48 protein-coding genes, 1 other RNA gene and 1 pseudogene (1 of these 50 running past the window's edge) are annotated in these 57,671 nt (G+C 42.0%); 14 read left to right on the top strand and 36 right to left on the bottom strand.

Annotated features, from left to right (window positions below; all coding sequences use genetic code 11):
• The 3 genes from NFR61_RS05770 to buk all read left to right on the top strand — a co-directional run.
• Positions 1–440, top strand: the 3' portion of a protein-coding gene (locus tag NFR61_RS05770; protein WP_251621611.1) for an aminotransferase class IV. 346 nt of this gene lie to the left of the window's left edge; the window shows 440 of its 786 coding nt (coding positions 347–786); the start codon falls outside the window, past its left edge; it ends in the stop codon at positions 438–440.
• Between the two features lie 84 nt (positions 441–524).
• Positions 525–1,877: a serine hydrolase domain-containing protein gene (locus tag NFR61_RS05765; RefSeq protein WP_251621610.1), complete on the top strand. Its 1,353-nt coding sequence runs from the start codon at positions 525–527 to the stop codon at positions 1,875–1,877.
• A gap of 88 nt (positions 1,878–1,965) precedes the next feature.
• On the top strand, positions 1,966–3,039 hold the full coding sequence (buk, locus tag NFR61_RS05760; protein WP_251621608.1) for a butyrate kinase: 1,074 nt from the start codon (positions 1,966–1,968) through the stop codon (positions 3,037–3,039).
• A 1-nt stretch (position 3,040) separates the two neighbouring features.
• On the opposite strand, the gene NFR61_RS05755 is transcribed toward buk, so the two are convergent.
• The 4 genes from NFR61_RS05755 to fabG all read right to left on the bottom strand — a co-directional run bounded on the left by NFR61_RS05755 (position 3,041) and on the right by fabG (position 10,072).
• Positions 3,041–6,232 (bottom strand): UvrD-helicase domain-containing protein, encoded by a 3,192-nt coding sequence (locus NFR61_RS05755; RefSeq protein WP_251621606.1) that lies wholly within the window; start codon positions 6,230–6,232, stop codon positions 3,041–3,043.
• A gap of 26 nt (positions 6,233–6,258) precedes the next feature.
• Positions 6,259–7,230: a DUF6340 family protein gene (locus NFR61_RS05750; RefSeq protein WP_251621605.1), complete on the bottom strand. Its 972-nt coding sequence runs from the start codon at positions 7,228–7,230 to the stop codon at positions 6,259–6,261.
• A complete protein-coding gene (locus NFR61_RS05745; protein ID WP_251621603.1) occupies positions 7,191–8,999 on the bottom strand; it encodes a hypothetical protein in 1,809 nt (602 codons plus the stop codon). Before NFR61_RS05745 ends, NFR61_RS05750 begins: the two co-directional genes overlap by 40 nt.
• A gap of 326 nt (positions 9,000–9,325) precedes the next feature.
• Positions 9,326–10,072 carry a 3-oxoacyl-[acyl-carrier-protein] reductase gene (gene fabG, locus NFR61_RS05740; protein WP_251621602.1) on the bottom strand — a complete coding sequence of 249 codons (747 nt, stop codon included), beginning with the start codon at positions 10,070–10,072 and terminating at the stop codon, positions 9,326–9,328.
• A gap of 289 nt (positions 10,073–10,361) precedes the next feature.
• On the opposite strand from fabG, the gene NFR61_RS05735 reads away from it, so the two are divergent.
• The 3 genes from NFR61_RS05735 (at position 10,362) to NFR61_RS05725 (ending at position 13,747) form a co-directional block, all read left to right on the top strand.
• Entirely contained in the window at positions 10,362–11,438 is a 1,077-nt protein-coding gene (locus NFR61_RS05735) for a ParM/StbA family protein (RefSeq protein ID WP_251621600.1), read from the top strand.
• A gap of 91 nt (positions 11,439–11,529) precedes the next feature.
• Positions 11,530–12,537, top strand: coding sequence for a phosphate acetyltransferase (gene pta, locus NFR61_RS05730; protein WP_251621598.1), 1,008 nt, complete (start codon positions 11,530–11,532; stop codon positions 12,535–12,537).
• A 13-nt stretch (positions 12,538–12,550) separates the two neighbouring features.
• A complete protein-coding gene (locus NFR61_RS05725; protein ID WP_277613058.1) occupies positions 12,551–13,747 on the top strand; it encodes an acetate/propionate family kinase in 1,197 nt (398 codons plus the stop codon).
• Between the two features lie 74 nt (positions 13,748–13,821).
• Here the strand turns inward: NFR61_RS05725 and NFR61_RS05720 are convergent, their stop codons facing one another.
• The 7 genes from NFR61_RS05720 to porD form a co-directional block, all read right to left on the bottom strand.
• Positions 13,822–14,559: a hypothetical protein gene (locus tag NFR61_RS05720; RefSeq protein ID WP_251621596.1), complete on the bottom strand. Its 738-nt coding sequence runs from the start codon at positions 14,557–14,559 to the stop codon at positions 13,822–13,824.
• Between the two features lie 103 nt (positions 14,560–14,662).
• On the bottom strand, positions 14,663–15,088 hold the full coding sequence (locus NFR61_RS05715) for a MarR family winged helix-turn-helix transcriptional regulator (RefSeq protein WP_251621594.1): 426 nt from the start codon (positions 15,086–15,088) through the stop codon (positions 14,663–14,665).
• Between the two features lie 60 nt (positions 15,089–15,148).
• Entirely contained in the window at positions 15,149–16,969 is a 1,821-nt protein-coding gene (locus tag NFR61_RS05710; RefSeq protein ID WP_251621592.1) for an LTA synthase family protein, read from the bottom strand.
• Between the two features lie 2 nt (positions 16,970–16,971).
• The gene (locus tag NFR61_RS05705; RefSeq protein ID WP_251621590.1) at positions 16,972–18,225 is read right to left on the bottom strand and encodes an asparagine synthetase B; all 1,254 of its coding nucleotides are present in this window, start codon (positions 18,223–18,225) and stop codon (positions 16,972–16,974) included.
• Positions 18,226–18,248: 23 nt separating this feature from the next.
• Positions 18,249–19,799: a replicative DNA helicase gene (gene dnaB / locus NFR61_RS05700; RefSeq protein WP_251621588.1), complete on the bottom strand. Its 1,551-nt coding sequence runs from the start codon at positions 19,797–19,799 to the stop codon at positions 18,249–18,251.
• Between the two features lie 15 nt (positions 19,800–19,814).
• Positions 19,815–21,470 carry a DNA repair protein RecN gene (gene recN / locus NFR61_RS05695; protein WP_251621586.1) on the bottom strand — a complete coding sequence of 552 codons (1,656 nt, stop codon included), beginning with the start codon at positions 21,468–21,470 and terminating at the stop codon, positions 19,815–19,817.
• A gap of 5 nt (positions 21,471–21,475) precedes the next feature.
• A complete protein-coding gene (porD, locus tag NFR61_RS05690) occupies positions 21,476–22,384 on the bottom strand; it encodes a type IX secretion system protein PorD (protein ID WP_251621584.1) in 909 nt (302 codons plus the stop codon).
• A gap of 344 nt (positions 22,385–22,728) precedes the next feature.
• Between porD and nusB the strand changes: the two genes are divergently transcribed.
• Positions 22,729–23,490: a transcription antitermination factor NusB gene (gene nusB, locus NFR61_RS05685; protein ID WP_251621582.1), complete on the top strand. Its 762-nt coding sequence runs from the start codon at positions 22,729–22,731 to the stop codon at positions 23,488–23,490.
• Positions 23,491–23,498: 8 nt separating this feature from the next.
• On the opposite strand, the gene NFR61_RS05680 is transcribed toward nusB, so the two are convergent.
• From NFR61_RS05680 to rimO, 5 genes are all read right to left on the bottom strand, one after another.
• Entirely contained in the window at positions 23,499–24,062 is a 564-nt protein-coding gene (locus NFR61_RS05680) for an LOG family protein (RefSeq protein WP_251621580.1), read from the bottom strand.
• A 3-nt stretch (positions 24,063–24,065) separates the two neighbouring features.
• Positions 24,066–26,027, bottom strand: coding sequence for a DNA topoisomerase (ATP-hydrolyzing) subunit B (gyrB, locus tag NFR61_RS05675; protein ID WP_251621578.1), 1,962 nt, complete (start codon positions 26,025–26,027; stop codon positions 24,066–24,068).
• A gap of 113 nt (positions 26,028–26,140) precedes the next feature.
• Positions 26,141–26,425 (bottom strand): putative quinol monooxygenase, encoded by a 285-nt coding sequence (locus NFR61_RS05670; RefSeq protein ID WP_251621576.1) that lies wholly within the window; start codon positions 26,423–26,425, stop codon positions 26,141–26,143.
• A gap of 41 nt (positions 26,426–26,466) precedes the next feature.
• Positions 26,467–26,892: an META domain-containing protein gene (locus NFR61_RS05665; protein WP_251621575.1), complete on the bottom strand. Its 426-nt coding sequence runs from the start codon at positions 26,890–26,892 to the stop codon at positions 26,467–26,469.
• A gap of 37 nt (positions 26,893–26,929) precedes the next feature.
• Positions 26,930–28,219, bottom strand: a complete 1,290-nt coding sequence (gene rimO / locus NFR61_RS05660) for a 30S ribosomal protein S12 methylthiotransferase RimO (protein WP_251621573.1) — start codon at positions 28,217–28,219, stop codon at positions 26,930–26,932.
• Positions 28,220–28,312: 93 nt separating this feature from the next.
• Here rimO and NFR61_RS05655 point away from each other — a divergent pair, with 93 nt between their 5' ends.
• From NFR61_RS05655 to NFR61_RS05645, 3 genes are read left to right on the top strand one after another with little or no spacing between them, the layout of a single operon-like run.
• Complete coding sequence (locus NFR61_RS05655; protein ID WP_251621562.1) at positions 28,313–30,133, top strand: YgiQ family radical SAM protein; 1,821 nt, start codon at positions 28,313–28,315, stop codon at positions 30,131–30,133.
• Positions 30,134–30,193: 60 nt separating this feature from the next.
• Positions 30,194–30,898, top strand: a complete 705-nt coding sequence (locus tag NFR61_RS05650) for a tetratricopeptide repeat protein (RefSeq protein WP_251621560.1) — start codon at positions 30,194–30,196, stop codon at positions 30,896–30,898.
• Positions 30,899–30,904: 6 nt separating this feature from the next.
• Complete coding sequence (locus NFR61_RS05645) at positions 30,905–32,359, top strand: TlpA family protein disulfide reductase (RefSeq protein ID WP_251621558.1); 1,455 nt, start codon at positions 30,905–30,907, stop codon at positions 32,357–32,359.
• Between the two features lie 504 nt (positions 32,360–32,863).
• On the opposite strand, the gene NFR61_RS05640 is transcribed toward NFR61_RS05645, so the two are convergent.
• The 11 genes from NFR61_RS05640 to rnpB form a co-directional block, all read right to left on the bottom strand.
• Positions 32,864–35,785, bottom strand: a complete 2,922-nt coding sequence (locus NFR61_RS05640) for a glycine-rich protein (protein ID WP_251621556.1) — start codon at positions 35,783–35,785, stop codon at positions 32,864–32,866.
• 440 nt (positions 35,786–36,225) lie between these two features.
• Positions 36,226–36,870, bottom strand: a complete 645-nt coding sequence (locus NFR61_RS05635; protein ID WP_251621554.1) for a DUF6266 family protein — start codon at positions 36,868–36,870, stop codon at positions 36,226–36,228.
• A 13-nt stretch (positions 36,871–36,883) separates the two neighbouring features.
• Positions 36,884–37,492 (bottom strand): DUF6266 family protein, encoded by a 609-nt coding sequence (locus tag NFR61_RS05630; RefSeq protein ID WP_251621552.1) that lies wholly within the window; start codon positions 37,490–37,492, stop codon positions 36,884–36,886.
• A gap of 364 nt (positions 37,493–37,856) precedes the next feature.
• Positions 37,857–38,591 carry a tetratricopeptide repeat protein gene (locus NFR61_RS05625; protein WP_251621550.1) on the bottom strand — a complete coding sequence of 245 codons (735 nt, stop codon included), beginning with the start codon at positions 38,589–38,591 and terminating at the stop codon, positions 37,857–37,859.
• A 101-nt stretch (positions 38,592–38,692) separates the two neighbouring features.
• Positions 38,693–39,145: a GAF domain-containing protein gene (locus NFR61_RS05620; RefSeq protein WP_251621547.1), complete on the bottom strand. Its 453-nt coding sequence runs from the start codon at positions 39,143–39,145 to the stop codon at positions 38,693–38,695.
• An 8-nt stretch (positions 39,146–39,153) separates the two neighbouring features.
• Entirely contained in the window at positions 39,154–40,602 is a 1,449-nt protein-coding gene (locus NFR61_RS05615; protein WP_251621544.1) for an aminoacyl-histidine dipeptidase, read from the bottom strand.
• A 28-nt stretch (positions 40,603–40,630) separates the two neighbouring features.
• Positions 40,631–41,845, bottom strand: coding sequence for a 6-phosphofructokinase (locus NFR61_RS05610; protein WP_251621541.1), 1,215 nt, complete (start codon positions 41,843–41,845; stop codon positions 40,631–40,633).
• On the bottom strand, positions 41,845–43,173 hold the full coding sequence (locus tag NFR61_RS05605) for a glucose-6-phosphate isomerase (protein ID WP_251621538.1): 1,329 nt from the start codon (positions 43,171–43,173) through the stop codon (positions 41,845–41,847). The genes NFR61_RS05610 and NFR61_RS05605 overlap by 1 nt, the downstream gene beginning before the upstream one ends.
• A 31-nt stretch (positions 43,174–43,204) precedes the next feature.
• Positions 43,205–43,774 carry a bifunctional nuclease family protein gene (locus NFR61_RS05600; RefSeq protein ID WP_251621529.1) on the bottom strand — a complete coding sequence of 190 codons (570 nt, stop codon included), beginning with the start codon at positions 43,772–43,774 and terminating at the stop codon, positions 43,205–43,207.
• Between the two features lie 60 nt (positions 43,775–43,834).
• A complete protein-coding gene (locus tag NFR61_RS05595) occupies positions 43,835–45,058 on the bottom strand; it encodes an L-serine ammonia-lyase (RefSeq protein ID WP_251621527.1) in 1,224 nt (407 codons plus the stop codon).
• 15 nt (positions 45,059–45,073) lie between these two features.
• Positions 45,074–45,441, bottom strand: an RNA gene (gene rnpB / locus NFR61_RS05590) — RNase P RNA component class A.
• Positions 45,442–45,591: 150 nt separating this feature from the next.
• Between rnpB and NFR61_RS05585 the strand changes: the two genes are divergently transcribed.
• The 3 genes from NFR61_RS05585 to NFR61_RS05575 are packed head-to-tail and all read left to right on the top strand — an operon-like array spanning position 45,592 to position 47,731.
• Positions 45,592–46,158, top strand: coding sequence for a DUF4294 domain-containing protein (locus tag NFR61_RS05585; protein WP_251621510.1), 567 nt, complete (start codon positions 45,592–45,594; stop codon positions 46,156–46,158).
• 33 nt (positions 46,159–46,191) lie between these two features.
• A complete protein-coding gene (gene holA, locus NFR61_RS05580; protein ID WP_251621507.1) occupies positions 46,192–47,202 on the top strand; it encodes a DNA polymerase III subunit delta in 1,011 nt (336 codons plus the stop codon).
• A 16-nt stretch (positions 47,203–47,218) separates the two neighbouring features.
• Positions 47,219–47,731 carry a D-glycero-alpha-D-manno-heptose-1,7-bisphosphate 7-phosphatase gene (locus NFR61_RS05575; RefSeq protein ID WP_251621505.1) on the top strand — a complete coding sequence of 171 codons (513 nt, stop codon included), beginning with the start codon at positions 47,219–47,221 and terminating at the stop codon, positions 47,729–47,731.
• Here the strand turns inward: NFR61_RS05575 and NFR61_RS05570 are convergent.
• The 3 genes from NFR61_RS05570 to bioD are packed head-to-tail and all read right to left on the bottom strand — an operon-like array spanning position 47,667 to position 51,376.
• Positions 47,667–48,875: a hypothetical protein gene (locus NFR61_RS05570; RefSeq protein WP_251621502.1), complete on the bottom strand. Its 1,209-nt coding sequence runs from the start codon at positions 48,873–48,875 to the stop codon at positions 47,667–47,669. The genes NFR61_RS05575 and NFR61_RS05570 overlap by 65 nt on opposite strands.
• 2 nt (positions 48,876–48,877) lie before the next feature.
• A complete protein-coding gene (locus tag NFR61_RS05565; protein WP_251621499.1) occupies positions 48,878–50,686 on the bottom strand; it encodes a peptidase U32 family protein in 1,809 nt (602 codons plus the stop codon).
• 21 nt (positions 50,687–50,707) lie between these two features.
• Positions 50,708–51,376 (bottom strand): dethiobiotin synthase, encoded by a 669-nt coding sequence (gene bioD, locus NFR61_RS05560; protein WP_251621496.1) that lies wholly within the window; start codon positions 51,374–51,376, stop codon positions 50,708–50,710.
• 130 nt (positions 51,377–51,506) lie between these two features.
• Here bioD and NFR61_RS05555 point away from each other — a divergent pair, with 130 nt between their 5' ends.
• Positions 51,507–52,214, top strand: coding sequence for a YiaD family glycine zipper/OmpA-like lipoprotein (locus NFR61_RS05555; protein ID WP_251621493.1), 708 nt, complete (start codon positions 51,507–51,509; stop codon positions 52,212–52,214).
• Positions 52,215–52,270: 56 nt separating this feature from the next.
• Here NFR61_RS05555 and NFR61_RS05550 read toward each other — a convergent pair whose 3' ends face one another.
• The 6 genes and pseudogenes from NFR61_RS05550 to NFR61_RS05525 form a co-directional block, all read right to left on the bottom strand.
• On the bottom strand, positions 52,271–53,179 hold the full coding sequence (locus NFR61_RS05550) for a phosphate acyltransferase (RefSeq protein ID WP_251621490.1): 909 nt from the start codon (positions 53,177–53,179) through the stop codon (positions 52,271–52,273).
• 71 nt (positions 53,180–53,250) lie between these two features.
• Positions 53,251–54,144, bottom strand: coding sequence for a bile acid:sodium symporter family protein (locus NFR61_RS05545; protein ID WP_251621487.1), 894 nt, complete (start codon positions 54,142–54,144; stop codon positions 53,251–53,253).
• A gap of 12 nt (positions 54,145–54,156) precedes the next feature.
• Positions 54,157–55,344 (bottom strand): transglutaminase-like domain-containing protein, encoded by a 1,188-nt coding sequence (locus NFR61_RS05540; protein ID WP_251621485.1) that lies wholly within the window; start codon positions 55,342–55,344, stop codon positions 54,157–54,159.
• 11 nt (positions 55,345–55,355) lie between these two features.
• Complete coding sequence (locus NFR61_RS05535; protein WP_251621482.1) at positions 55,356–56,333, bottom strand: dihydroorotate dehydrogenase-like protein; 978 nt, start codon at positions 56,331–56,333, stop codon at positions 55,356–55,358.
• A gap of 11 nt (positions 56,334–56,344) precedes the next feature.
• The gene (locus NFR61_RS05530) at positions 56,345–57,019 is read right to left on the bottom strand and encodes a YggS family pyridoxal phosphate-dependent enzyme (RefSeq protein ID WP_251621479.1); all 675 of its coding nucleotides are present in this window, start codon (positions 57,017–57,019) and stop codon (positions 56,345–56,347) included.
• Between the two features lie 55 nt (positions 57,020–57,074).
• Positions 57,075–57,671: pseudogene (locus NFR61_RS05525) on the bottom strand (hypothetical protein); the annotation flags it as partial.

Here is a 57,671-nt window from a genome sequence, read left to right as displayed (position 1 = left end):
TTACCCACGAGGCTGTAAGAGTTAATCCGGAAGTCAAATACCTCAATCCGGAATTGCGTGCAACAAGCGACCGCCTAATCAAAGAAAACAATGTTTATGAAGTGATTTTAGTTGACAACGACGGATGCGTAACCGAAGGCTCCCGTTCCAACATCTTCTTCATACAGCAAAATACGCTTTATACAGCGCCCTATACAGATGTTCTTCCGGGTACAAGCCGTAAAAGGGTTTTTGACATCTGTAAAACGGAAAAAATCGAAATTGTTGAGAAAAAAATCAAACTTGACACCCTATCCGACTATGAAGCCGCTTTCATTACGGGAACTTCTCCTTTAATCCTTCCCATCCGGCAAATAAATTCCATTTCTTATAAAACCTCACATCCTTTATTACGCCGACTTATGCAATTGTATTTTACTCTTTTGGAAAGAATAGATTAAGAACTTTTATATAAAAATAGTTTTATTTTCAAACATCTTTTTTTAATATTGCAAATATAATTCGTTGATATAATACGATTTGCAATGAGTAAAACTACCGGAATAAAATATGTCATTTTACTTACCGTTATAGTTGTCATCGTTTTTACCAAGCCGTGGAAGTTGTATTTTTCAGAGGATATCCAAGCCTCTTCCCTGTCTGAAGCTGAAAGTTCCACCCTCATGCCACGCAAGCTAATCCCTGCTTCTGAAATATTTCGCAATAGTTTTTCCGAATTGCCTGAAACGCAAAAAATGGATCACATCATTGAGCGTTTTATGAAAAAATGGGAAATCCGGGGTGCTTCTTTTGCTTTAATGAAAGACGATAAATTATTGTATGCCAAAGGATATGGATTCGCCGATGATGAGTTGCAGATTCCTACCGAGACACATCATATTTTCCGTATTGCTTCTATTTCCAAATTAATTACGGCTGTCGGAATCATGAAACTAATTGAAGACGGAAATTTACATTTGAATGATTTGGTATTCGGGCCGGACGGCATATTAAACGATACTATGTATAACCAAATCCGCGATTCGCGCATCAAGACAATCACCGTAGAACATTTACTCCGCCACCAGGCCGGTTTTTCCACCAATTACGGCGACCCGATGTTTTGTTCCGTTGATATTGCTAAAAAAATGAACGTAACCCCGCCTGCCGATCTTAATACAATTATCCGTTTCGTATTATCCCGCCGCTTACGTTATACACCAGGAACGTCAACCGCCTATTCCAATGTAGGTTATGGAATTTTATCTAAAGTTATTGAAAAGGTGTCCGGAGAAACTTATGAAGAATACATTCAAAAGAATATATTACATCCCGCTGGTTGTTTCGATATGCATTTGGGGAATAACCTATACGAAGACAAACATAAACATGAAGTAAGGTATTACGAAACAGCTACGGAAGAACTGATACCCGCCTGTGACGGAAGTAAACGCTTAGTTCCCAAATATTACGGAGGTAATAACCTCGAAGCTCTTTCGGGTGCAGGTGCTTGGGTGGCTTCCCCGATAGAATTGCTTCGTTTTTTAGCCGTAATAGACGGCCATCCTCAAATTGAAGACATTTTAAAACCGGAAACCATTACCCAAATGACCACATTTACCTTAAATGCCCTGCCTATCGGCTGGATGCACATTTCTTATAAAGGTGACTGGTCCCGTACCGGAACACTTTCCGGCACAAGCGCTTTGATGAAAAAACAGCACAACGGCTATTCCTGGGTTTTTGTAACCAATACCAGTTCCTGGAAAGGCTCTAAATTTCCTTCCTATATCGAGCAAACCATACAAAACGCATTAGCTACCGTAACGGAATGGCCGGAAAAAGATTTATTTGAACTTCAAATTTTCAACCAACAAGATTACTTAGTAGAACGTTAAGTTAAAAAATGAATCTTTTTCTTTGATTTTATCTTTCAATTTGCAATTTTTGCATAAAGAAAAATTCATTTATTAAACTTCTGTGTTCATGATTTACCGTATTTTGGCAATTAATCCCGGTTCAACTTCAACTAAAATAGCGTTATTTGAAAACGAAAATCAAGTCTTCATAAAAACCATACGCCACTCTGCAGAAGAAATCGGAAAATTTGCCAATATCAGTTCTCAATTTACATTTCGTAAAGAATTGATACAAAAAGAACTGCAAGAAGCCGGTATTGCTCTTGAAACAATCCATGCCATCGTCGGACGAGGTGGTTTAATTAAGCCTATAGAATCCGGTGTGTATGAAGTAAATACTGCCATGATACAGGATATGCAAACACCAGTCATGGGAGAACATGCCTCCAATTTAGGCGGCCTTATAGCCCATGAAATTGCCAAGGAGGCAGGCTCTCAAGTAAAAGCTTATATTGCAGATCCGGTAGTGGTGGATGAATTAAATCCCATCGCCAGAATCAGTGGACACCCTGCCTTCCCGAGGGTTTCTATTTTTCATGCACTCAATCAAAAAAGTATTGCCAGAACCTATGCCAAAGCTATCGGGAAAAAATATGAAGAACTGAATCTTGTCATAGCACATTTAGGAGGAGGTATATCAGTCAGTGCCCACCATTATGGAAAAGTAATAGATACCAATAATGCATTGAACGGTGACGGCCCATTTTCCCCCGAAAGAGCCGGTGGGGTGCCGGTAGGTGCTCTTGTCAAGCTCTGTTTTAGTGGTACGAAAACACAAGATGAAGTAAAAAAGATGTTATGCGGAGCCGGTGGTCTAGTCGGTTACCTGAATAGCAATGATGTCATAGAGATTGAAAAAAACGCTCTCTCCGATTCTCACTACCAATTGATTTGGGAAGCGATGTGTTATCAAGTAGCTAAAGAAATCGGTGCGATGGCATGTGTATTGGAAGGCCAAGTAGATGCTATTTTACTGACCGGCGGAATTGCCAACAGTAAAAAAGTTACCCAAGCCATTACTCAACGCGTCCAATTTATTGCTCCCGTAAAAGTTTATCCCGGAGAGGATGAAATGCGTGCTTTAGCTTTAAATGGCTTAATGGTTATGAAAGGCGAACTTGCCCCCAAAGTATATGCTTAATTTATACTTCCGTAATTTTTTCCAATTGTACATACCAGATATAGCCTTTTACATTTTTATACCCCATTTCTTTTAAAGAGGTACAGTATGAACGCACTTGCCTCAAATATTTATTTTCTTCAACGGCTCCAAACTTATAATCAATCACAACAGCCTGTTTGTTTTTAACAATTACTCTGTCCGGTCGTATTTTCGTGCTCCCAAGCAATAATACATCCCGTTCATTGATTACTTTATATTTATGGTCAAACCACTCTGCTGTAATAGGATCTGATAAATATTTACCTATTTTCTCGATATATATTCCTTTTTCCTGCTTGGTAATCATGCCGGATAAATACACATTGTATACAGCTTGTTCAATGTCTTCTATGTACTCTATCGACTTAAAAATTTCATGCAATAACTTTCCTTCGTCTATCGCAGACAGCGTATCGTTTTCTCCAGCATAATCCTGATGTTTATATTTTATGGAAATACGCCCTTCTGGATTAAAAACAGGATAATTGGTTAAGGTCATCGGGTCTGCTTTTTCAGGTAAAGACGCATTATACGCCTTTCTGCCATAAGACAGATTCATATTCTCATCAGTCTCACCAAGTATTGTTCCCTCATTTTTCAAGACCTGAAGTACTCTATAAACAAGTCCTCCCATATTGGAAAAAGAAGGTGTCCCGTCTTTGTTTATTTTAGGCATATACGGAAGAATATATATCTCCTTTTTCGCTCGGGTCAAAGCAACATAAAGCAAATTAAGATTATCGACATAGGATTTCAAATGCTCATCATAATAATCTTCATCAAAAACTGTATCCGCAAGACGAGAAGAATAATTCAACGGCACATAATCCAATTCTTTGAATTTCTCTTCTCTGTTCTTACACCAAATTCTACGTACCGGCCGCACACTGTCCAATTCCCAATTACAGAAAGGTAAAATGACATACTCAAATTCCAAACCTTTGGATTTATGAATAGTTAATATCCGGACAGCATCTACATTTTCAGAGGTAGACAATACCCGTTTAGGCAACTCTTTTTCCCACCATTCCAGGAAGAAATGGATGCTGTTTGAATTTGTCGCTTCATATTCAAAAATAATATCCTGAAATGCAATTAAATAAGGAACCTCTTCCCTTTTTTCTTTTAATTCAAAATTATCAATAATTGCCTCCACCGTTTCAAAAAGAGAGTACGACAATACTTTCCCCGTATTTATCGCAAATTTCCTGTCCATCAGAACAAACAATTCTTCCTCTCCAACAGTATTAAAAACTGCATCTACATCTTGTCTCTGCTCATTTTTAATGAATGTATTATACAAGTACAAAATAATTGCCTTGTTTACTAAATCATATGGAGCGATAAGATAACGTAAGATAGCCGTGATGAATTTCACAAAAGGAGATGAAAAAACATACAGGGAGTCATTGGATATAAAATCAATACGTTGATTATTCGTTTTATTATAATTCATGAGATAATCCGCAACAAAAGCTCCCTCCTTCCCATTTCTTACCAATATGACTATTTCCCCCTTCTTCCCACCTCTATCCAATATTGAATTAATCTCGGCCACCGCATTCTCCATAATGTTTTCGGCAGCTCCTTTCTCTTTTTGTTGCAGACCGAAATGGACATTGACAAATCCATTTTCCGTAGATTTTACGGTTTGTTTTATGTCGGCATAGACTTTCATTATTGTTTCAGACCAACGATTATCTTTTCCTGCCGCATTATCAAATAACTCCTTTAATACAGTTGCCGACCGCTCAAAAAACACATTATTGAAGGATACTATTTCCGACGCACTTCTCCAGTTGTTTTCCAAAACAACATTGTTCGCACCGAATTGCCGGAACTCTGTATCAATTCCGTCTGCTAATAAAGTCCAGTCCCCATTTCTCCAGCGATAAATACTTTGTTTCACATCCCCGACAATAAGTGCTTCATTTCCTTCCGACAAACTATTTACAACCAAAGGACGAAAATTATTCCATTGCATAGCTGAAGTATCCTGAAACTCATCTATCATCAAATGTTTATAATAATTTCCGACTTTTTCAAACAAAAATGAGGTGTCATTCCCGGCAATAAGAATATTTAAAATATGCGTTGTATCACTCAACAGCATAACACCTTTCTCTTCACAATAATTTCTAACTTCCTGATATAAGTCGCTCATCACCCCCAACTGATAGAGATTATTCAATATCTGACGAGCTGAAAGATAATACCTGCATTTCTCCTCATAAATCCGCACACACATTTTTAATTTTTCATTCAAAAGAGGATATACGGATTCTATTTTTTCTTTTACATACGCATCGCTATCTTTGGCAATCCATGAATCCATATTATCCACAGCCTTCAATGCCGTAGGAGTGATTTCATCATATTTTCGATTTCTAAGCTTATAAAAGTGAGCTGCACAACCTGTTTTATTTCCTCGAAAATCCCTTAAATCCAATCCCTCTTTTTCCATTATTCCAATGGCTTCATCACTAATAGCTGTTAATTCCGTCTCGTACTCTTGAATTATCGTTTGTAAGGATAAAGCATATTTTTTTAAAAATTCTTTATCTTGAAATTTCGATAAAACCAATGAATCAAAAAGCATATAATTCTCCCGAAATAACTCCTCTCCCAATTCAATAATCTTACCTTTTATACTCCATGATTTTCCATCATCCACACTTGTATCCATTAACCCTCCCAACCACGCTTTTAAGGAAGCATTCTGTTTTACTTCCTCTATGACTTTATCTACCGCTTTTAAAAGAATATAATCATTATCCAACTCCACATTGTATCCGGGAAATACCCCTAATTCCTTAGTAAAAGATTTTACGACGCGTTGAAAAAAACGATCAATCGTAGTAACAGAAATCTTGCCATAATCATGCAATAATAGCGTACGCAATAAAGTTGCACGATTGCGAAGTTCATCATCTGTAAATTTAAATTCTTTTTTTAATTCCGTAGCATAAGCACTCGGACGTCCCTCTGCCATCTCATGCACTTCCTTAATGATACGGAATTTCATCTCTTCTGTAGCCTTATTGGTAAAAGTAACGGCAAGAATATGTTTGTATTCGGAAGGAAGGGAAAAAATAATTTTAAAATACTGCATCGTCAAGGCAAATGTCTTTCCAGAACCTGCCGATGCCTTATAAACATTTAATTTAGACATAATTAATTTGGCGGAAATAAAAAAGGTCACAATTGATTCTCCAGAATGGAACAATCTTTTATCCTTTTTATTATTGTGTTCATATACTCTCTCAAATAATTTACATCAGCATTATTCACTTCAGTTTCACGTACAAGTTCTAATCCTTTTTGCAACATTTGTTTTGCCATCAAAAAATTTCCTTCTTCCTCATATAACCAAGCCAAATTCAAATATCCGCGTATAGCTTGCTTTGGAGACCTTTGTGTCACTGCTTCCCACAATTTTCTTGCTTGCTCATAATCATTTTGCAAAAAGAAAAAATCCCCCATTTTTAGTACTTTTTCTCCATTATATATTCGTCTCTTTACGGACTTCCAATACGGTCTTAAACGATGGGCATATTCGATACCGTTTCCTATTATCAATTCATTAATATACCCCACATCTATTCCTTCATTACTTATTCCCTCCATTATATCGTTTTTATAAAAAACGGAATCCAACATCAATCCTTTATTGCAATCATAGAGGCGTACCAACAAATCACATTCCACCTTACGCTCAGCAGCATTTACTATATAACCGATTTTTTCCAATGCAACGATATAATCCATGCCCAAATTAAGTCCTATTTCTTTTAAAATTTTTTCAGTAACAGGCAATGGTAAGGTATCAACCGATAGATATACTCTGTTTTTCCCTAAAATAAAAGGAAGGGAATCTTCTTGATTGTCATAAAAAGCAGTTTGCAGTGCCGTATAAAAGCTATAAGACAATTCATCATCAGATATTCCGGTATACTGATTCAATACGAAGGATGTGTCCGAAGCATGACGTATGTTGCGATCCCAAAATCCCAGCACTCGTTCTTTTTCTAAAGTATGTATTGCCGGTTCCAGAATTTCAACGCCAATAGTCCGATAGGTTGTGCAAGAGATACAACACAACAAGGCAAGAAAAAATGCCAATTTTAAAATTAACCGACATAATATTTTAACAGCATCCACTCTATACATACTAATAAAAGTAAAATAATGCCGGCCCATTCCAATTCGCCCAAATTCACATATCTTATTTCTGCTTTATACATCGGAGTAAATTGAGAATCGGTTGAAATTTGAGTGATAAGCTCATCAATGTCTGCATAAAAACAACTTTTACCCCCTGAATTATCTGCAATTTCCTGCATTAAACGAGCATCAGCTCTCATATCTTTTAATTCCGGATTTTGAGTCCTTACATAAAACACCCCTTTCTTCTCAAATTTTTCCCCTTTAAAATCTGTAGACAATTTATAATGGTATTCTCCCGCTGAGAGATTACCTAAATTTATACGATATTTATCCTCATTTCTATTTAAAAGATATTGGTATTCCTTGCCCTCAAATTCTAAAACTAAACGAACATCCGGAGTATTCACTAATTCATAGCTATCATTATATAGTTCAACATCTACCGAGATGTCCTCCGTCTCGTCATATAAAGCATTGATATCATGAATGAATCGGTCACTTCCTGTGCGTGAAACCAAATAATTAACCGTTTTATGAATCAACGTATTAAACAAATCATGATTCCCGTTTTCCTTATATGAAAATAATCTCCATTTCCATAATCCCTCTCCCCAGAAATAAGCCTGTTTGGCCTTGTTGTTACTATAAAAACTCATCATACCGTTTTCAGTAACCGTACTTTTTATTTTTTGTACAAACAAATTCTTTCCCGCATTTGTCTTAATTTGTCCGAAAGGTACAATCAGAGGAGGAAAATTCATAAAACCCCAAGCTTCTTCTTCTGTAAATCCGAAATAAGAAAAATTACGGTTATAAGCAGGCAAAGCATATTCATTCATTCCCGTTGTGAAGGAGACGCCATATTCGTTGGTATAACGGGAGAAATCAAGAATATTTTTTCGTCCTGTCAAAATATACCATACTGCAACATTGCGTTTTTCCGCCTCTTGTATAATTTTACGATAATTGGGATTTTCCGGTTGAGGATTATGCAATATAAAAAGGTTGGCTTGCAAATCCTTCAATGGTTTGGATAATTCCTGATGCGTACATTTATATACCCCCGACGCCTCAACAGCAGAGGTAATAGCTGCGATATCCGGATGCGGTGCTGTATAATAAATGGCAATATCTCCCGAATGATCCAATATATTCACATATACAGTAGCTTGATTATTCTCTCTGCTTTTTTCTATAAAATTTGTTTCCAATTCTACCGTATAACGAACCACACCCTTTTTTCTTGCTTCGACATCAAAAACGACATCCGTTATATAATCATCCCTATCAACCGTCAGTTCTTTTTTTCCTATAATACGGTCATCTTCTTTCAATAAACAAATCAATTTTTCCCCTCGTTGTTTCCAGGCGGCGATCTCTACTTTTATTGGAAAAATGGTATGAAGGAAATTAAATTTATCATATATAACTTCCTTTATATAAACATCCGGAACCTCTGTCGTGTCTCCTAACACCACCGTATAAACAGGATAAGAATTTACCTGGTAACGAGGATTCATACCATGATTATATCTTCCGTCACTCAATAACAACACGCCTTCCGGTTTCCTAGTCAGATATTGATTATCAATGTAATCAAACAACCCCGTAATATTTGTATGATGTTCCGAAAACGTAAAGTGTTCATTCTTTTCCGCCTTTTTACCAAAGGTTAGCCATTCCACGGAAAAACGATCATACAACGGTGCCAATTGTTTTTTTAAAGACGCTTCGTATTCATGGAGAAAATACAAAGAGTCCTTAGTATTCAATAAAGACATTGAATTATCTTGAGCAACAAGTAACAATGGTTTTTCCTTAATTGTTTTCGTTAATTGCAACGCAGGTTGCAGCAATAAAAAAAACAGAATAAAAACAACTAAGAAACGTAGAAAAGAAATAAGAATATTAATGACGACAGGAATATCCGGCAATTTTGAGATTTTTTTAAACTTTAACCTTGCAACTCCCACCGATAATATAAGTATGGGAATAACCCACCATAAAGAGTATTCAAATATCACCTGATTCTTTTTTAATTTCAAATTGCAGAGTTACCATTATTTAATAAACGGCAAACCCTGCAATTCAAAAATAATTACATATTCATTCCTCCACAAACATGAATTACCTGTCCTGTAACATACCGGGACAAATCGGAAGCCAAGAACAGACATACATCTGCAATATCTTCCGGTGTACCACCCCGGCGAAGCGGAATTTTAGCAGCCCACTCTTTTCTTACCTCTTCTGGCAACTGCGCCGTCATGTCTGTAATAATAAAACCAGGAGCAACAGCATTAGCACGGATATTACGTGAGCCCAATTCTTTTGCAACACTTTTGGTAAAACCAATAATCCCTGCTTTTGAAGCGGAATAATTAGCTTGTCCTGCATTTCCACTCACGCCGACTACAGAACTCATACTAATAATAGAACCGGATTTCTGTTTCAACATAATTGCAGAAACAGACTTTGTGAAATTAAATACGGATTTCAAATTCACATTTATCACAGCATCCCACTGTTCCTCCGTCATTCTCATCAACAACGTATCTTTGGTAATACCAGCATTATTTACCAAAATATCTATTCTTCCGAAATCTTTTGCTATCTCTTCAACGGTTGCTGCTGTCGCAGTAAAATCAGCCGCATTGGAAGCATACATTTTAGCTTTTACACCACAAGCCGCAATTTCTTTTTCCGTCGCCTGTGCAATTTCATCATATCTTAAATCTGTAAAAGCAACATTGGCGCCTTGATTAGCAAAAGCTAATGCAACCGCTTTACCGATACCCCTTGAGGCACCTGTAATCAAAGCGGTTTTTCCTTCTAATAACTTCATAATTTAAGTTTTATTTAAAACTGATTGTTAGACTTTCAAACCGGATTTTCCGGTTCTCTATTGTTTCAGCAGCCAAAGATAAAGAAACAAATTGAAATTAAATTGTCATATCTGAAAAAACAATCACTAATATCTGTCGAAAATTATCCTCGTTTTTAGTGTTTTTTTACCCCATCTCTTGATTTTTTATATTTTTGAGAAAAAACACAGTTATTTTTCATTTTTTTATCTAAATTTGTTTCGTTTCTGAATGCAAAGATTCTAGAATAAAAATTATAAACATAATAACATGCTGAAATCTTACAATTTCCCTAGTGTATACGAAGCTACCAATCAGGAGCTGAGTAATATAGCTGAAAATATCTTAGATGGTATAAAGCTTAATGTTGATGATACGGATTATATCGTTGGTAATCTCGCGTTGGTAGAAGGGTATTCTCCTCATAAAAATATCAATCCCGCTCCTACTGATGACGAATACAAATTATTAGCTAATGCTGCTTTATTATTGACACAACCGAAAGGAGAAGAAGAAATTTATCTGACGACAGGTTTCCCATTCTCTACTTATATGCTGTATCGGGATAAAGGCATGGAAATACTGCAAGGTCGCCATATCATCAATTACGATGCATCTACGTTTGGCGGTCCTGCCAATGCTAAACGCGAAGTTAATGTCGGCAAAGTAGATATTATACCCGAAATTTTAGGATGTACTATTGCCATTCGGGAAGGCGAACTACAAGAAAGAGATAATTTCTTTATTGTCAGTTTAGGATACGGTACGTGTGAAGCGGTTGTTAGTACCCGCGCGGGTATTATCAATCGTTCTGCTATCAGTACACACGGTTTACGACATGCAGTAAATTTGTTATCCAACGAATTGGCTAAAAATTTCTATTTGAATTTAAAAACAGAGCATCAGATTGATGTGGCATTCCAACAAGGACATATTACAGTAAATCGTGTAAAACACAATATATTGGATATTCGGGAAAAAGTGCTTAGAATGTACTACAACGAAATCATTGCTCCCAATCTTCGCAAAGCATTTACAGATGATGATTTCAATAAGTGCACCAAAATGTATCTCGTAGGAGGTGGTGCCCTTTATCCTGAAATGATAGAATGCTTCAAAGAAGAATTCGGAGAATTTGTTTCTGTTGAAGTATACCCAGAACCGGAAAAATGTGCCTCTCACGGATATTGCCTGAATTCAAAAATAAAATCGGGCGCCAATAAAGCTGCTATTCCCAATAATGTGGAAGCAAGTGAAATCAAAATTTTCCGTAATCCACAATTAGCAGTCGGTATGGATATTGGGAATGCCAATACTTGCGTTACCATTTATAAAGACGGAGAATAAAACATTTATACACATGATGTAAAAGAGTTGTTCCTGCCGGAGCAACTCTTTCTTTTAGAAGACTATAAAAATAAATTTTAAATAATATCTTATGGAATTATTAGAGAAAATTAAAGAAAACGCCCGGAAGTATAAAAAGAGAATCGTTTTAGCAGAAGGGACGGAAGAACGAACCTTAAAAGCTGCAGATGAAATTTTGCGGGAAGGTTTGGCTCAATTAATCTTATTGGGTAATCCGACAGAAATTTTAGCCATTGCTGAAAAATTAGGATTAAAACATATCAACGAGGCAACATTAATCAATCCTCAGGAACACGATAAAAAAGAAACTTATGCCAACTTACTCGTCGAATTAAGGAAAAACAAGGGTATGACGAAAGAACAGGCATTAAAATTAGTCGTTGATCCCTTATACTTGGCCGTTCTGATGATTAAAAACGGTGATGCCGATGGAGAAGTGGCAGGAGCTATTAATGCAACAGGTGATGTATTGCGTCCAGCCTTTCAGATTGTAAAAACAGAACCCGGTATTTCTGTTGTATCGGGAGCATTTTTAATGCTGACCAACAACCCTGCTTTTGGTGACAATGGCTTACTCGTTTTTGCCGATTGTGCCGTACATCCGAATCCGACAGCGGAAGAGTTGGCTCAAATAGCTATTGTTACAGCTCGTACTGCTAAAAATATTGCAAAAATAGAACCTCGCGTTGCGATGCTAAGTTTTTCAACAAAAGGATCTGCAAAAAATGAAATGGTAGACAAAGTTGTTGAAGCAACAAAATTAGCCCAACAGATGGCTCCAGATGTTAATATCGACGGGGAATTACAAGCAGATGCTGCAATTATTCCTTCCGTTGGAAATCTGAAAGCACCAGGAAGTCCTGTTGCAGGAAAAGCTAATGTGCTTGTATTCCCGACATTGGAAGTCGGCAACATCGGCTATAAATTAGTACAACGTATCGCTGGAATTGAAGCCGTAGGGCCTATCTTGCAAGGAATGGCTGCTCCGATTAACGATTTATCCAGAGGCTGCTCTGTAAGCGATATTGTAAATATGGTTGCCATTACCGTTAATCAAGCAGCTGGATTAACCAAATAAAGAAAATGATATTATGAATATATTAGTATTAAATTGCGGTAGCTCCTCTATAAAATACCAATTATTAGACATGTCTGAAACCCCTCTTTTGCTGGCTAAAGGACTTGTTGAAAAAATAGGGCTACCCATGGGTAATTTCACCCATAAGCCGGAAGGAAAAGAAAAATTAACAATTGAACAACCTATTGCAGACCATGCTATTGGTATGAATTTGATATTAAAAGCTCTTGTTGATGAAAAGCATGGAGTAATCAATTCATTAAATGCAATCAAAGCCGTTGGACATCGTATCGCACATGGAGGAGAATATTTTTCTCACAGTGTATTAATTACTGATGATGTTAAGAAAAAAATTCAGGCTTGTTGTGAAATAGCACCTTTACACAATCCTGCTCACTTAAAAGGTATTGAAACAATGGAAGGTCTTCTTCCCCAAATTCCTCAAGTGGCAGTTTTTGATACCTCATTTCATCAAACACTACCGGAAAAAGCCTTTATTTACGGTATCCCCTATGAATATTATACCAAATATCATATACGCAAATACGGATTCCACGGAACCTCTCACAAATTCGTTGCAGAAAAGGCCTGTCGGATTTTAGGTTGGGATATCACAAAAAAGAAAATTATCACCTGTCATTTAGGCAATGGAGCCTCTATTACTGCTATAAACGGAGGTAAATCTGTTGACACCTCCATGGGATTTACTCCGGTAGCTGGTTTGGTTATGGGAACCCGTTGTGGAGATATCGATTCAGGTGCATTACTTTATATTTGTGATAAAAAAGAACTTTCTCCTGCAGAAGCAGTAAAACTGACAAATAAAGAATCCGGAGTATTCGGTATTTCCGGTGTATCTTCCGACTTTCGGGAATTAGAAGCAGCCGTTGAAGAAGGTAATAAAAGAGCAGAATTGGCATTAGAGGTATTTATTTACAATGTAAAAAAATACATCGGTGCTTATGCTGCTGTCTTGAACGGTGTTGACTTAATCATCTTTACAGGAGGAATCGGAGAAAACAACATAAAAGTCCGCCAAGCAATATGTGAGGAACTTTCTTACCTCGGTGTCGACTTTGACTCAAAAGCCAATCAAGTACGTGGAGAAGATAAAATCATCTCCACTCCGGATTCCAGAACGCTGCTTATGACTGTTACTACCGATGAAGAATTAGTTATTGCTACCGATACACTGAAATTAGTAAAGTAAATGATAACCAGTGTGCAAAAAAATAGCAACCTTTTTAGGTTGCTATTTTTATTTACTATCTTTTCTAATCTTCATTAGTCAAAATTAGAAACAGGAGTAACACCATCTTGGCCTGCTACAATTTTATAATAATTTCCCTCTAAAAACAAATTACCTCCGGTAGATGAATAAGCTGCAACTACAGCTACAAGTAACTCTGTTTCTTGTGTTAAATTAGATATTGTTTCAAAAGGTAAAAAAGTCCCTGAAATACTATTGTCATCCACATTAGTTGTTGTTGTCCAAGAATAATATCCCGAATTTATTCTATAAAACCCCTCCTTTCCCCCAAAGCCGACAAGAACATAAGCAGTAGTACCATCTACTTTTTTCCATGTTGCTGTAAGTTTTCCTCCTTTATACTCTAACGGCTCTACAATAGTCAAATCCCCTAAACCTTTATCAATCTTCAACTCAAACGACTTTTGAGCTACATTTCCTTTTTCATCCTGTGCAGAAATCAGATAAGTTCCATTACAATTTGACAAAGGTCCCCAAATCATTTGAGATTCATAAATACCTTCCCCTAACTTATACAAGAATACAAGATCATAAGTATTTCGACGAAGAGAAATCTCCTGAACAGTTCCATATGAAGCAACTACAGCGGCATAGGTTGCAAACTCTTTTCCTCCATACTCATTATTTTTTTGAATCACATAAGCATTTCCAACAACCTGAAAATCCGGATCATCAGAATCCACACAACTGCTCATGGCAACTCCTAAAGCTCCCGTGAGTAATATCATTTTTATAAACTTCAACATTTTCATACTCCTTTGTTATTTAAATTATTTATATCGGATGACGAATATCCGTAATTTTTCCCACTATTACAAATAGATTAAAAAATATTACAAGTTATTAAGAACTTGGTTATTGCATCATATCTGTCAATTTGCGTAACACCCATACACAGGCTTTCACTTCTTGAGGTGCGATAGTAAACGTTAAATCGGTATGTACCTGCTCCTCTAACTGTGTCAAAATCTTTTGTGCCTCAACTCCTTTATCAGTCAATACGACAAAATTATTCCTCCTGTCTTCTTTCCCCATTTTTCGCTGCACATAGCCCCGTTTACAAAGCGTATTCAATAGCTTCGTTACATTATATTTACTCTTCTCTAACTTTTGGGAAATAGTTTGCTGATTAACATTATCCCCCTCCCAAAGTACTTGAAGCAACTCATACTGTTCCCTACTCAAATCATAACCGGCACGCAGAAAGGTCTTATTTAACGTCTTTGTATATCCTCTTTCCGCTTTACTCAAGTAACTTACTAATTCTCTAATATCATTCATGATTACGTTGCATTTTATACTGTTTGCAAAAATATGTTTTTTCTGAGAATTCCGCAGCATTTATTTTTGAATATCCTCGTCAAGTACTTGCAAATAAGCTTTCAATAAATATTCATTATTCCCCGATGTATCTCCCATTATTATCTTTCGGCTCTTTAAATCCATGACAGTCACACCGTTGTCCGTCACAACAGCACCAGCATTCGCTGTACTGTAATAAGCAAAAGGCACCGCATCTTTTGCTAATAAATTTTTGCTGAACCTATACTGGCTATGAGAAATATCCAATTGAGCCAAAAGTGTAGCAACCACATCCGTTTGAGAACCAATTGTCGATATAACCGTATCCCTCACATTCAAAGCTCCCCCCGCAAAAATCAACGGAATATGAAATGTTTCCGGTTCATAATAAAGATGCTTTTTTATTGCTATCGTTCCGTGATCTGCCACCAATACTAACAATAAATTATCCCACATTCCAGCTTCCTTAACTTGTCTGATAAACTCACCGATACATCGGTCAGAATAATAGATAGCATTCAAAAAACGCTTATCCTTACTCTCTCCCGCAATCTTTGTTTCCATCGGCACGTCAAAAGGTTCATGACTGCTCATATTAAATGCCATAAACATAAAAGGATGAGAAGCTTGGGTCATATCTTTAAATAAGCGTTCAAACATAAATTCATCATGCATCCCCCATTTAAATGTAGTCTTCTTAGCCTCTCCAGAAAAATCACTTTCCGTCACCATATCTTGAAAACTCATAGTTGCCAACGCACGGAAACCGGCAAAATTCACATCTCCGGCATAATAAAAACACGTATGATACCCCTCCTTCTCCATATCTTTTGGGAAACGCGGGTGACGCTCCATTTTAGTGGGATATTTCAATAACGGATAATTGGGATAGCTTGGATAAGCACTTACTACACCTGCCATTCCCCGGTCCGAACGATTCCCTGTCGCATAAATATTAGAAAACAATACCCCCTCCCTAGCCAATTGATTCAGTTGCGGAGTAGCCTCCTCATTGCCTCCTAAAACACCTATTGCATCTGCAGTAAAACTTTCCAACAAAAGAACCACCACATCCGGACGCGGAGTCTTCAATAATCGTAACATAGTATCTCCTGTATGGTAAAGCTTATCCACCGCCATATGTGCCTCTGCATTATCCATGAACTGATAATTTCCATTCAAGCGATTGGCATGCGTTACTTCATACATGAAATTCCATACCGGATTTATAGCTGATTGATTGACATACATATTTGTTTTATGGAAAAAAACAAAGCTGCTGTTCATCGGTGCAACATTTAAACCACCCCGTATAGGAATAATCAACACACCTCCTATCGCCAGAAATACCAAAGACAACCAATATTTACCTGTCGTATAAACAAGCTGTTTTCCAATATACTTTGCATACACGCCATAAGAAAAAACAGCAAGTAACAACCATAAAACTACTAACAGGACAATCAACCCATTGGATATGGATGCCAATGCTTCCTTGGGGGTTCGCATATACCCCAATACTGTCGCATCAATATGGTATCCCCAATTTTGGAAGAGTTCCCAATCCGATGTGGCTATCAACCAGAAAAGCAACACCAAACCTCCGGATAAGCAAGAAAACATCCGCCGAATAATCCAATCCTTTACATAAGGAGAAAATGCCATAACGACCGTTGAAAGTAATAAAATATATCCTCCCAACGACACATCCATAGGCAATCCCTTATAAATAATCCGGATATACTCCGAAACAGTAACTCCGTCCCTTCCTTGATAAATAAAAAAAATAACTTTAGCAAAAACAGAAACGAGAATCCAAAATAAATAATATTTCAGTAAAAATAAAATCCGCGAACGCATACTTAAGTCTTATGCTGCTTCTTTTTGGCAGCCGGAAACAATACATTATTTAAAATCAACCTATACCCTGGGGACTGCTTGTGCAAATCCAATTCCGTCACAGGATCTCCCACTAAATGCTGATAATCCTCCGGATCATGTCCGCCATAAAATGTCCATGTGCCTTTACCACACTCACCATGAATATACCGTGCTTCATTGGCAGCCTTATTTTCTCCCATAATCAACACACTCGACTTAATCAAATCCTTTTTAAAAGCCGTTGTTTGTCCCATAAAACCTTTAATAACATTCTCATGATTTTGGCACAACATCGTCGGCACAGGATCCCATTTGGCTGAAAATTCAAACAACACAAAATAATCTTCCCGTTCCGGAATTTTACGGCTATCCGTAACATCAATATCCGAATATTCATAAACATTCGGATTCATTTCAAGTGTGAAATTTTGAAAAGCAAACGTCTTGGAAAAATCCAGCTTTGCCTGAGCTTCCGGATCTGCGGGGTCTCCATCAAATACGGAAGAACAAATATCAACATTCATGGCAGCCAAAGCAATATCATACGTATCTGTAGCCGAACACATGGCAAACATAAAACCGCCAGCCTCTACATAATCATGTATCTTACGCACTACGGCCTTTTTTAATTCAGAAATTTTGGAATAACCATATAACTTGGCTGTTTCCATATTTACTTTTTCTTCTTCTTTATACCAATCCAAATGCCTATAATTCCGATAAAATTTTCCTAACTGTCCAGTAAAATCCTCATGGTGCAAATGTAGCCAATCATACTCTTTCAATTTCCCATCTAACACTTCTCGGTCATATACCACGTCATACGGGATTTCAGCATAAGTCAAGGCCAATGTTACGGCATCATCCCACGGCTTCTTCTCCTTGGGGGAATAAACGGCAATCTTAGGTGCCTTCTCAAGCTTTATTGCATCAGCATTTACCTCCGGTGAAGAAATTTCTGCCAATATACTATTCAAACGGCTTCCGGGTATCGTTTCAAAAGCGACACCTTTCAATAAACAATCCGTCCGCGTTTCCGCAGTAAAAGGCAAAACAAAACTCCCTCCTCGATAATTAATCAACCACTGTATCTCATATCCGTTTTTCAAGGAATGATAAGCTATACCATACGCCTTTAGATGATTTGTCTGAATTTCATCCATTGGAATTAAAATATGATTCGCCTTCATTCCTTCCCATACTAACATCAATATCAACCAAAACCAAAGCTTCATAACATTTCTCCTATCTTTTAAACTTAAAATGGAGCTTCATTGCTCAAATTCACTTTACTATCAAATGTCCTTGTTGATTCATCAAAACCAGAATCCAACGCCGGTACCGGATCATCATTCAACTTAGAACTGAATGTCTGTGTTACCAATTCCCCGGTAGAACTATCGGAATGGAAAGGTGATATACTCTCTAAATCACAAAAACGAGTCAATTCGCTGATAAAGCGCAATTGTATTTCCCCAACCGCACCATTACGATGCTTGGCAATAATAATATCGGCAATCCCCTTTAAACTCATTCCTTGTGCATCAGTCATTATACCGTATTTTTCAGGACGGTGAATAAACAACACCATATCGGCATCCTGCTCGATGGCACCTGATTCACGCAAATCCGACAACATCGGTTTCTTGGCATCCCCAGTCCTCAATTCCACACCACGATTCAACTGAGACAATGCTATAACAGGTATATTCAATTCTTTTGCAATAATCTTCAATTGACGGGAAATCAAACTCACCTCCTGCTCCCGGTTTCCCCGCATATCGGCCCCTGCCGTCATCAGTTGCAAATAGTCTATGATAACGACCTTTATATCATGTTTCTGTTTCAAACGACGACACTTCGCCCGTAATTCAAAAATAGATAACGCCGGCGTATCATCTACATAAATCGGTGCACTAATCAAAGACTTGATTTTACTATGCAGATGTATCCACTCGTCTTCTGTTAAACGTCCATTCTTAATTTTCTCCGAACCCAATCCCGTCTCACTTGCAATCAAACGATTAACCAATTGTACAGAAGACATTTCCAAAGAAAATAAAGCAATCGGCTGTTGAAAATCTACAGCCATATTCCTTGCCATAGAAAGTACAAAAGCCGTTTTCCCCATGGCTGGACGAGCTGCAACAATGACCAGATCTGACTTTTGCCATCCCGAGGTTACTTCATCCAACGCCGTATAACCTGAAGGTATACCACTAATCCCATCCGGACGTTTTCCGGCAGCCTCAATTCCTCGAATAGCCTCCTCTATCACCGGAGCAATCTCCATGGTATCCTTACGGATATTCCCATCGGCAATATCAAATACCAATTTTTGGGCATTATCCACTAAATCTGCCACATCCGTCGCTTCATCATAAGCCATTTCTTGTAACTCAGTACAGGCACCTATCAATTGCCGCTGAATATATTTCTGTACGATAATCTTGGCATGAAACTCTATATGAGCAGCGGAAGCCACCCGCGAAGTCAATTGTGACAGATAATAATACCCTCCGACTTGCTCAAGTTCTCCGGTAGATTTCAACTTTTCACTCACAGTCAGCAAATCAACCGGATCATCACTGATAAACAATTGATGAATCGCTTTAAAAATCCGCTGATGCGCATCTTTGTAAAAACACTCCGGTTTTAGCAAATCACCTACAATCGCAAATGCATCTTTTTCCAACATCAACGCACCCAACACAGCTTCTTCCAAATCTACTGCCTGAGGAGGAAGCTTACCGTATTCTGATGACACATCCCTGCGGGCAACTTTATTATACTCTGTCTTCTTCGCCATAAATGATAACTCCTGTTACAATCCTAATAAATTCTTTGCAGTTTCAACAGCAGAAGTCGTAATCTCACTTCCGCTAATCATACCAGCAATTTCCTTAATCCGCTCTTCATCATCCAATTTCTTTATTCGCGAAATCGTATGATGCAAATCATCCTCTTTATATACTTTCAGATGACATCCTCCGGCTGCGGCAATCTGTGGTAAATGGGAAATACTTACAACCTGCATTCGGGAAGCCATTTCCCGCATCATCTGTGCCATACGGTGAGCAACCTCTCCGGATAATCCGGTATCAATCTCATCCAGAATAATTACCGGTAAATGTTTGGTGCGGGATAAAATATACTTCAAAGACAACATTACACGGGAAATTTCTCCTCCCGAAGCCACCTTTGAAATCTCTCCGGGTTGCTGATTTTTATTAGCTGCAAACAAAAACTTCACGTCATCCTTGCCGGTAAACGTATATTCTCCTGTATCCTCAATGGAAACAACAAACTCGGCATGACGAACTCCCAAATCAACCAACATCGATTTCATACAATCACAAAGCTGTTGTCTGCAACAAACTCTTAAATCATGAATTTTATCTGCCAACATGCTCATTTCTCTCTCCAACCCGCTTAACTCCTCTTCCAATAATTTTATCTTATCGGAATATCCCTGTATACCATCCAACTTTCCAACGATATCTTCCCGCACTTGCAACAACTCTTCTACACCCTCCACCTTGTATTTTAGCGTTAGCTCATAAATCACATTCAATCGCTCTTGAATAGCCTCAATCCGCCGAGGATTATACTCCACATCCTCTGCTTTATGCTCTGCCTCCTCCGCCAAATCCTTCAATTCAATAATCACACTTTCCAGACGCTTCTCATAACTGTGCACATCCTTTACATTCTCTTTTAAAGCTGCCAAACTATTCTTACTATTCTTCAACACCGTTATCACCGCCAGCTCCGTATCCCTCAAATCATAAGTCATACGCCCCAAAACAGATTTTATCGTTTCAGCATGGGAAAGCAGCGACAACTCTTCTTCCAACTCTTCCTGTTCCCCTTTTTTCAACTGGGCTTCATCCAACTGGGCTAATTGAAAACTCAAATAATCTTTCTCTTTATCGGCAGTCAGTGCAGCTTCTTTTAAAAACGCCAATTCCGTTAAACACTGTTTCCTTCTATTGAATTTTTCTTGATAAACTTCCAAATATTCCTTATTCCCGCAAAAAGCGTCAAGCATATCAATTTGGTATTCGGGACGTCCCAACAACAAAGACTGATGCTGCGAATGAATATCTATCAGAAAACTACCGAACTCCTTCAACAACTTGTTATTAACCGGTGTATCATTTATAAAACCACGAGACTTTCCATCGGCAGCAATCTCTCTACGTACAATTACACTCTCGGTATAATCCAATTCATTCTGCTCGAACCACCCCTCCAAAGCATACTCTTTTACATTGTATGTAATTTCCACCACACACTTTTTATCTTTATCCAATAAAACCGATACATCCGCCCTTTGCCCCAATGTCAGACCGATTGCCCCCAAAAGAATTGACTTACCTGCACCGGTCTCTCCGGTAATCACGGTAAATCCTTTTTCCAAGACAATATCCGTCTTATCTATCAACGCATAATTACGTACACTTATATTCTCTATCATACCCTTTAATTCGTTTTATTTTCAAGGAGAACCGAATATTTCGACATATTCGCCGGATTTACTTCCGACACGATATTGTACACCCGTTTCCGCTCATCGGCAAAAGCCGGTTTGAAAATATTTACTATCTCATCCGACTTCGCATCAAAAAACACCTGCATAATATATGAATTAGGCTTGCTTCTGTGTGCCTTCTGCAACAATTCCAACGCCGTTAATAACTCCAGACGCCCATCATTCACATTATCAGCCATAACATCCAATCCCAACCGATGATACCTGTAAATACACTCCCGTACAGAAGCATAACTCCTGTCCTGCAAATTATTTATCAACCAATAACGATTCCTGCGGCCCTCAAAGGACTTCCAACCGCTTTCCCTGGCATTTTGGCATTGTGCGACAATATTTTCCGCCTTATTAAAAAACTCATTGCCACCAACCAGAGAAAAACTGTCATAATCCAACCCTAATATTATATAAGCATAATACGCCAATAAATTAACCAATTCGGTATTTTGCCCGGACTCATTAAACTCCAGCGACTCAAACTCCCGGTACTTAAAATCAATATCATTATCTTTAAAATTCAATAAAACAGTATTGTACGAGGAATTATAAACCGGGCGGCTAACCCTCACCTGCAAAGAACCTTTAAACTCATCTCCTCCGATTTGTTCCTCCAAGGTAAATAACAGGCTCGCCTCAATTCTCTCATCATAAGAAAAAACATTGGAAGACCAACGCCGGTTATTCATAAACTCATACATATCCCGCTGCATATTCGTAAACATGTCACGATTCGTCCCTTGTATCTTCTGAGTCGAAACCGAAATATTACAACGCAACTCCTGAGCCCCGCAGACGCACGACATCCCGCACCATATACAACAAACGAAAATCCACTTCTTCATATATAAACGTTTAAAGTCTACAAATATACGCTTTTCTCCTAATATGCTCATTGAAGTTTTACCTAAAATTCTTAATAAAACTATATTCGCGACCTGCTATTTTTTTCATTTTTTTTCTACTTTTGCACCGTTAAAAATTATAGTTCTTCACAGAAATGACAAGCAGAAGATTAATTCGGATTAAAGTTTTACAACTGCTTTACTCTTACATCAAAAAAAGCGACGTATCACAAGCGGAAATCGAACGCGAATTAGTAAAAAGTATTGAGAAAAGTACAGACTTATATTTTCAAATATTTTTACTGCTAATAAATCTCAGACAGAAAGCATTCATAAAAATTGATATGGCGCGCAACCGGCATTGCGCCTCTGAAGCAGATCTTCATCCTAACACACGTTTCATTGATAATCCTATTTTCCCTGTTATAGAGAAAAACAAAAAATATCAATACTACTTGCAAAACCATCCGCTTTCGTGGAATGATGCACCGGAAGTTGTCAATAAAATATTCGAGGAATTAGTGGCGTCACAATACTATCAACTCTACATGCACAAAGAGAGTGTGACGTTCGACGACCACAAAAAAATGGTTATAAAAATATTCGTTGACATCATTACCCAAAATGATTTCTTCTTTCAAACACTTGAAGACAAAAGCATCTTTTGGAATGATGATTTTGAATTGGTATTCGGAATCGTATATAAAACATTAAAAGGAATCAAGGCTGCGACAACGGAGAATAGTGACATCTTCTATCCTATCTACAATAGCGAAGAAGACACTGAATTTGCCAAAACACTTTTGCGTAAAACCATCTTGGATTATGAAAAGGACATGGAGATTATCAATAAATACACTGTTAATTGGGAAGTTGAACGCATTTCCGACATAGATAAATTAATTATGGCCGCAGCCATTTCGGAACTAATGTACTTCCCTTCCATTCCAGTCAAAGTAACATTAGATGAATTTATTGAAATATCCAAAGCCTACAGTTCTCCGAAAAGCAGTTCTTTTATAAATGGAATCTTGGACAAAATAGTACTTCTCTTAAAGGAAAATGGGCAACTCAATAAAAGCGGCAGAGGATTAATGGAAAAATAAATCCAGACTTAATATTTTGAATCAATTATATTCGCTTTATAACAGCGAATATAATTGAGCACCTTATCCACAGAATCTACAACTTCATACAAGCCATGATAAACATCGGATATAAAACCTTTATTTATTGCCGATTCTGTAAATTTCCATAAAAATTCATAGAAACCGTCTGTATCAACAAATACGATAGGTTTGCGATGCTCTCCCAACTTCTTCAACGTAATCACCTCCGTCACCTCTTCCAAGGTTCCCCAACCACCGGGCAACACAACAAAAGCATCTGCCATATCCCGCATCAGCTGCTTGCGTTCCTTCATACTTTCGGTAACAATCAATTCCGTTAAACCAGGCATTGTCACACCTCTTTCTGCTATGCACCTCGGAATAACACCTCTTACTTCCCTTCCTCCCTGCAACGCAGCCTCTGCAACACAACGCATCAAACCGCAATTCGTCCCTCCATACACCAAATCCCATGAACATGCAGCAATCCCTTCTCCCAACTGCTTTGCTGCCTCGAAATACTTTTGCTCCACCCGTTCTGAAGAAGCGCAAAATACAGCAACATTCATAACTTACGCATCAATTGTCGCATATGTAGCATTCTGTTCGATAAATTCCCGTCTCGGTGGCACATCGTCTCCCATCAGCATAGAGAAAATCCTGTCAGCCTCCGCAGCATTCTCAATGGAAACCTGCCGCAAAGTACGCCCTGACGGATCCATCGTCGTTTCCCACAACTGCTCGGGATTCATCTCTCCCAAACCCTTGTACCGCTGAATATGAAGACTACTTTCCTTTCCTCCTCCCCACTCCTGTATTAATTGCAAGCGCTGTTCCTCATTCCAGCAATAACGGTGCTCTTTCCCTTTCTTCACCAAATACAACGGAGGCGTGGCAATATACAAATACCCCTGTTCTATCACCTGCTTCATATGACGGAAAAATAACGTCATAATCAATGTCGCAATATGAGCACCATCCACATCGGCATCGGCCATAATGATGATTTTATGGTAACGGATTTTACTTATATCTATATCCATACTGTCATTATCCGTACCCGGCGTAATACCCAATGCCTTAAATATCATAACAATTTCATCACTCTCGTAAACACGGTGACGCATTGCCTTTTCCACATTCAGAATCTTTCCCCGCAAAGGTAAAATCGCCTGAAACATCCGGTTACGTCCCTGCTTGGCTGAACCACCTGCTGAATCTCCCTCGACAAGGAATATTTCACAGTTTTCCGGGTTACTGTCGGCACAATCCGCTAACTTTCCCGGTAAACCGGAACCCGAAAGTACAGACTTACGCTGCACCATATCCCGGGCCTTACGTGCCGCATGTCTGGCGGTAGCAGCCAAAATCACCTTGTCAACAATAGCTTTTGCATCCTTCGGATGTTCCTCCAGATAATTTGCCAATGCCACACTCACCGCCTGTGATACTGCCGAACCTACCTCTGTATTTCCTAACTTCGTCTTTGTCTGTCCCTCAAACTGCGGTTCCTGCACCTTCACAGAAACAACAGCCGTCAAACCCTCTCTGAAGTCATCGCTGTTTATATCAAACTTCAACTTTGATAACATACCGGCTGTCTCCGCGTAATTCTTCAACGTCTGGGTCAAACCTCTCCGGAAACCGGCTAAATGGGTACCCCCCTCTTTCGTATTAATATTATTCACATACGAAAACACATTCTCCGTAAAAGAAGTGTTGTAATGCAACGCAACTTCAATCGGTATACCGTTTTTCTCCGTATTAATATCAATCGTATTTTCTATCAGCTTCTCTCGGCTATTATCAATATACTCCACAAATTCACGCAACCCGAACTCTGAATAAAAAACCTCATGCCGGGGCTCCTGTGTTTCCGGATCAAGCGTACGCTTATCCGTCAAAGACAAACGGATACCCTTATTCAAATAAGATAACTCACGCAAACGAGTTGCCAGCGTATCATACTTGTATTCCGTCACATAAAAAATCGTATCATCAGGTTTAAATGTAATCGTAGTTCCTGTCCTGTCTGTATCCCCTACAACTTCCACTTCGCCCAACGGAACACCCTTACTATATTCCTGCCGGAAAACTTTTCCCTTCTGATACACCTCCGCAATTAACTTTGTTGAAAGTGCATTCACACAAGAAACCCCCACACCGTGCAGACCTCCCGATACCTTATAAGAATCCTTATTAAATTTACCGCCCGCATGCAAAACAGTCAGCACCACTTCCAAAGCAGACTTATTCTCCTTCGCATGACGCCCGGTAGGAATTCCACGACCGTTATCCCGAACAGTGATAGAATTATCTTCATTGATAAAAACTTGAATATGGTCACAAAAACCGGCCAAAGCCTCGTCAATAGAATTATCGACCACCTCATATACCAAATGATGCAACCCGTCGGTATTGACATCACCAATATACATTGAAGGTCTTTTCCTCACTGCTTCCAAACCTTCAAGCACCTGAATACTATCGGCGGAATACTCTTCCTGATTTATTTTCACATTTTCTTCGCTCATATATTTATCATTATCTAAATTGCACATTCATTTATCTCACCAAACACGCAAATATAATCATTTTTTCTCGAAAAAAATACATTAAATAAAGCAAAAAAGAACAACGGTATCCATCAAAAATCAAAGCGTTCCAATTTCAAGCCATTCCTTGTCAATAATTCAATTTGCGGGACAATACGGGTAAAATGTTCCGCATTGGAATGCTTCTTCAAACACTCGTCATCTGTCCATGTCTCACAAAACATCATGACACGTGGATTCATTGTACTTTGAAACAAATCATATGCAACATTTCCTTCATCCATGCGGGACTTTTCCACCAATTCTTTGCCAAGCAACACGGCTTCTTCCGTTCTGACATCCTCCCTTAACTCAAAAAAAGCATTTAATCTAATCATCACTGTAAATTTACAAAATATCGTTACTTACCTCCAACCTCTTATTCCGTCACCGGAACATAAATCAATGTCAATTTACCGTCAGTATCTGTAAGTTTCAATTCATCTCCCTGTATTGTGTACCGTGCAACCTGATTCAAGGACTTAAGATAACTATCTTCAAATACCAAATCCGGACAAGCCATCATTGTCGCACCTCCCGGTGTCAGTATCATCCCCCCGTCTTCTTCCACATGATAAACACCGAAGAAATTGTTACATCCGGCAAAACCGTAAACTGCCGTAGAATCTGTAAAAAATAACGTAGGCATCTTTTCCGGACTTTTGACAACCGAATCCGCTTGCATCATTGTTTTCAACTCCCATTTATGATTAACAAGAGTTACCCCCGTTTTCTCTTTAGGTGTATTCTTACAACCTGCAACTGCCAATAACAGCATAAAAATCATCCATTGTGTTCTTTTCATAGTTTTTATATTTAAGATTAACATTATCAACAAACTTCTAAACAACACTTCCATATAAATCATATCCATCCGTCCCCATAATCCTTACCTCATAAAAATCACCTATCCGCAAATTTCCCGACGATTCCACCAGCACTTCAGGATCAACCTCCGGAGAATCATGTTCCGTACGCCCCACATAGCAATCATCTTCCCGACGGTCAATCAAAACCCTAACCACTTTTCCAATCAACAAACTGTTTATCTCTTCGGACACACCCGCTTGCAACTCCATGATTTTTTCCGCCCTTAGCCGCTTTACTTCCTCCAGCACATCATCTTTATAATTCAAATCACAATACGTATCCTCTTCATGAGAATACGGAAATACCCCCAACCGTTCAAATTTCATCTCTTCCACAAAATCGCACAACTCCTTGAAATCCTCTTCCGTTTCCCCCGGATGTCCCGTCATCAACGTCGTACGAAGAAAAATACCGGGAACCTCCTGTCTGATTCTCTTTATCAACTCCTTGATTTGTAAGCTATTCACACCCCTTCGCATCAATACCAGCATACGGTCACTGCAATGTTGCAATGCTATATCCAGATACTTGCAAACATTACTACGCTCACGCATAATCTTCAACACCTCCATCGGAAATCCCGCAGGATAAGCATAATGGAGCTTTATCCACTCCACTCCGGGAACATCCGAAATACGCCCTACCAACTCCGCCAATCTATTCTTACCATATAAATCCACCCCATAATAAGTCAAATCCTGCGCCATCACCAACAACTCCTTCACCCCCTTGTTCACCAAATTCCGACACTCCTCTATAATCTCCTCCATTGCCCTCGAACGATACCTACCGGTCATGATCGGAATCGCACAATATGAACAAGTACGATTACAGCCCTCTGCAATCTTCAAATAAGCATAATGCCGGGGCGTCGTTAATTGCCGCTGATTCCGTATCGTATCGTCATACTGTCCTCCCAACTCTTGCAAAATTCCTTTCCAGTCAAACTTTCCAAAAAAAGCATCCACTTCCGGAATCTCTACTTCAAGCTCCTTCCTGTAACGCTGTGATAGACAACCCATCACAAATATACGCTTCACCATTCCTGCCTTTTTCCTCTCCACCTGTTCCAAAATCGTATTAACCGACTCTTCCTTCGCGTCACCGATAAAACCGCACGTATTCACTACGACCACCTCCGCATCCGAATCCTCAACATCCGTCTCCGTCTCAAACCCCGCATTCGTCAATTGCTTCAACAACAATTCGGTATCGACTAAATTCTTGGAACATCCCAGACTAATGACGTTAATTTTACTCATTATTCCTAAAATTTAACCTGCCAAAGATATAGAAATCTTTTCATTTCTTTATTGTATCTTTGCGGACGAAAATCAAAAGAAAAAGACGCTCGCATGCCGGACAATTATTCATGGCTACCTACATCCGTAAAAGAAATGCGCGAAAGAGGCTGGGATTCGCTTGATGTCATACTCTTTTCCGGAGACGCTTACGTAGACCATCCCTCCTTCGGAGCGGCAGTAATCGGCAGACTGTTGGAATCACTTGGCTTAAGAGTGGCTATTGTTCCTCAACCCAACTGGCAAGACGATTTAAGAGACTTCAAAAAATTAGGCCGTCCGCACCTCTTCTTCGGCATCAGTCCCGGATGTATGGACTCAATGGTAAACCATTATACCGCAGCCAAGAGAAAAAGATCAAACGATGCCTATACCCCCAACGGGAAAGCAGGCGCCCGCCCGGACATGCCCACATTGGTATACACCCGGATTTTAAAACAGCTATACCCGGAAACACCGGTCATCATCGGCGGCATAGAAGCCTCCCTCAGGCGCTTTAGCCACTATGACTATTGGCAGGACAAACTCAAACCCTCCATTTTATATGAAAGCGGAGCGGACATGCTCATCTACGGCATGGGGGAAAAACCATTGGCGGAATTATGCAAATACTTAAAACAAGGCATTCCATTCCATCAACTGACTAACATACCCCAGACATGCATAATAAGGGGGAAAAACGACTCCTACGCGACAAATAAAAAATGGCAGGTCATTCACCTGCACTCGCATGAAGCATGTCTTGCCGACCCCAAAAAGCATGCACAAAACTTCCGGCACATTGAAGAAGAATCAAACAGCCTGTATGCGGCATTGCTAATCCAACCCATACAGGAACAACTGCTTATCGTCAATCCGCCCTATCCCCCCATGACGACAAAAGAAATAGACACCGTCTACGCCCTCCCGTTCACCCGTTTGCCTCACCCTCGCTACAAAGGCAAAGAGATTCCGGCATACAACATGATTCGGCATTCCGTCACCCTCCATCGCGGTTGTTTCGGCGGATGTGCTTTCTGTACCATTTCCGCCCATCAGGGGAAATTCATTGCCTCCCGTTCAGAAAAATCTATTCTTGAAGAAATAGAAAAAATCACCCGAATGCCCGATTTCAAAGGCACAATTACAGACTTGGGAGGACCATCCGCCAACATGTATACCCTGGCAGGAAAAAATCCGGACATCTGCCGCCAATGCAAAAGAGCCTCGTGCGCTTATCCGGCCATCTGTAAAAACCTAAACACAGACCACTCCCGGCTCCTGCACATCTACCGGGAAGCCCGAAAAATACCGAAAGTCAAACACTGCTTTATCGGCTCCGGCATCCGCTATGACCTTTGCCTGCATGACACACACGATAAAAAAATCAACCAAACCAACACAGACTATTTGCAAACCGTTATCAGACACCACGTCTCCGGACACTTCAAAGTAGCCCCTGAACACTCCGTAGACCACGTTCTCCGACTCATGCGGAAACCCTCTTTCAGTCTGTTCCACCGACTCAAACAACAATTTGACACCATAAACCGTCAAAGCGGATTAAAACAACAAATCATCCCTTATTTCATTTCCTCGCATCCAGGCTGCCGTCCCGAAGACATGGCGGAACTGGCTATCGCTACCAAACAACTCGATTTCCGACTCGAACAGGTACAGGATTTCACCCCGACCCCCATGACATTGGCGACCACCATATATTATACCGGCTACCACCCCTATTCTCTTGAAAAGGTCTTCTCTGCCAAAAATGAAAAGGACAAAAAAATCCAGAACATGTTCTTCTTTTGGTACAAAAAAGAGTATATCCAACCGATTAAATCATTTCTCATGCGAATTAAACGCCCCGATTTAATAAAAAAACTATACCGATAGTTTTAGAATCTCAATTCGATTCTTTAATTTTGACCGAGTTATGAAAATAAATTTTATCCTATGAAATACGGACTGTTCATCTTCCTGATAATTCTGTTAGCCTCCTGTGATGCCAAAATCAAAAGGAACAACCAAAAAGGCTTGGAATACATGAAACAAGGATTATATGACCACGCCATTATTGAATTCAACAACGCGTTACTAAAAAACAACACATGGTATCCGGCTTACTATAACCGGGCAATCTGTCTCGCCAACACGCAACGGTACAAAGAAGCGTTAAGCGACTTCAATTACTTGCTGACCAACTTTCCCGACCAGGCACAAACCTATTTTAACCGGGGAATTGTCTACGAAAACGTCGGACTTTACTCCAACGCTATCAAAGACTACTCGCAAACCATCAATTTACGCCCCGATTTCGTAACCGCTTACCATTACCGCGGCATTGCCCGCTTTAACATGAAAGATTACGACGGAGCTCTTTATGATTACAACCGGGCTTTGGAACTTGGACTAAAAGAAACGGCACTCTACTTCAATCACGGTGTACTCATGCAGATAAAAGGAGACTTAAAAGCTGCCATTCAAGACTACACCGAAGCTATCAACGTAGACCCATCCAATGCTAAATCCTACTATAACCGGGCAATTGCCAAAATGGCACTAAACCGTCAAGATGATGCCTTCAAAGATTTACAGATAGCATCCAAATTAGGACTAAAGAAAGCTGAAAAAGTTATTAACATGCACTTCAGAAACTAACAACAAATGAAAAGATTTATTTTCCCTTTCATGCTTTGTTTGCTTTGGGGTATGACAGACAAAGCCAACGCACAAGGCTACAATATCAAAATTAAAGTCGAAAAAATGCCCGGCAAAAACATCATTTTGGCTAACTATTTTGAAGGCAAAGTATATGCCGTAGATACAGCCAAATTAGATAACAATGGCGTCGGCTATTTCAGCGACCCCAAAAAACGTTTGGCGCGAGGCATGTATCTTCTGCTTTTTTCCAACAGCAACTATTTTGACCTCATTATAGGGGATACACAAAAATTCTCCATTACTACCGATACACTCGACGTCATCCATTCCATTCAATTTGAAGGTTCTCCGGAAAACACGGCTTTCAAAAACTTCCAACTCTTTATGTTGGCACAGAATCAAAAAAGCAAACAAATCCGGGAAGAATATGAAAAAGACCCGAATAAAGACAAAGAAGACGCAAAAAAAGCCTACACTGCCCGTTTTGAACAAGCGGACAAAGAAGTAAGGGCCTATATCGCCGACTTGGTCAAACAATATCCGCATACGGCACTCGCCACCTTTGTTAATTTTACCCTTTCACCTGAAATTCCGGACTTTTCCAAAGTCGTACCGGAAGACACCAAAGACCGGAACCTGGAAATTCAAAGAAGAGCATACTATTACAACAAGAAACACTATTGGGATTACACAAACTTCACCGACAGTACCTTAATACGGACGCCCATATTCAAAAACAAGCTGGATGACTACTTCAAAAACATGGTTGTTGTTCATCCCGATTCCCTTTATCTCTCCTGTGTAGAGATACTGGAAAAATCACGTCCCTGCAATGCCATGTTCAGGTATCTGATGAACTATTGTTTAGTCTACACTTTCGACAACAAAATCATGGGTATGGATGAAGCCTTCGTGAAATTAGGCCAACGTTACTACATCGGTGGCATCGTCAATTGGTTAGACAAAGACCAAATGAAAAAAATCACGGACGAAGTCTACAAACGCCAGTACAACCTGCTCAACCACAAAGCCATCGACTTGCGTCTGCCTAATGTAGACGGTCAATGGGTAAGTCTTCATGAAACAAAAGCCCCTTTCATCCTGTTGCTATTTTGGGAACCCAATTGCGGGCATTGCAAAAAACAAGTACCGTTAGCCAAAAAAGAAATATATGAACGTTTTGGCCCGCACGGCTTAAAGGTATTCGCAGTAAACACCCATACCAAGGAAGACGAGTGGAAAAAATTCATTGAGGAAAAAGAGCTCTTCGACTTCATCAACTGTTGGGACCCCAATCGTCAATCCAACTACTGGACAATATACAATGTCTTCTCCACCCCTGTCATGTACATCTTGGATAAAGACAAAAAAATCATTGCCAAAAACTTAGCCGTAGACCAAATGGTAGACTTGCTGAAAAAAGAATACGAAAAACAGTATAAAATAAAAGTCGACTAGAATTTCAAGTAAAAGAAAAGTTAAAAACTGTCCCATTTTAAGGGACAGTTTTTTATTTCTGTTTTTTGAGGTAAAGCAGACCTATATTTTTCATCATGAAATCGTATATCTTTTCGGCTTAAAAATACCCCTTTTTTAAAAACCTATCGTTTTCATGTTAAAAACCTATCGTTTTTGAGGCAAAAACGATAGGTTTTCGGTAGCAAAACAATAGGTTTAAAAATAACGGGTTTGGTCATTTAGCCGAATGTATCTAAATTTGATTTCTAATATTTTTAATATCAGACACTTATTTATTCTTTTTGCAGGCGTTCATTGAAAATGGATACTCCGTTTGAAAAAAAGAGGCTCTTTTCAGTACAAAAAGAGGCTCTTTTTGCATCAAAAACATACTCTTTTTGAATAGAAAACATATCCTTTATTTTTTGAGTAAAAAAATTGACAAAAATGGAACAGTGGAAAAATGTTTTTTTTCCACTGTTCTATTGGCCTATTTTTTCACTGTTAGTTTAATGGCGTAATCCGTACCTGACCGTGTCCGCTATTTGCTCCCGCAGTCGTTGAAGTATTGGTAAAAAACAGTCCGGAATAATGATATGGTAATCCGGTGTGAATGATATTCGTAGCCGTTGAGGCTGCATCAATCGCATTACATCCGGTATGTCCGGAAATAAAGGAAGAACCACCCGCTCCTGCACCAACTACACTGGAATTATGCCCACCGTTGGCACCACCATAATACCCGCTTCCTCCACCTCCGCCATGATTAAGAGCTTGACATCCACCTAAACCAAAACTTCCGTTTCCACCGTAAAAACTGATACCTCCTGCCGTCTGAGTTCCTCCAGTCGCAGCTGCATATGGATAAGAACCTCCTGACCTATAATACCCACCATTGTTCCCCGCCAAACCTCCTCCGGCTCCTCCATTACTTCCTCTACTTTGATAATAGTCGCTTCCACCGCCCCCTGCAGCAACCATCAACCGAGACTTCAAACTATTAAAATTATCCCAGTCTGCTCCAACCAAACGAACATCCGAGGCTCCGCCACCACCACGAGCATTATATTGATTACTTGGTATCCCTCCTCCATTAAAGGTATAATTTGAGGTATTGGCATACCCTTGCTGACCGACATAAATATACAATATATTTTGTGCCGTCAAATTGATTTCTCCCGTAGTATAACCTCCTTTTCCACCGGTTCCTCCATAGCTGCCTCCCTGTGCTCCCCAACACTCTATCTGATATTTTCCGGCAGGCAACACTACGCACTGCATCGCTCCCGTATAAGCAAAGATTGTCGCTCCCGTCGGGGCAAATATATTTTTCGCTTCAACTGCCACGGAGAAAACATCCGGACACTGTTCCCATTGCACTTCCAGCGTATAGTTTCCGTTCGTCGCGATGCCGTTTACATATACCTGCTTGTTATCGTCCACAAAACTCACTCCCGGTACTCCCGCCATACGCCAGGTATAATTCAATCCGTTCCACCTGTGTGGTATCGCTACCGGACAAGGGTTAAACGTATAAGACGAAGCAACAAATGGTTCCGGCAAGACTGTTACCATCACTTCATTACTCTCCGCTACTCCCATAGCGCAAATACCCGTACGCTTAAACGTGTACACGACAGGAGCAGTAGTTTTATTCTCAAAATGTTCATATTTCAATGTCGCACCGCCGGCGTTGGGGATTATGTCGAATTTCGCCTCTCCCGGTTTCTTTACATACCAATTATATTGAAACCGTACATCCGGAAAATCCGGACAGGATGCCTCCGTGATGTTCAATACATCCGTTTCTCCCCAACAGGCCGTGTCTTGGGACATCTTTATCTCCCCGCCGTCTATTTTGATACCCGAAAGATTGTAAACGCCCCGAAAACCGACCGTGCTGTCCCGCTGAGTGATGGCTGTGAAGTAATTCATCGCTTCCGTCCGGTCCGAAGTCCGTAACAAATCATCCGCACTATTAAAGCCTCCGCCCCGGACACCATACCTTGTCGCTGTCTTGTCCCAAAGATTCGCATTGTACACGCCTGCTCCGCAACTACCGCCGTCAAGGTTAGTATAGTTCACATTGGCGCACAATTCCTTCAGATTCCCGCTCATTTCCATCACCGCCCAATACGTCGCACCCGATTGACTTTGATTTGTAGCAGAAGTTCCGAACATTCCGCAACGGACAGGACCGTTGATACTGTTGCTTGTACCACTGTTTACATTCTTGGATATGTTGTTTGCCTGCTCCCGCTCATCACCCCGGAAATTCAAATCGCTAAGGGAAGAGAGACGGTTAATGCCGTTGTTCGTATTCCAGGCGTATTCTCCCTTGTCGGGTACTTGCGGATAAAACCGCCGGCAAGCCTTTTCATACTCCAGTTCACTCATCGGACGCAGACCGCTCCAACTGCAATAAGCAATCATATCTTCCACGCTCATGTAATTACAGGCCAGGGTCTGACCGTCGTCCGTACTGAAAAGGTCATTATTGGGATTCAGATTATTTCCGAACACTACGGGCGTATTCGGCTGCCGCTGCTCGATAAACACGATACCGTTACGACAACTCGGTGTGTGAGGGTCGCCAAATACATAATCCCCGCGTTTCATATGGGCAAAATCATTGTTCATCACACGCGCCTGCTGTTGCTCTAAGGTCAAAGAGTTCAAAAACTCCACATACTGCTCCTGGCTCGTCTCGTATTTCATGATATAAAAGCCCACATAGCCTTTCGGATAAGAAGCCGATAGTGACACGTTCGCCATACCGTCTTTGGCGGAAAGGGTCATTGCTGCTTCGGTATCTATCACCACGGCCTCCGTGCCGCCCACTGCAAAGCTCTTGTTGGAATACGCATCGCCCAAATAATATGCACCGTATGGGATATACACCATTTCAATAGCATGAACGGCGACGTAAATTTCATTCAGCGCTTCTCCGAAATCGCTTTTTGTTAAGCCTGTACCAGCCAATGGCCATTTTGCTTGCAGCCTCATGCTCACATTCCCCTCTGAAATGGAGTTACGCATCACGTACAGACCGTTCACTTTTCCGCCATTGGCACCGACCATGAAAGAATAACCGCCGCCTTCATTACCAGCCGAAGCACTCAATACATGTCCCGAAGACGAGAGATACGCGTGCTGCCACGGGTTGGCCAATCCCCGCTTTTTGTACTTGAAGAACACCCACGCGGCATCCCAGTTGAAATCATCCCGCCACGAATTGTCCCAACGGAGATACACCTCAATAACCGCCGTATCGCCTGAAAAGCCGATAACACGCGTTTTACCGTCCACCCGGATATTATTACCGAACACGGGCGGAGAAAACAAACCGGAAAAAGTCACAACGGAAAGAAGCAGAAACGACATCCGAAGACACCGCCTTCCGGCACACTTGATTAATTTTTTCATATCAAGAAATACTTATCACCTTGAAAGCTCCCGGAAAGGTGGGTTTATAACAAAAAGAAAGCGTGGGAACTTTAGTTTATCTGAAGAAAGGTACGACCAAGTAACCCAACAGACAATAAACTATACACCCACGCATGACCTTATATATTTATACGATATATACGGCATACGAGCGCTTGCATCGTTTATCCTGTCTGTTTAAAAATTGGTCGTTTTTTCTTCAAGGATAAAGCTAAACGCTTTAAATAATATTTCAATCACGGCAGGTCTCTCTGCCACAACGTCACAAACTTACGTAAAATCTCCGGAATAAACGAAAAATCCCCCTTAAAAAGGGGGAATCGTAGCTAGTACAGCAATATCACTGCATAATACGCGCGAGCATCACCACCCCATGTTCAGTAAAAGCAAGAGGATTTGTGATGACATCATATCGTCGGTTAGTTTAACATGACATTTTTCCCTTCCGCGAAGAGCAAGAGGGAGTCGGAGGTCTGTTTGCCGTTAGCACTGACAGCAAAGACATAGACGAACATGTGTTCCTCTTTGAATTTGTCGGGATAAGAGAATGTCTTGCTCTGATGCCCCTGTCTCTTCCCTATCGGTACAATACATGCCGCCGGGTACTTACAATCCCACAGAACGGCATAAATATCATCGTTACGGGAACAATATGCGGACAGGTTCTGTTCGGATATTTCCGCCGTGAACTGATGGTCATCAACTTTCACAGTAATAACGGGTTTTTCCAACTTGCCCTGCGCACAGACAAGACGCCGGAAATCCGGATGTACCTGTAAGTTTTCATCCAGGTCGAACATCTGAATGTTGGCCCCTATAAAAGCGTTGTGGGACTGGACGGCATACGGTGCGGGAAATCCCAAAAGGGCAACTTCCCGAAAATAAGCGGACAAGTGGCCTGCCGCCTTAAAACGCAAACGTGCCTGTTGTTGTGCCGTGGTTTTGGGGTTACGGACATGCAGCGGTTTGCTACGAAGCACACCTTTACCGCAATAGTAATAGGCCACTACATTACCGAGGCCGTTCCGCAGCCGATGAAACAAGGAACTTTTAAATATAGCCATGACTTTTTAGTTTTTAGTGAATGGAAAAATATTGCTGGGCGGAGTAACTCTCCGGCTTTTCGCTCCCGAAGAATAAGTACAAATGTACGGTGTCTTCCGGAGAGTTATCCAACATTAATGTTGTGCACAAATCACCCCGACAGGTATCTTCCGTAGCCAACAGATGCACCTCAAACGGATTGCTGCTGTATATGACTGCCGCAAACAGACGGTCTGACTTCCGGGATATAGAAACGGGAAGCAGGTCATCCCAACGAACGGTCACCTCTCTCTCCCCTGTTTTCTCTATACGGATGTGTTCTGGCAACGGAAGCGTCCCTTCGGAAAGAGTAAGTTTGCTGTAATCGGCGACTTCTCCATTCTGTTCAAAAGCATTTATGTTGTATTTTACAAACAGGTTGTAACCGGAACATCCGTTTTGCAGTGCTGCCGCCCGCCAAATCCGGGCAATAAAGGAATCCTTCAGATTCTGATAAAAGGCAACGACCGCAGGCATACGTCCACGCTGTAATTGCTGAACGGGAGTACAGGCGTCACGATATTTATCCGGACGACGACGATAGTATGTTTTTCCATAACGATGATAAGCAACAAATCCGTCAGTTGGTGAATCTATCTTCATTGTTTTGATTTTGGTTTAAGATCGACAGACCTTTTCTAGCAGGTTGCCTATATATTTCTACTATATAATAATTCTATATCAATTCTACAAAGATAGTATAAAAACTTATAAAAATCCAAATAAAATCCTTATAAAGTGCTTCTCAAAGCACTTTATAAGCACTTTATAAGCACTTTATAAGCACTTTATAGAATTGAAATAGAGGTATTGAATCAGTAAAGAAGAGTTGTCCTCTATAAGATATTTCCATGAAATCCACAGCAAACATTAGCTTATGGATAAAACAAGGAGGTTTCGGAAAGGACATAAAAAAACCGCTTCCCCATGAGAAGCGGTTTTCTTTTTCGTATATTTTTTCTGCTTGTTATTTCAGAACGGATTTTATCTGTTTTGCCAATTCTTTTGCAATCGGATTTTCAGCATCCGTTGCTTGCAATTGCCCTACGTATTCTTCTGCTTTTTTAAAGGCTGCCTGGGCTTTCTTTTCTTCAGCAGCATATTTTTCTTTGTCGCTGTTGGCAAATGAAGCTGCTTTTTGCAGGATTCCAGCGCCGTCGTTGTAATAGAGCTGTGACAATGCCGTGAGTGCCTGTACTTTTTGTGCTTTGGTTGTCAAAGCCGAAACTTTGGTATAGTTTTCTACAGCTTCTTCCAGTTTATTGGCTTTCTGTGCTTCCTGCCCTTTTTTCATGAAATAGGTTCCGTATTTGTTTTCCAATTTAGCGTTTCCCGGAACTGCTTTCAATCCTTCCTCAAGCGTGGAGAGCATAGCGCTTTCCTTTTTAAGTTCTTCTTCTGCCTGTGCTTTGCCTAAGTAGGAACTTCCCAGTTTGTAGTTGTTTTTGATGGACATGTCGAAGTATTTCTCCGCTGCCGTATAGTTCTTTGATTTGTTTGCGGCAAAAGCTGCATTGTAGATAGCTGCTTTGTCTTTATACTCGTTTATCTGAAGGTATTTTTCCAAATTAGTAAAAGCTGTGACATAGTCTTTTTTTCTTAGAGCGTCATTGGCTGCATTCTTTTCAGCAGCACCCGGCTCCTGTGCAAAAAGTATTCCTGTCATTAAACCAACTAAGATAAATAATACGATTTTCTTCATAGTTTTTATGTTTTTATTTAAGTAAAATTTATTATACCGTTTGAGGGGACTAAAATAGTAATGTATGACGGAAATTCAAAACTAACCCTTATTTTTTAACACTAAATATAAAGAAGTGATAGTATTTTAACCAACCCTTTTTCGTCTTCTTCGTCAAAAGTATTATAACTATCGCTGTCAATATCGAGGCAACCGAAGATATTTCCTTCCCGGTCACGCAAAGGAATGACTATTTCACTTTTTGATGCCGAATTACAGGCGATATGTCCCGGAAATTCCTCTACGTTGCCGACAATAACCGTTTTTCCCGTATCGATAGCCGCCCAACACACGCCCGTATGCGATTTCAGTTTTTGGCAAGCAACAGGTCCCTGGTAGGAACGGACTATCAATTCCCCTTCTACCAAGACGTAGACTCCAGTCCAAAAGAATGCCGGCATTTTATGGTGTAAAACGGCTTCTATCGTCGCCAAACGTGCCCAGATATCCGGCGTCGAACGCACGTAGTTTTCCAACTGTGCATATAAACGGTCGTATTTTGCTAATTTTGACATTGCAATACTTATACTTTTCCTAAAATATCTACCAGATGACGCCACCACATTTCCACGGTAGCGATGTTTACTTTCTCATCGGGAGAATGCGCGCCTCTCATTGTGGGACCGAAAGATATCATGTCCATTCCGGGATATTTTTCCAAAAATAAACCGCATTCAAGTCCGGCATGGATGGAACGTACGAGGGGTTCTTTCCCAAATAGTTTTTTGTATGAATCCACTGCGATTTTCAATATAGCAGATTCTGGGTTGGGTGTCCAACCCGGATAGCCTTCTCCGTGTGTGACTTCTGCCTGTACGGATTTGAATACAGCCGCTATCATTTGGGCGATGTTCATTTTCTCGGATGCGATGTCACTACGCTGCGAGGTGGTGATGCAAACCGTGTTACGGTCTTTTAGTTTAACGGATGCAAGGTTTGTTGATGTTTCAACCATTCCGGGCATGCGGTAACTCATGGAAAATACACCATGCGGACAGGCATAAAGTGAGTTCAAGAGTTTTGCCGTAGAATCCGCTGAAAATTGCTGTGTCGGCATGTCTGCGGATTCCAATTCCATTTTCAATCCGGGTTCCGTTATTTTCCAGACTTCTTCCATTTCCGAAAGGTAGATGTTGAAGTCTGCCCGGATGTGTTCTTTGTGTTTTTCCGGCACGGTTATGACAGCATAGGCTTCACGCGCTATAGCATTGCGCAAGTTTCCGCCGTCGATGTCGGCGATGCGGATTCCGTATTTGACGTTTGTTTCCCAAAGGAAGCGATTGAGTATTTTAATGGCGTTTCCCCTCCCCTTGTTGATGTCATCACCGGAATGTCCGCCTTGCAGGCCTTTGACTGTTATTTTGAGGGCGAACGTTTCTCCGTCAGGTTGAGTGAGTTCTACGGGCAAGTTGATGACGGTGTCAATTCCTCCTGCACATCCGATGAAGATTTCACCTTCGTCTTCAGAGTCAAGATTGAGCAGGATGCGTCCGTCAAAGAATCCGGATTTTAATGCGAAGGCACCTGTCAATCCGGTTTCTTCATCTACAGTGAAAAGGCACTCTATTGCCCCGTGCCGGATGTCCCTGGATGCCAAGATGGCCAGCTGGGCCGCCATACCGATACCGTTGTCGGCTCCGAGTGTGGTACCTTTTGCTTTTACCCATTCTCCGTCTATGTAAGGTTGTATGGAATCACGGTCGAAGTCGTGTTCAGTTCCGGCATTTTTTTCGCATACCATATCCATGTGGGATTGCAATACGATTACCGGCAATTGTTCCATTCCCTTGACTGCCTTTTTTTTAATCAGTACATTGCCGGCTTCGTCCTGTCTGGCTTCCAGTCCTTGTTTTTCAGCAAATTCCAATAAGTAAGCGGCTATTTTCCCTTCCCGCTTTGAAGGGCGCGGAATCCGGCATATTTCTTCAAAGTAGTGCCACAATGCTTCCGGTTGTAAATTTTGCAATACCATGTCTGTGTATTAAAAATGATGTTTTTTCTTATTTTTCCAATATGGTTTCCCACTCGTATTCTTCCGGTGAAGGCAGATAGGCTCTTGCCGCTTCCCTGTCTTCCGGGGTCAGGCAATATACCATGTCGGTGAAGGTGGTACGAATTTCTTCCCGTTGCATGTTTACCAAACGGGTGCGTATTTTTCCGTGTTCGTCTTCTATGTCCGAAAGGTATACGGGGATGATGTTCCGGTTGATGTCAACGGCTACCATACAACCCGAGCATCCGGCATCGAAGAGTTTTTTTACGCCTATTCCCAATGTGGTACAATAGGTCAAATCATAGGCGCAGGGTTCAACACAGCGCAATGAGTAGCCTACTTCGACAGGACGGCTGATGATATCCAATCCCAATTGTCGCAAGTGATTCCGGAGGATTTTATTCAGTATATGAGCTTTGCCTACATCGCTCAGTTCGGGATGTCCGTGGGCGTCGTATTCAAATACGATTCCGGAGGCCGCTATGTCTTCATCTTTCAGGAAATGAAAAATGCCTTCGCTTACGACGGCTACACCGGATTTTTGCCCCATTATGCGCCGTTTGACCATGGCGGAAATTATCAGACGCACGATTTTATCTACGGTAATCTGTGTCTTCTGAAACATTTCGGGGATGATTACGGTTGATGCCTGTATTCCTTTTCCGATTTCAAATGCCAGGTGGCCGGCTTCCCGTCCCATTGACATGAGGAGGTACCAGTTTTGGGTGGTTGCCGCCTCTGTTTTGACGATTTTCCCGATACGGATTCCCATTTCTTTAGCAGACATAAATCCAAATGTAGGTACTCCCTCCGGAAGAGGAAGGTCGTTGTCTATGGTTTTGGGGACGTGTATGTTCCGTACTTGTATTTCATGTCCGGCTAAAAATTTGGTGAGCCGGTTTGCCGTGGAGGCGGTGTCGTCTCCGCCGATGGTTACCAATAGTTCTATACCGTACTGAACAAAAAGACGCACGTTGAAGTCTTCGTCTTTCGGTTTGAAACGGCTCATTTTCAATAATGAGCCACCCTGAGTGAATATCCAGTCCGCTTTGTCAAATGTCAGTTCTTCTATTTCGGGATTCTCCTTGAGCAGTCCTTTGTATCCTTCATGAATGCCCAAGACCCGGTACCCCGCTTTCAAGAATACTTTGGCTACGGTTGCCACGACGGTATTTATTCCCGGCGCCGGCCCTCCTCCGCACAATATTGCGATTGTTTTCATTAAATCCGTGCTTTTATGGCTTTGGATGCTTCCTCGTATCCGGGTTTATCCAATAAGGCGAACATGTTATTTTTATAGGCTTCCACTCCGGGTTGGTCAAACGGGTTTACTTCGAGCATGCAACCGGAAATTCCGCAAGCCAATTCAAAGAAATAGAATAGCTGTCCGATGTATTCCGCCGTGAGTTCGGGTATTTGTATCAACATGTTGGGCACTCCTCCGTCAACATGAGCAATTCGAGTTCCGAGTTCCGCCATTTTGTTTACATAGTCTACCCGTTTACCGGCTAAGAAGTTAAGTTTATCCAAATTTGCCTCATCAAAGGGTATTTCTACCTTGTGGGTTGTCTTTTCAACGCTGATGACGGTTTCCATCATCATGCGGGGCCCTTGCTGTATGTATTGTCCCATGGAATGCAGGTCTGTGGTGAAGTCTACCCCTGCCGGGAAAATTCCTTTGTTTTCTTTTCCTTCGCTTTCTCCGTATAGTTGTTTCCACCATTCGGTGATGAAATGCAGTTTGGGATTAAAGTTGGCCAACAGTTCTATGGCGTATCCTTTGCGATAGAGTGCCGTACGTGCCGCCGCATATTCTATGGCCATGTTCTGTACGTTTTCCAAGCAGTTTTTACGCATTTCCACGGCACCTTTCACCAATGCTTTGATATCAAAGCCCGCTACGGCTATTGGCAGTAATCCGACGGGAGTGAGTACGGAGAAACGTCCTCCGACGTTGTCGGGAATAACGAATGTTTTGTAGCCCTCCTGATCAGCCAGTGTGCGCAATGCTCCTTTTTTCGCATCGGTGATGGCAACTATCCGCTTGCCTGCTTCGACTTTGCCTACTTTAGCTTCCAACATTTCTTTCATCAGACGGAAAGCGATAGCAGGTTCGGTGGTGGTTCCCGATTTGGAGATGACACATATTCCGAATTCTTTGTCTTTCAGATAGGCCATGAGTTCATGGTAGTAGTCTTCTCCGATGTTATGCCCGGCAAATATGACTTTCATTCCGACGTTTCCGAAGTTGTCGAAACTTCCCGCCAAGGCTTCGATTACGGCACGCGCTCCGAGGTAGGAGCCTCCGATGCCGATAACGACTAATACCTGTGTTTTTGCCCGCAGGTCGTCAGCCGTTTTTTGTATGTCATTCAATTCCGCTTCGGTGATAGCGGCAGGCAGGTCAAACCATCCCAGAAAGTCGTTTCCTTTGGAGGTTCCGTTCTGCAAACTTTTCAATGCTTCCGCTGCTTGAGGATATAACGCACTAATCTCCTCTTTTTTTACAAAGTTACAGATTTGACTGTAATCAAATTTAATCATGTTCATAAGTTTCTGTTATTTATAGCACATAAATAGATTATTTCTCTTGGTTTTTCAACATGTCTCTGTATTTAGAGGCTTTTTCGTAGTCTTCGTTGAGAATAGCTTCATCCAATAGTTTTTGCAATTCCTGTATGGTATAGCTGTCTACTCCTCTTTCTTTTTCAGTCCGTACTTTACTATTCACGGGTTCGTCCCGTTTCACCGGTATTCCGGCTCTCCCGACGATTTCGGAGGTTGTGTAAAGGTCACAGCCGTAACGCAATGAAAGTGCGACGGCATCCGATGTCCGGGAATCGACCCTGACGATGCCATTCTGTGTTTCAAATACGAGTTCCGAGTAGTATATACCGGCATCCAAACGATATATAACAACTTCCTGTAATGTGATTTCCAGTTTATCGGTCAATGCTTTTATCAAGTCGTGGGTCAAGGGACGCGGAGTAGGAAGTTTTTCCAGTTGCATGGCAATGGATTGCGCTTCCGAAATTCCTATGATTACCGGTATCCGGAATGTCTCTTCTTCGTCCGCTAAAATTAAAGCGTAGGCTCCATGCGGGGATGTTGTGTATGATAATCCTAAGACTTTCAGCTTTACCCGATTCATGTTTTATAGGTTGACTATGTTAATAACGTACCCGATTTATTTTAGTTTCAAGTATTTCGCCTATTCTTTTTTCTGCCGTTCGGCTATGGTTTTCATACATACACTTGCCAATCCCCCCAAGCTCGTTTCCCTGTATTTTGCCTGCATGTCTTTTCCTGTTTCCATCATAGTTTTTACTACGTCGTCAAAGGAGACCATGTGGCGTCCGTCAGAGAAGAGGGCATATATGGCGCTTTCCCTCGCTTTTTGTGCAACGAATGCGTTTCGTTCTATACAAGGGATTTGCACGTATCCGCAAACGGGGTCGCATGTCAGTCCGAGGTTATGCTCGAATCCCATTTCGGCTGCATATTCTATCTGGCGGGGTGTCCCTCCCAGTATTTGCGTAGCGGCTCCGGCAGCCATGGCGCATGCCGTGCCTAATTCGCCCTGGCAGCCCACTTCCGCACCCGATATAGAACCGTTGCTTTTTACGATGTTTCCGATGAGTCCCGCCGTTGCCAATCCCCGTATTATCCGGTGATCTGTCATATTTTGGTCGTGTTTCAGAAAATACATGACAGCAGGTACTACTCCGGAGGCGCCGCAGGTGGGTGCCGTTACCACTTTCCCGCCTCCCGCGTTTTCTTCGGAAGTTGCCAATGCTGCGGCAAAGAGCATTCCCATAGGGCGGGCAGAACCGGCAGATTGCTGAGCCTTTATGTTATATGAGCTTGCTTTTCTTGACAGTTTCAGCGTACCTGGCAATACGCCTTCGTTTTCCAGTCCGTTCCGGATTGTTTGTTGCATTTGTTCCCATACTTCCGCCAGATAATCGAAGATATCTTCTTTTTCATGCGCCGCGACGTAATCGACCAATGTGCATCCTTCCCGTTTGCACCATGCCAATATTTCCCCCATGGTGGTTACAGGATAGATTTCTTCGGAGTCAAAGGTACCCTGTTCGTCCCAAAGGGCTCCACCTCCGATGCTGTATACTTCCCATTTGTCAATGATTTCGTCGCCTTGCAGTGCCTCAAAGAGCATTCCATTCGGATGACGCGGCAGCGTGATATGGTCCTGCCATATTATTTCCGTGTCTTCGGGACGGCCTATTACTTTATGAATGACGGCGTCTGTACCGTGTCCCCGGCCGGTCAGTGCAAGACTACCGTAGAGACTGATTCTGTATTTGGATGCCCGGGGGTGTTTGGCTTTAAAATATTCCGCCGCCCGGCTTGGGCCCATCGTATGACTGGAAGAGGGTCCATAACCTATCCTGAATACTTCTCTTATTGATTTCATTTCTGTCTTATTAATAAAAATAGCAGACCTGTAAGCCGGGTTCTGTACCTTTTACGGTTTCTATCATTTATCTACGCCGCAGATCACTCAACGGCTCCAGCAACCTACCCCCCGACTCAGCCGGGACAGCTTCAAGCGTCGGTATACATGGTCTTGCAACTCGTAAGGCGTACGGCTACATCGGTCACCCGACATACCGGTGGGCTCTTACCCCACCTTTTCACCCTTATTCCGGAAAATAGTCTCCCGATGTTTTCCGAAACGGTTATTTTCTGTTACGCTACTATACCCTCACGGACATCTTCCCGTTAGGAAGCACGATTCCCTGTGTTGCCCGGACTTTCCTCTCTCCCTTTCGGGACAGCGATAGAACGGCCTGCTATTGTATTTTCAAATATTTGTTTTAGCAAGAGACAAAGATAACGACTTTTCACCGAATAAAGAAATATGAGGTTATCGACTTCGGACGATAAATTCATTGCATTTTAATCTTATATTTGTGAAGTTGATTTCAAAGGGCTTATTTTTTACGTATGCGGAAAGCCATTTTTACTTTGCTTTTAGGGATTGTTGCTGTTTTGTCTTCTTACGGGCAAGAGGAGAAGACGGAAGAAGATACGTTGCCGCATTATTTTCTGAATGAGGTTCAAGTAATAGCAAAGAACCGGAAACACAGTTACCTGAGCCGATTGGAATACAATGTGAGGAAGGTGTACCCGTATGCCCGCATTGCCGCCCAAACTATCAATAAAATAGAAAGCAAGCTGGCTACTATTTCGGATAAAAAAGAACGCAAGCATGTGATTAAAGAGGAGTACCGGAGCCTGATGCAGACTTTTAAAAAGCCTTTGATGAAGCTGAGTTTTACGCAAGGACGTATTCTTATTAAGTTAATTCACCGAGAGACAGAGAATACGGCTTTTAGCCATATCAAGGAGTACCGGGGCGGATTTAACGCTTATTTCTGGCAGTCGCTGGCTTTGCTTTTCGGAAATAATTTAAAGGCGGATTATGATCCGCAAGGGAAGGATGCAGAGATTGAGAAAGTGGTACAAAAAATTCTATCGGAAGAAAGAAGGAAAAAGGCAACAGAGAAATAAAAAAGAGTATTTTTGCACCAAAGACGGCTGTATATGACATTTGAAGAAATTGTAAAGGATATTAAGGCTAAGAAGTTCAAGGCTATTTATTTTCTAAACGGTGAAGAGCCTTTTTTTATAGACCGGATTACGGATTTAATAGAGCGCGAGGTGCTTCCGGAGGAAGAGAAGGCGTTTAATCAGACCGTTCTGTACGGCAATGATATCAGCATGACGACTGTAACAGACACTGCCCGACGTTTTCCGATGATGTCGCAGTATCAGGTGGTGGTAGTGAAAGAAGCCCAAAATATCAAGGATTTCGATAACCTTCTTCCCTATATAGACCATTTCCAGCCTACGACGGTTTTACTTTTGGCTTATAAGAACAAGAAAGCGGATAAACGCAAGAATGTTTTTAAAAAATTGAGCAGTTCCCCGAATTGCGTTTATTTTGAATCCAATAAACTTTACGATAATAAGATTCCCGACTGGATTATCAGCTATTGCAAGTCTAAGTCGTATTCGATTACGCCGAAAGCGGCCGGTATTCTTGCGGAGAGTCTGGGTACCAATTTAAGCCGGATTGCCAATGAGATTGACAAACTTTCCCTGTTGATTCCCGCCGGCGGAGAGATTAAAGAGCAGTTGGTGGAGGAACATACCGGTATCAGCAAGGATTTCAATACGTTTGAGCTGCAAGCGGCTATTATCCAAAAGGATTTTTTAAAGGCCAACCGGATTATCAATTATTTCGAGGCTAATCCCAAGAGTAATCCGATGGTATTGACTATTGCAACGCTATTCAAGTATTTTTTGAATTTGCTGACGTACCATTATCAGAAGAAATCCACGCCCAATACGCAGGAGATTGCCCGATTGCTGGGTATTAACGCTTTCTTTATGAAGGATTATTTAGAGGGTGCCAAAAGTTACAATGCGATGAAGTGCGCCACGATTATTTCTCTGCTCCGGGAGTATGACATGAAGTCCAAAGGGGTCGGAAATGCCAATATTCCGGAAGGAGAATTGTTGAAAGAGCTTGTTTTTAAGATTATGCACTAAAATAGTATTGGCGATTATGACTGTCCATACACGAAAAGCTGTTTTTTTAGACCGAGACGGGACGCTGAATAGCGACGAAGGGCATTATTATATTTATAAGCCGGAGGATTTCGTATTCAACCCCGGTGTTATCGAGGGTTTAAAAAGGCTTCAGAAGGCCGGTTTCCTGCTTTTTGTGGTCACGAACCAAGGGGGTATTGCCAAAGGGATTTATACGCATGAAGATGTGAAGCGGGTGCATGATTATATGTGCAGCATTTTAGCGAACCACGGTGTCAGCATAGATAAGATTTACTACTGCCCGCACCACGAGAGTGTTGAGAGTTGTATTTGCCGCAAGCCTTCTCCCTATATGATTAATCAAGCGATTGAGGAATTCGGTATCGACAAAAATCAAGCGTGGATGATCGGTGACGGGAAACGGGACGTAGAGGCCGCGGAAGCCGCAGGTATCAAAGCGATTCTTATTCAGAAGAACCAAAATCTGATTCCGGCAATTGAGCAGATTTTAGATTCAAACAGGCAATAAAGCGTGTATCCGAGTATACCGGAGTCAATGTGACATATCCCTGTTGCAGACGGTTTCCGGATAAGATTAAGGGATGTTGTATTTCCGCCTGCCGATGTGCGTAAAGAGCTTCTCCGTCCGCCTGATAACGTTTTATAGAGAATGTCCCTTCCGTTCCCTGAGCAAGCCACCTCTGACTTAAAAAAAGAGCTACTATTCCCATGGTGTAGCGCAAATTGATTTCCAGACAAGGCTGTACTTTTACCTCCCCTGCCCGATTGCGGTAAATCATCATGTCTACTCCCAAATAACCACTGTATTGCGGAGCGATTTCGTTTGATAATATACGAATCAATTCGTTCCGGAGTGTCTCCAGCTTTTCCGGTTCGATCCAAGCGGTAATCCGAGCTTTCAAGGCTTCCTGACTTCCGACGCAATTACCTGTGTATTCTCCTTTTTCTCCCGTTATAAAGGCAGAATAACCAATAAATTCGACCGTGTCTGCAACGGTATGAAATTCCATAGCAAAATCGACCAAACGCTCCTGCTCTTTTTCTATCATCAGATAGCCCTGCTTTTTCAGCACACCGCTCAACCATTCTTTTGTTTTGGGTGTCAGGGTTTCTTTGTTTATCCTCAACAAGCCTTTTCCCGAAGATGACCAAGGCGCTTTCGCCAAGTAGTCGCCTTTTTCTACCATCCGTTCTACCGAGATTAAATCACTGCACTCCACCGGCAGTATTTCATCTTCCACCCAAGAAAGCCGTCGGCATAGTTCCTGCAAACATTTTTTCGCCGTACGCCGACTATACAGTTCTTTCCACTCTTCTTTCCATTCTCCGGTATTTAATTCCCGCAATAAATAAAATATCCGGGGGCTCCATCCCCACGGACAACACCGGTCTACCCGCAAGTTATTCCAATTTTCCTCTGCCACCAAAGCGGGAGTATGATGAAATATTGCTTTTCTGCCCGCAATAAAGTCTGTGTCGGGTAATTTTTTAAGTCCGATTACATCTTGTTCATCCGCATAGTATGCCGGCAGATATGCCAAATCTTCCGCCATTTTACGGATATTGGCAGGCGGCATATAATAAGGATTTCCGTCGGCTATCGCCATTTCATTCTCAGGATTGAATACAAAAAAGCGAGGATATTTCGGCATATTTACTTTTTTACTATCACTTTCATACAACAAGCCGTACAGTCAAACTCCAGCCGGAAACAATGTTTGTCATTATACAGGTAAAGCGGGAATTCAAGGTCTTTGTTGGTGTTTTTCTTGCGACAACGCCCCAGTTCATGCAGGATGCAATAACGGGTGCGCATTACATCGCACTCTCCGGCGTCCCCTGTTTTCTCAAATCCCTCTTCCACATTCTGCGCTCCGTGTTCCTTATAAAATTCCTCCGCTTTCCGATTGACGACATTACCATGCCAATCAATGTTTGTTTTGTAAACGACCGTTTCATCAAAGGGTTCCCTGCGAATAATTTTCCTCACTTTTTCCCTCTCTGCCATTAAATTATCGAGCAGTTTTCTTTTCAAAGTATTCAATTCCGCCGAAGGAATAAACAGCGTGTCACCTGAATAGTGCACCTGTTTGCATACAAAACAAGTATCTCCGCATTTTTTCAGCTGTTGCAGAATACGCTCTTTTTGTTGTGAATTGCTTGCTTTCTCAAAGCAGTTTCCGGATTCCACTTCCGTTTTGGTATTATCTTCGTCAATAGCGGTTAATTTCAATTTTCCGCAGTTCTCTTCCACCCCTATGGTAATCCGAATTTTACGTATGGATTTTTGCTTCTCGATATCCGTTATAAAGCGTCTGTCATAGTTTCGGTATAACATTGTCCCCACTGCAACCTTTACCGGCTCGTTAGCCGTTATCCGGTTTCCTTCCGCTATATTCACCCGAATACCTTTCAACTCTCCGTTTTGCAGATAACATAACCCATCTCCGTTGGAAAGTGTTTCGACCGTGTCCAACAGCAAGCGATTGCCACGCACTTCCAACACTTTTCCTATCGGCTTACCCACAGATTTCGGCGTATTCATGTTCACTAGGGATTTCGGTCGGCCTGTAAAGAAATAAGAAGAACAACCCCTATTGAAACTCCGCTCTGGATCTGGCTCAAATGCCGTACTTACCATTCCGGTCCCTACCCGACCAACATTACACTGTTGTTTCAATGCCGCTTCTATCAAACGGTGATAATGATTGGTCACATTGGCAACATAACTCTCATCTTTCAGTCTCCCCTCTATTTTCAAAGAATCAATACCAGATTCTATCAAATCGGGAATATATTCTGACAGATTCAAATCTTTAAGCGATAATAAATAGCGCTCTCTTATCAACCTATTCTCCCGGCTATCTTTTAGCGACCACTTCATCCGGCAAGGCTGCGCACATTCTCCGCGGTTTGCCGAACGGCCAAACATGTATTGGGACAGATAGCATTGTCCGCTCATACTTACACACAATGCACCGTGTATGAATACTTCAAGTTCCGCCTTTATTTCTTTCCGGATGGCTTTGATTTGTTCTAAAGAAAGTTCCCGCGCCAATACAATCCGTTGGAATCCGAGACGGTCCAAAAAGCGGATACGTTCCATATCGTAGTTGTGCATCTGGGTACTGGCGTGCAGGGAAATAGGCGGTATGTCGAGCTTCAGAATTCCGGGGTCCTGTATTATCAACGCATCCACGCCGATACGGTACAATTGTTTAATCATCTGTTCCACCTCTGCCAATTCCGAATCAAAGAGTATGGTATTGAGTGTCACGAATACCCGGCAATAGAAGCGATGAGCATATTCCACCAATGCGGCAATATCATCCAAAGAATTTCCGGCAGATTTCCGGGCGCCGAAAGCCGGTCCCCCGATATACACGGCATCCGCACCGTTATCTATGGCAGCTTTGCCTATCGCAATATCCCGGGCGGGAGCCAAAAGTTCAATTTTACGCATCACGCTTTTCATTCCCGCTTATCACAGCTCTATGTCCAATTGCGGATAGTTTTTCCCGAGAATGACAGGCAATTCCAGTAAAGAGCAATCCGGAAAATATGTTTTCAAATAATCCCTTATCACCTGTATAGAATCGGCTTTGATAAATTCACTATCATTCGGGAAGTCATTGTACACAACATGACTGACTTTGATACCCTTTAAGCGACACAATTCAAGACTCATTAAAGTGTGATTGATACTTCCTAGTTTGGAAGAAGTGACAAGAATCAAAGGATAACCGTACTCCCGAATATAGTCAATTGTCAAATATTGCCGGTTTACGGGTACATACAATCCCCCTGCTCCTTCCAGCAATACTATGTCATAAAGGCGACTTAATTTTTCCGTTGCCCGGTGTATAACTTCCTTGTCTACCGTAACACCGTCCATTTCCGCTGCCAAGTGAGGCGAAGCCGGATAGGTCATGATATAGGGACAAGTGGTCCTGTCGAGGTCTACCTCCTGTAAGGGAATCCCCATGATTTCCCGATGCTTTTCAATATCTTCCGATACTTCCCGGCAACCGGTCTGAATAAATTTTTGGGTAATCACCTTTTTCCCCTTGTTCCGCAAAGTTGCGGCAATCACCCCCGTTACTATGGATTTACCGGCATCCGTATCAATCCCGCTAACAAAATATACTGCCATATTCTATATTTTTATTATTCTGTTATTCAAGGCAAGAGCATACAAAATTATAAAAATCACATGAAATTTAATTTACTTTTTCTAATAGTTCTTAATTTTGCGGCAATTCTAACAATCAAAAACAAGAACAATGAGAACAAGAAAGTTTATTATTAGTTTATTTTTAGGAGGAAGTATCCTTGTTTTGGAATTACTTTTTCCGGGATGCTCCAGTATGAGTTACACGGGTAAAGGTGCTGCCATCGGTGCAGGAAGTGGTGCGGCATTGGGTGCTGGTATCGGAGCTCTTGCCGGTAAAGGAAAAGGCGCTGCCATCGGTGCGGCTGTAGGCGGAGCCGTAGGTGCCGGGACAGGCGCCTTGATCGGACGGAGAATGGACAAGCAAAAGAAAGAATTAGAGAAAATACAGAATGCCCAAGTAGAGAGCGTTACGGATGTTAATAATCTCCAGGCTATCAAAGTGACCTTCGATAATGGTATTTTATTTGCTACCAATAAAAGCGAATTAGGCTCTGCTGCCAAAACAGCTTTGACCCAGTTTGCCAATTCACTTAAAAATTCTCCGGATACGGACGTTACGATTTACGGTCATACCGATAATACCGGTAGCCGGGCTGTAAACGAAAAACTTTCCAAAGAAAGAGCAGAGGCCGTAGCCAATTTCTTGGTAGGAAACGGTATAAGCCGTTCCCGCCTCATTACTGAAGGTTTAGCTTATGATTTCCCTATTGCAGATAACACAACTGCCGAAGGAAGAGCCAAGAACCGCCGTGTTGAGGTTTACATTACAGCCAATGAGACTATGATTAAAAAAGCGGAAAACGGAACATTAAACTAAAAAACGAGGGGATTGTCAGTGACAATCCCCTTTACATTTTTTCTATTCTTTTCCTTTTAGGCCAACAAAGCCGCTAAAACAATTGAATTCAATTTAGTTTCTACACTATCCCCCCTCGAAGACAAGACACTGGGAACTTTCGCTCCTACCATGATGGCTCCCTGTTTGGATTTACAAATTTTGGTATTCGTTTTATAAAAGACATTTCCCGCTTCCAAATTGGGAAATACCAAACAATCTGCATCTCCGGCCACTACCGATTTTACTTTCTTGATTTCTGCTGCTTCTTTATCTATAGCCACATCCAACGCCATCGGTCCATCAACGATGTGGGAAGCGCAGATCTGATTCCTTTCCGCCATTTTGGATAAGATGGCCGCATCCACGGTAGACTGCAATTTCGGCAGCACCTGTTCCGTCGGAGCTATCAAAGCCACTTTGGGACATTCCACACCCAACTTCTGGGCCACAGAAGTCACATATCTGATCATGGCCGTCTTCTGCGTCAGATCTGGCTGAGGTATTACAGCCACATCACTCAACACCAGTAATTTATGATAATTCGGACATTCCATGAGCGTCACGTGCGACAAGATGGCGTTGGAAGCGACCAGGCCTTTCTCCTTGTTCAGAATAGCCCGCATGTATTTATCGGTGCTCACCAATCCCTTCATAATGATATCCACGGCACCTTCCCTCGCCATCGCCACCGTTTTTTCCGCCGCCCCGACATCGGAGGTCTCATGTTCTATTTCAAAAACCGACATATCATATCCTGCCGCCTGACACACTCTGGCAATTTCATCGCGGTCACCGATCAGCACGGCTTCCACCAATTCCATTTTTACCGCTTTGTAGACGGCTTCTATGGAATGACAGTCGTTGGCATAAGCCACTGCTACACGCTTTTTACGGGTATCATTTTTCAATACCTCATAAATATCACTGATTTTTTGAATTTTCATCGCTATTTTGGTTTGAACGCGAAACAAAAATAGACGATTTTATTTGAAAGCAAAAGATTATTGCACACTTTTTATTTTTTTGTGCAATTTTTCTTCCACAACTGCCAGCTGTTAATCAAATTCTGCCACAAAACATACGCTGCAGGCCCTACGGAAGCAGTTGGACACAAATAAATCTGTGCCATCCAGATGGCGAGAATGGTGTTTTTCTGCCCCAGTCCCTGTCCGCCGGCAATCGTGTTATCATAACGGTTTCCCAGGCGGCGGCCGAAGTAGAACTGCATGACGCATACGCCCAGTGCCAGTACAGCCAGCATGACTTCGTTCTCATAATGCGGATCGGGTTGTTCCAACAGGAATGTAACGGTACGTCCCGTGACAACCGTCAGCGCCAGCGACCACATATAGAATGACAGTATCTGAACGGAAAGCAACCACCGGTGGAAACGGGGCAAAAGCCACTGCACCAGCCAAGCCCCCAACAAAGGCAGTATCAGAAGCGGCACCACCTGCCGGCAGATGTAGCCGAATGATTCCCAGAAAGGCAATGCGCTGTTTGTTCCCAAAAAGGAAAAGATAACGGGAGCCGCCACCGCTACCAACACATTACTCAAAAATACAAAACTAGCCAAAAAGGCTACATTCCCTCCCAGCATTCCCGTAATCACCGCAGCAGCCGTCGCCGTCGGTGCCAACACACAAATCAATACCCCCTGCGCCAATTCGGCACTAAAAGGTGCAACCAAAGCATACACCAAGAGACTCCCGCAAAGTTGTATCAGCAAGAGCCAGATATGCAAGCGGGAAAACTTCATGTGACGGGGAGAAATCTTGCAGAATGTCAGAAACAACATGCAAAAAATCAAGGTCGGTGTCAGAAAGCCCAACACCCCGATATAAGTATGGAACAATGCTCCCGTCAGCATTGCAATCGGGAGTATCCAGTTTTTTACAGCTTGTAACATAGGAGTACTATCTCACTCTTTCATATATAATTTGACCACCATCGGCTTCTCGCCTATTTTCACATCCACGGCTTTGTCGTTGCCTGCAAGATCGGAGTATTTAAATGTATAGGTCTTGTTCTTTTCGAGCAGAAATTCCAGCATGTCGTTCATGTCTTGGTGCGCTCCGACCGTACGTCCGCCCCCCATCTGGTCCGCCCCGCAAAAAACATCCACGTTGGCAGCCACCCTGTCATCGGAATTGAGCGTACACGCCGGCGTTTCAAACATGCTTACCTTCACGCTCACATGCTTCCCGTCATCCAGTAATGAAGACTCATACGCCCGGTACAACTGTACATAACGGTCCGTTACGTTCCGCGCATGCACATAGCAAATGGTCGAATCCCACACCAGCGGGAAACAATCTTCTGCAGGAGCAAAGGAAGTGGCAAAGATGGCATGCTGCCGGTCGTTTTTGTCCGCTTTTCCCGCATCGGCAAAGAACCACGATTCATTCAGTCGGTTGGGATAGTATTCGGTGAAATACCATTCTCCGTCTATCCACACCTCGCACCAGTTGTGATTGCCCCGGTTGTCATGCCAGTTCGGCGTACCCGCCACCCTCGCCGGAATACCCACCGCACGGAAGGCATCCACCAGCAAGATAGACAATCCGCTACACGAAGCCATGTGCTGGCGCATGGACTCGTAGGGGCTTTGATCCGGTTTTTCGCGTTTGGTATTGTAGTCCACCATGACCTCGTCCCGAATATTCCGGTTTACGGAGTCAATCGCTTCCTCCAATGTCCGGCAATTCCGCACATACCGCGAAAAACGGTTGTAGAAATCCGCCCGCCAGTTGTCACGAGTTTCATTCATAGATACGTAAGGCAATACCTCATTGAAGAAAATGCTGTCCGGCAACTCCTTCGCCCAGGCAAACTTTTCTCTCGCCAGATAGGCATATTTCACATTCTCGAGCAGGAAATCGGCGGTCAGGGTTTGCAGGTCCCGTTCCGGCATATAGGCTATCAGATAAGCCATTCCCTCTTTTTGTTCAACGGGACAGTTTTCCAGTGCCTTTTTCAATTCCCCTGCATGGTCTCCCGCTTTCTCAAAAGCGGTATCCAACAAACGGCCGTACTGTTTCGGCACACCGTCATACGACATCGTACACGCAAACAGACAAACGATAAATAATACACACCACGTTTTCATAAATCTTGTCTTTATTTTCTATCACTAAAATATTTCATAAACTGAGCTCTTTCATAACGGGCCGCATTCTCCATGCCGCCGTATGAGAGTTTTCCGCGGAACTGCCCGATGCTGCGGAAGGCATGCCTGTCCATCCACGAAGCCACGAAACGGTTCAGGGCCTGAACGGTCTCTATCCCCTTTTCATACAGGACGGAACATACCTGCACGGTGGCAGCCCCGGCCAGCAACATTTTCACGACGGCCTCGCCGCTGTGCACGCCTGTAGATGCGGAAATCTGCAATTGCGGATTTTTTCCCGCCAGAATACCCGTCCAGCGCAGCGTCGTCCGCAAGTCTTCCGGACGGCTGAATACGGGCGCCACGCCAATGGCAAGCTGTTCAATGTCTATATCCGGTTCGTAAAACCGGTTGAACAACGTCACGGCATCCACCCCAAACGCTTTGAGTTTGGCGACAAAAGTCGGCAGATTCGTAAAATAGTGACTGATTTTCACGATGAGCGGCAATTTTACCTGCGACCGCAGGTGCTTTACGATGGAGTAATAAACATTCTCCGTCTCCACACTTTCTTTAAATTCATCCAGCGGCAACGCAAATACGTTCAATTCCAGTGCATCGGCGCCCGCCTGTTCCAGCTCCTTCGCAAAGCTTACCCACTCTCCGTCGGCAATGCAATTGATACTGGCAATAACCGGAATGTTTATATTTTTTTTGGCATCCTTCACCAAAGCGATGTATTGCTGCAATGTATTCGCCCGAACATAATTCCGGAGATAATCCCCCTCTTCGGAAGAATCACTGTTTCCGGTCATTTTCTGTACATCCATCCGGATTTGTTCCTCGAAAACGGATTTCAGGATAACCGCCCCCGCTCCGTTCTTCTCCATCTCCCGCAACTTTTCTATATCTGCCGTTAAACCACAGCTTCCGGCGATAACCGGACTTTTCAGGGTCAAACCCGCAAAATTCGTCTTTAAGTCTGCCATATCTTTCCTGTTTAATGTTGGTATTCCCGCTGACCGAATATGGAGCTGCCGATTCTCACCATTGTGCATCCCTCCTCGACAGCTATCCGGTAGTCGCCCGACATACCCATGGAAATCTCTCTAAACTCCGGCTTACCGGAAAAATAGTGCTCTTTCAGACGGAGAAAGATTTGCTTCAACTCTCTGAATTCCCGTCTCACCTGCTCCGTGTTTTCCGTATAAGTCGCGATACCCATCACTCCGGTAATCCGAACGTTCTCCAACATTTTATACTCTTCGCTTTCCATGATGGCGACCGCTTGTTCATACGTCAGACCAGACTTCGTTGTTTCCTCCGCGATATGAAATTCCAGCAGACAGTCTATCGTGCGGGCACATTTGGCGGCCTCACGCTCGATTTTCACCAATAACTTCAAACTGTCTACAGAATGTATCAGACGGACGAACGGAGCAATGTACTTGACGTTCTTTTCCTGCAACTGCCCTATCATGTGCCATTCGATGTCTTTCGGCAGGAGGCGGTACTTAGACGCCATTTCCTGCGGACGGTTCTCCCCGAACGCCCGCTGTCCCCAGGCATACGCCTCTTCGATAGCTTCCGCCGGCTTTGTCTTCGACACCGCAATCAACCGCACACCCTCAGGCAGCCCGGCTGAAATCCGTTCTATATTTTCCTTAATATTCATGCGGCAAAGATATGAATAAGTGAAGTATCTGTAAGATTATTTTAACCTGACAAGATTATAGCCGCTCAATCTCTTCAACTGAAAGCCCCGTAGCCTGGGCAATGGTTTCTATTGCAATTCCGAGCGACTTCATGTTCCGGACAATCTCCGCTCTACTTTCAGCTTTACCCTCTGCCCGTCCCTCTTCACGGCCTTCTATTCTACCTTCTGCTCGACCTTCTATTCTACCCTCTTCACGGCCTTCTATTCTACCTTCCTCACGACCTTCTATCCTGCCTTCCATACGGCCCTCCATACGTCCTTCCTTACGCCCCTCTTCCAAGCCTTCGATGCGGGCGGTGTCCATCACACTACGCTGTACGCGCAAGTCTTCGATGTTGCGGAGATAGGCGGCGCGGTCTCGCTTGTCCAAAGAAGAAAATTGCAAACGCTCACGCGCTTCCGCCAATCCAGGCGCCTGCGTGTCCGTACCGATTTCACCCGTCTTCAGGAACACTATCCATTCATCCAGAGGCGTCACTGCCTTCTGGTCAAACTCATTCACCCGAAGAACATAGTACTCCGGAAACAAATCACCCGCCGACTGGCAGATAAAACGCTCCGTCTGCTGTTTCGACAATTTCAAAATGTCATTATTGTGAATACCCCGGAA

Source organism: Odoribacter lunatus, assembly GCF_943193135.1.
Lineage (GTDB): Bacteria > Bacteroidota > Bacteroidia > Bacteroidales > Marinifilaceae > Culturomica > Culturomica lunata.
The sequence above is the reverse complement of the archived record's forward strand: the minus strand, read 5'-3'. Positions and strand labels throughout refer to the sequence as shown.

Excerpts from the sequence above, each read along its gene's own strand:
- NFR61_RS05665 (WP_251621575.1), bottom strand. The coding sequence starts at position 26,892 with ATGAAAAGAACACAATGGATGATTTTTATGCTGTTATTGGCAGTTGCA.
- NFR61_RS05715 (WP_251621594.1), bottom strand. The coding sequence starts at position 15,088 with ATGAATGATATTAGAGAATTAGTAAGTTACTTGAGTAAAGCGGAAAGA.
- NFR61_RS05680 (WP_251621580.1), bottom strand. The coding sequence starts at position 24,062 with ATGAATGTTGCTGTATTTTGCGCTTCTTCAGAACGGGTGGAGCAAAAG.
- NFR61_RS05735 (WP_251621600.1), top strand. The coding sequence starts at position 10,362 with ATGCTGAAATCTTACAATTTCCCTAGTGTATACGAAGCTACCAATCAG.
- dnaB (WP_251621588.1), bottom strand. The coding sequence starts at position 19,799 with ATGGCGAAGAAGACAGAGTATAATAAAGTTGCCCGCAGGGATGTGTCA.
- NFR61_RS05710 (WP_251621592.1), bottom strand. The coding sequence starts at position 16,969 with ATGCGTTCGCGGATTTTATTTTTACTGAAATATTATTTATTTTGGATT.
- NFR61_RS05555 (WP_251621493.1), top strand. The coding sequence starts at position 51,507 with ATGAGAACAAGAAAGTTTATTATTAGTTTATTTTTAGGAGGAAGTATC.
- bioD (WP_251621496.1), bottom strand. The coding sequence starts at position 51,376 with ATGGCAGTATATTTTGTTAGCGGGATTGATACGGATGCCGGTAAATCC.
- NFR61_RS05670 (WP_251621576.1), bottom strand. The coding sequence starts at position 26,425 with ATGATTAGATTAAATGCTTTTTTTGAGTTAAGGGAGGATGTCAGAACG.
- porD (WP_251621584.1), bottom strand. The coding sequence starts at position 22,384 with ATGAAGAAGTGGATTTTCGTTTGTTGTATATGGTGCGGGATGTCGTGC.
- buk (WP_251621608.1), top strand. The coding sequence starts at position 1,966 with ATGATTTACCGTATTTTGGCAATTAATCCCGGTTCAACTTCAACTAAA.
- NFR61_RS05530 (WP_251621479.1), bottom strand. The coding sequence starts at position 57,019 with ATGAATATTAAGGAAAATATAGAACGGATTTCAGCCGGGCTGCCTGAG.
- NFR61_RS05655 (WP_251621562.1), top strand. The coding sequence starts at position 28,313 with ATGCCGGACAATTATTCATGGCTACCTACATCCGTAAAAGAAATGCGC.
- NFR61_RS05650 (WP_251621560.1), top strand. The coding sequence starts at position 30,194 with ATGAAATACGGACTGTTCATCTTCCTGATAATTCTGTTAGCCTCCTGT.
- NFR61_RS05575 (WP_251621505.1), top strand. The coding sequence starts at position 47,219 with ATGACTGTCCATACACGAAAAGCTGTTTTTTTAGACCGAGACGGGACG.
- gyrB (WP_251621578.1), bottom strand. The coding sequence starts at position 26,027 with ATGAGCGAAGAAAATGTGAAAATAAATCAGGAAGAGTATTCCGCCGAT.
- NFR61_RS05585 (WP_251621510.1), top strand. The coding sequence starts at position 45,592 with ATGCGGAAAGCCATTTTTACTTTGCTTTTAGGGATTGTTGCTGTTTTG.
- NFR61_RS05620 (WP_251621547.1), bottom strand. The coding sequence starts at position 39,145 with ATGTCAAAATTAGCAAAATACGACCGTTTATATGCACAGTTGGAAAAC.
- NFR61_RS05720 (WP_251621596.1), bottom strand. The coding sequence starts at position 14,559 with ATGAAAATGTTGAAGTTTATAAAAATGATATTACTCACGGGAGCTTTA.
- NFR61_RS05640 (WP_251621556.1), bottom strand. The coding sequence starts at position 35,785 with ATGAAAAAATTAATCAAGTGTGCCGGAAGGCGGTGTCTTCGGATGTCG.
- NFR61_RS05630 (WP_251621552.1), bottom strand. The coding sequence starts at position 37,492 with ATGAAGATAGATTCACCAACTGACGGATTTGTTGCTTATCATCGTTAT.
- NFR61_RS05615 (WP_251621544.1), bottom strand. The coding sequence starts at position 40,602 with ATGGTATTGCAAAATTTACAACCGGAAGCATTGTGGCACTACTTTGAA.
- NFR61_RS05595 (WP_251621527.1), bottom strand. The coding sequence starts at position 45,058 with ATGAAATCAATAAGAGAAGTATTCAGGATAGGTTATGGACCCTCTTCC.
- NFR61_RS05635 (WP_251621554.1), bottom strand. The coding sequence starts at position 36,870 with ATGGCTATATTTAAAAGTTCCTTGTTTCATCGGCTGCGGAACGGCCTC.
- NFR61_RS05750 (WP_251621605.1), bottom strand. The coding sequence starts at position 7,230 with ATGTATAGAGTGGATGCTGTTAAAATATTATGTCGGTTAATTTTAAAA.
- NFR61_RS05550 (WP_251621490.1), bottom strand. The coding sequence starts at position 53,179 with ATGAAAATTCAAAAAATCAGTGATATTTATGAGGTATTGAAAAATGAT.
- NFR61_RS05725 (WP_277613058.1), top strand. The coding sequence starts at position 12,551 with ATGAATATATTAGTATTAAATTGCGGTAGCTCCTCTATAAAATACCAA.
- recN (WP_251621586.1), bottom strand. The coding sequence starts at position 21,470 with ATGATAGAGAATATAAGTGTACGTAATTATGCGTTGATAGATAAGACG.
- NFR61_RS05535 (WP_251621482.1), bottom strand. The coding sequence starts at position 56,333 with ATGGCAGACTTAAAGACGAATTTTGCGGGTTTGACCCTGAAAAGTCCG.
- NFR61_RS05765 (WP_251621610.1), top strand. The coding sequence starts at position 525 with ATGAGTAAAACTACCGGAATAAAATATGTCATTTTACTTACCGTTATA.
- NFR61_RS05605 (WP_251621538.1), bottom strand. The coding sequence starts at position 43,173 with ATGAACATGATTAAATTTGATTACAGTCAAATCTGTAACTTTGTAAAA.
- nusB (WP_251621582.1), top strand. The coding sequence starts at position 22,729 with ATGGCGCGCAACCGGCATTGCGCCTCTGAAGCAGATCTTCATCCTAAC.
- NFR61_RS05610 (WP_251621541.1), bottom strand. The coding sequence starts at position 41,845 with ATGAAAACAATCGCAATATTGTGCGGAGGAGGGCCGGCGCCGGGAATA.
- NFR61_RS05565 (WP_251621499.1), bottom strand. The coding sequence starts at position 50,686 with ATGCGTAAAATTGAACTTTTGGCTCCCGCCCGGGATATTGCGATAGGC.
- NFR61_RS05755 (WP_251621606.1), bottom strand. The coding sequence starts at position 6,232 with ATGTCTAAATTAAATGTTTATAAGGCATCGGCAGGTTCTGGAAAGACA.
- fabG (WP_251621602.1), bottom strand. The coding sequence starts at position 10,072 with ATGAAGTTATTAGAAGGAAAAACCGCTTTGATTACAGGTGCCTCAAGG.
- rimO (WP_251621573.1), bottom strand. The coding sequence starts at position 28,219 with ATGAGTAAAATTAACGTCATTAGTCTGGGATGTTCCAAGAATTTAGTC.
- NFR61_RS05540 (WP_251621485.1), bottom strand. The coding sequence starts at position 55,344 with ATGAAAACGTGGTGTGTATTATTTATCGTTTGTCTGTTTGCGTGTACG.
- pta (WP_251621598.1), top strand. The coding sequence starts at position 11,530 with ATGGAATTATTAGAGAAAATTAAAGAAAACGCCCGGAAGTATAAAAAG.
- NFR61_RS05600 (WP_251621529.1), bottom strand. The coding sequence starts at position 43,774 with ATGAATCGGGTAAAGCTGAAAGTCTTAGGATTATCATACACAACATCC.
- NFR61_RS05570 (WP_251621502.1), bottom strand. The coding sequence starts at position 48,875 with ATGCCGAAATATCCTCGCTTTTTTGTATTCAATCCTGAGAATGAAATG.
- NFR61_RS05545 (WP_251621487.1), bottom strand. The coding sequence starts at position 54,144 with ATGTTACAAGCTGTAAAAAACTGGATACTCCCGATTGCAATGCTGACG.
- NFR61_RS05705 (WP_251621590.1), bottom strand. The coding sequence starts at position 18,225 with ATGAAGCTTTGGTTTTGGTTGATATTGATGTTAGTATGGGAAGGAATG.
- NFR61_RS05645 (WP_251621558.1), top strand. The coding sequence starts at position 30,905 with ATGAAAAGATTTATTTTCCCTTTCATGCTTTGTTTGCTTTGGGGTATG.
- NFR61_RS05625 (WP_251621550.1), bottom strand. The coding sequence starts at position 38,591 with ATGAAGAAAATCGTATTATTTATCTTAGTTGGTTTAATGACAGGAATA.
- holA (WP_251621507.1), top strand. The coding sequence starts at position 46,192 with ATGACATTTGAAGAAATTGTAAAGGATATTAAGGCTAAGAAGTTCAAG.